This window comes from Methanothrix soehngenii GP6, assembly GCF_000204415.1.
GTDB lineage: Archaea > Halobacteriota > Methanosarcinia > Methanotrichales > Methanotrichaceae > Methanothrix > Methanothrix soehngenii.
This window is the reverse complement of the sequence record NC_015416.1, coordinates 2,853,887-2,911,557: the sequence shown is the minus strand read 5'-3', so window position 1 is coordinate 2,911,557 and position 57,671 is coordinate 2,853,887. Positions and strand designations below refer to the sequence as shown.

Genomic DNA, 57,671 nt, shown 5'->3' with positions numbered 1-57,671 from the left:
AAGCTTGAGAGCATCATCCAGGGAGGGGGCCACGAGCGCCGCCTCAGATCGGGAACGGAGAACATATCCGGAATTGTGGGCCTGGCAAGAGCGGCAGAGCTGGCAGAGAGGGATATGCCCCGAGAGGCGGAGAGACTGGCAGGCCTGCGCGACCGCCTGGCAGAGCTGGTCTTAGGCAAGGTCAAGGATGCCTGGATAAATGGTACTATGAAAAAGAGGCTTCCAGGCAACCTGAACTTCGGATTCAAATACGTGGAGGGCGAGTCGCTTCTGCTCTTCTTGGACTCCAAAGGGATATGCGTTTCCACAGGCTCCGCCTGCTCGTCTCACAAGCTAGAGCCAAGCCACGTGCTCATGTCCCTGGGCCTCAAAGCCGAGGAATGCCACGGCTCCCTCAGGATCACCCTGGGGATGTCCAACACTCTTGATGAGGTGGAATATGTGGCGGAGAGCATAGTGGAGGCAGTGGAGAGGTTCAGGGGGATATCGGCGCTGGGAAGATAAGCGCTGCAGATAGCACTTTAAAGATTGGGATCTAGATTCAGTAGGCCAAAAACTATAATAACCAGGCATAAAACCAGATCCTGTTTCTGTCTGAGCGAGGAGAGAAGGTCCATAAGGTTGCCATCTATATCCGCCGCCCGGAAGGCTCAGGATCCTGAATGCTCGATGCCATAAATATTTCCACCATAGCGTTAGCTCTGGTCCTTCTCCTCATCGCCATCAGACAGCTGGGTGAGTTCAAGCTCCAGATCTGGCAGATAATGCTCCTTGGCGCCCTCTTGGTCCTTCTCTCGGGAGAGATCTCGCCCGTGGATGCAGCTAGTGCCATAAACCCAGATGTGATGATATTCCTGGCCGGGATGTTCGTGATCGGAGAGGCGATGCGTGAGAGCGGCTACCTATTTCATCTCTTCAACCGCATCTTCTGCCGGGCAAAGAACTTAGACCAGCTCCTGCTCCTCATCCTCTTCGCCATGGGCTTTCTCTCCGCCCTGTTGATGAACGACACTTTAGCTATTATTGGAACTCCTCTCATGCTCTACCTGGCCCAGGCCCTGAGGATCTCCCCCAAGCTTCTCCTTCTCACCCTGGCCTTCGCCGTGACCACCGGCAGCGCCATGAGCCCCATCGGAAACCCTCAGAACCTGCTCATCGCCATCAACGGCAGCCTGACAAATCCATTCCTGGTCTTCTTCCAGTATCTTTTCATTCCAACAGTGGCAAACCTGTTCTTAGCCTACCTTCTCTTAAGGCTCTTCTACAAGAGCCAGTTCCAGCAGACGGCCATCGAGATCCCAAAGGAATGCATCAGCGATCCCACCCTGGCCAATATCTCCCGGATCTCAATTATCCTGCTGCTCATACTCATTCTGGCCAAGGTCCTGGCAGTCACAGTTCAGAGCAGCCAACATTTTTCGCTGACCTACATCGCCATCTTCTCTGCCCTGCCCGTCATCCTCTTCAGCAGTCGAAGATGGGAGATCATGAAGCATATCGACTGGTGCACCCTGGTATTCTTTGCCGCCATGTTCGTTCTGATGGATAGTGTCTGGAGATCTGGATTCTTTCAGAGCATGATGGAAGAGAGCTCTCTTGGCTTTGGATCCATTCCCGTCATCCTGGCTCTGAGCGTCTTTTTGAGCCAGATCATCTCCAATGTGCCATTCGTCGCCCTATTCCAGCCGCTCCTGATTAACCCCTCTGCCCAGGATCTGATGGCCCTGGCAGCAGGCAGCACTATCGCCGGAAACCTCTTCATCCTGGGGGCGGCAAGCAACGTCATTATCATCCAGAACGCCGAGAAGAGCGGGGAGACGCTCACGTTCCTGGATTTCGCCAGGGTGGGAGTGCCACTAACCGCATTGAATGTCTTTGTCTACTGGATATTCCTGTGAGCAGGAAAATGAGATGCTCTTAACTGCAAAAATTAGGAGCAAATCAGATAAAGACCGGAACATGAGTTGAGCGATGGGGCAAATATTTATCCTCAAACCACAGGTTTAGCTTGGTGCCAGGTATGATCGTGAAAGCGATTTATGAGAATAATCTTTTGAGGCCTCAAGAGAAATTAGATCTGAAGGAAGGCGAGGAAGTGGATATAGAAATAAAGAGCAGAGGCATCTTTGGTCTCTTGAAGGATTGGAAGTTGGATTCGCAGTCTTTAAAGGATGAACTGAGAGAGACAGATGGTTAAGCTATTTGCAGATACCTATGCACTGGTGGAGATACTCAAGGGGAATCCCGCCTACGAAAAATACTCTCAAAAAGAGCTTATCACCTCTGAGTTCAATATCTTTGAGCTGGCCTATGCCATGTACCGGGATTTTGGGAGAACGGATAGCATAAATATACTCTCGTTCCTGAGAAGCAGGATCGAGGTGATTAGCCCCGAAGATCTCGATTATTTAGAAGCCTCAAGATTCAGGTTATCCAATAATAAAAAGGGCAAAAAGCTCTCCCTTATAGACAGCCTCGGCTATATTTGCTCCAAAAGATTAAAAATCCGGTTCCTCACAGGAGACCGGGAATTCAAGGATATTGAGGAAGTAGAATATATAAAATGAATAGGCAGCAATCCATCACTCCGCCATCTCCCCTGGGCTTATACAGACTGAGGCGGCTGGGGCCCGGACCATATGCCACTTTTGCCCATGGCATAGGCCCTGTTTTTGGGCGCATGCTTCGGACGAAGATCTTGCAGATCGCATCTGGTCGCCAAGTTGCTTGCCTGTTTCAGCCATGATGAGGCGCGACTCATATTGAGACATACACTGATCCTTTGATACTTTGATATACTTTAATACGCATCCCTTCTCAGAAAATTCCGCATTCCAATAGCATGCCGACCACCTTAGAGGAGAAGACTGAAATGGCGCTTGAAAGGGAGAGAGAGAGGGTCACTATAGGACTGATTCAGAGCACAGCCTCAGAGGACAGAGATCTGAACCTGAAAAAAGCCATCGGGATGATAAAAGAGGCTGCGAAGAAAGGAGCAAAGATCGTCTGCCTGCCTGAGCTCTACCGGACCCGCTACTTCCCTCAATGGGATCAAAAGGATGCATCCCATCTGGCGGAGACAATTCCGGGTGAATCCACAGATGCCTTCTCCATCCTCGCCCGGGAGCACGAGATAGTGATAATAGTCCCGATCTATGAAAAAACAGAGGGCGACTACTTTAACTCCGCCGCGGTGATAGACAATGACGGCAGCCTTCTGGAGACCTACCGCAAGATCCACATCCCCCATGATCCCCTCTTTTACGAGCAGAGCTACTTCTCTCCTGGCGACGAGATCCGGATCTATGATACCCGCTATGCCAGGTTTGCCGTCTTCATCTGTTATGATCAATGGTTCCCTGAGGCGGCCCGAGTGGCAGCCCTGGGCGGAGCCCAGATCATCTTCTATCCCACCGCCATCGGCAATATCATGGACCAGGGAGAGCCGGCAGAAGGAGACTGGCACGATGCCTGGGAGACGGTGCAGCGGGGCCATGCCATCTCCAACAGCATATGCGTAGCCGCCGTCAACCGGGTGGGCAGAGAAGAGAGCCTCAGCTTCTGGGGCAGCTCCTTCGTATCTGACTCATTCGGCAATATCGTGGCAAAAGCGAGCGGCGACAGAGAAGAGGTTTTATTGGCTGACCTGGATCTGGCCAAAAACAAGTCTGTCCGGGAGGGATGGGGCTTTTTCCGCAATCGCAGGCCTGATCTTTACTGGCCCATCATCGAGATGGTCAAAGAGCCTGCCCCTCAGATAAAGGCAAGAGAGGCGATGATGGAGGAGGTCGATAGGAAGGATGCTCTCTGCCTGGTGGATACGCCCCTGCAGCTGGGCTTTCATATGCCTGCAGAATGGGAAGAGCATGAAGCGATATGGCTCTCCTGGCCCTATGATCAGGAGACATTCTTCGATATAGAAAAAGTGGAGGACGCATACATCGCCATCATCAAAGCCATGCATAAGAGCGAGATGGTCAACCTCCTGGTCAGAGACGAGATGATGCTCAGCGCTGTTATTGAGCGGCTGAGAGAGGAGAAGGTGGAGCTGCTTCGGATCAGATTCCACCAGATAAATTATGCGGATGTCTGGTTCCGGGATTATGGCCCAACATTCGTAGTATCTCGGGGGGAAAACAAGGGAATGGATAATATCGCTATGGTCGCCTGGACCTTCAATGCCTGGGGGGAAAAGTATCCCGGATTGATGAGAGACACCAGAATCCCCTGTCTGATAAATGACGACCTCAAGATGGAGTGCTTCATTCCAGGAATAGTCCTGGAGGGCGGATCCATCGATGTGAACGGCTCGGGGACGGTCCTGACCACAGAGCAGTGCCTCCTCAATCGCAATCGCAACCCAGGCCTGAATAAGGAGGAGATCGAGAGCTATCTCAAAGAGTATTTGGGGGCAAGGAAAGTTATCTGGCTGAAGGAGGGGATAGCAGGAGACGACACAGACGGACATGTGGACGACATCGCCAGGTTCGTCGATCCGACCACAGTGCTCTGTGCCTTCGAGGAGGATCCTGATGATGAGAACTATGCTCCTCTCAAGGCGAACTACGAACAGCTCTGCCAGGAGACCGATCAGGATGGAAATCCCCTGAAGGTCATCAAGCTGCCCATGCCTGGTCTGGTGGAAAATGAGAGTGGACGGCTGCCTGCCAGCTATGCCAACTTCTATATCGGAAACGATGTGGTTCTGGTTCCCTTATTTAGGAATGAGAACGACCAGAAGGCGCTTAAGATAATCCAAGGAGCCTTCCCGGATAGAATGGTGGTGGGAATCGATTGCCGCGAAATGGTGGAGGGGCTGGGGACGATTCATTGCATCAGCCAGCAGCAGCCAAAGATCAGATGATTGCGATGGCAATCATTCGCACGCCATATTCATAAAATATTAATAAAATATGAAAAGTAAAGAAATGGCGGTGTGAGATCGCCTTTGCAGATCGGCCTGTGTTATTGGCCACTGCTATTCGCCATTTGCCTGCTGATAGCGCCAGGGAATCATAGTGACCACTCCCATGAATAAATTCACGGGCATCTTCGGACTTTCAACCGATGGCATCTAAAGAATGTTAACACAAGTTAAAGATAGTATTAAGTTCCATTAGAGCCAATGTCATCGTGTGAGATCATATGATACATGGTAAGACCTTGCTATATCTAATCGCATTGAGCATATGCTTGTTTGTGGGCATTACAGGCGGACAGGACTGGCTGGTGGGGGGATATGTCAGTTCAATTGGCCCATATGATGGAGATCCTGCCATTTCTGGCCTTAAGCGGTGGCTTGATTATCCCATTCCCACTGCTACCTGGTACGGCTCAAATGGATCGGTCTATTACGTGCCTTATGGCTTGCCTTATGGCACATACTCGACATATTCTGCGGCCTATTATCCCACTCCTGGCTGGACGCCGGTTTATGGCACAGGATGGCAGATATACAATAAGGAATGGGCGAAAACCCTCGAATATGCCCAAACCAGATCCTCTTTGAGGGTATATCCGCGACAGACCGTCGCTTACCCCCCAACCCAGTCGGCTGCGCCTGTATCTGCCACGGCGCAACCAGCAATCACTACCACGCAATCAACGAGCGCGAGTGCTCAATCCATAAGCCCAACCACCTCACCGGCAATTACCCAAACTGCCGCTCCAACGGCCGGTGACTCCACCGCCATAATAGTCTCCCAGGGCATGCGCGGCTATCAGGTATACCTGGATGGAGTCTATATTGGTACCGAGGGGACGGGCGGAGATCCTCTGGATGGCAGATTCAGCTTCAAGGTAGTTGGCAACCAGAACCATGAAGTGAGAGTCTATGATGGCCAGTTCAACTATCCAAAAATCATGTGGTTCGATGCAGGTGGCTCTAAGACTATCTATGTGGAGCCAGGAACAGCAGTCTATATCTAGACCGCCAGTTTAACCCTGTCCACCATTTTAAGCTTCTCCTTTTTTCTTCCTTTGGCTCTTCGCTGAATTATGTGGGTGAGTTAAGTCAGAGAATATGGCCTCTGTTCCTCTTTGTCTCTGTGGTTTGGTCAGAGCATCGCGGTTCACCACAAAAAGGCACAGAAGATACAGAGAATTAGCGATTGAAGTTCACCCATACAAAATAGCGAGGAGCCCTTCCTTTTTTATACTTGGAGCCTCTCCTCTCGTGATCCTCATCCGCTTTTGCCAAAAAGAGGTTTTTTGATCTCAGCTATGAGGCCAGGGATCATTTGGCCTGCTAACAGGCAAGCATTCCGAGAATACTTTTTTAAAACAATAAAATACAAAATATATTCAGTAAAAGAGATTGCTCACCTATCAGCATTCTCTATATACCGTCTGCTCCTGCATGCTCTCAATACTTTTTCGGCCTTCATTTCATCAAACTTGCGTTTACGCTTCATCTTCCTATCTCGGGCTTCACTCATAGCCGCAATCCTACACCTTCTAGAATATCTACTTTCTCATCGTAAAGCGCCCAATCGGCGGCAGAATACATCATGAGAATGCTCCTCCTTCCCCTCTCATTTTCCTCATCTCTTATGTAATTGGCCAACAGCTTTATTAAGTGAATTACATAAGAAAAACCGTGATTCCGAAAGCCTTGAGAGATCTCCTGAAAGAAGAGGATCTCTCCACTCTCTATGAGATCAGGGATCTATTATCTGATATGATCTCCATGAGAGAAGCGCCCCTCAGCAAGATAGGCCCCACCAGGGATCGGGGCAGCAATAGAGAGGTCATAGAGGAGAGACACTCCGGGACGATGACCTTTCGATTGGAGCGCGTCTCCTGCGGCAAGAACTGCAAAGGCTGCCCGCACGGACCTTACTGGTATGGCTACTGGCGGGAAGGCGGCAAGACCCGCTCCAAGTATATCGGAAAGAATCTCAATGCAAAGAGGCTAAAGAAGGAGTAATATGTCAAGCAATTTTAAAAAATTCTCGTTGCTCATCGTTTTCTTAGTGGCTGCAATCCTTTCCGGCTGCATCTCCGAGGATACAGAACCATCTGAAAAGATGCCAGCAGACGATATTGCAGTGAATGCAAGCCAGTCAAATGATGACATCCAGGATGCCCGAGATTCCCAGGCTGAATCCCTACCCATTAATGGCACAGGAAATGGCTTGAAGAAGTACGCGAATAATGGCTCTGATGTCATCTCCGTCGCCACGACCATCTCTCCCCTGGCAGGGCTTATCTCTTTGATCGGTGGTGACAACGTCGAAATAGCGACGATAATCCCGCCTGGAGCCGAGCCCCATACCTACGAGCCCACCCCCTCTCAGATGAAGGAGATCGCCAATGCGGACATCTATATCATGAACGGTGCGGGCCTTGAGTTCTGGATGGAAAAGGCGCTCTTGGTCAATGAAGATATGTTGGTTGTGGACTCCTCTGAGGGAGTGGAGCTGTTAAGCGAAGAGGGCGGAAACGCCGATCCGCACATCTGGTTATCTCTGCAGAATGCTGCCATTCAGGTGGACAATATATGCAATGGTCTGATCCAGGTCGATTCTGCAAACAGAGACTATTATCTCCGTAATAAAGATGCCCTGTTGGAGGAGATGAAAGCGCTGGACAGAGAATTTAGCCAGACCTTTGCCGCAAAAGAGAATAAGACCTTCATCGTTTTCCACCCTGCCTGGAGCTACCTCGCCCGGGACTATGGCCTGGTCCAGGTGCCGATCATGGAGGAGGAGAAAGAGCCCGGTCCCCAGTACCTGGCAAGCCTGATCGATATGGCTAAAAAGAACGATATAACCACCATATTCGTTGATCCACAGTTCAATCCCAAATCTGCAGAGGTAATAGCGAGAGAGATGAACGCGACGATTGTGGTCCTTGACCCTCTGGCAGATGACTATCTACAGAATATGCGTCGCACAGGCGAGGAGATCTCCAAGAGCCTGAAATGACCGCCGAGATCGTCTCCATTGATAACCTCTGGATCTTCAGGGAAGAGCATGCTATCCTGGAGGACATAAACCTGAAGCTGGAACGGGCGGACTTCCTGGGTTTGATCGGCCCGAACGGGGGAGGAAAGTCCACCCTTCTCAAGGTGATGCTGGGTCTTATAAAGCCGGATAAAGGGAGGATCAGAATATTCGGCCTGGAACCTGAGGCGGCGAGGGGAAGGGTGGGCTACCTACCCCAGAAGACCATCTTCGATCAGAACTTCCCGATCAAGGTCCTGGAGGTGGTCCAGATGGGAAGGTTTGGCAGGACTGGCCTCTTCCGCCGTTACGGTCCTGCCGACCGCAATGCTGCCTATTGCGCCCTGGAAGCGGTGGGGATGGAGGATCGGGCTGACCGGGAGATCGGCGCCCTTTCCGGTGGAGAGCAGCAGAGGGTCTTTGTTGCCCGCTCTTTGGTCTCAGATCCAGAGCTTCTCCTCTTAGACGAGCCCACAGCGGGCGTTGATTCCTCCCAGCAAACGGAGTTTTATGAGCTTCTCTGCCACCTCAACCAGGACATGGGAATAGCCATTGTGCTTGTCTCACACGATATCACTGCCATATCCAAATACGTGGGCAAAATCGCCTGCCTAAACCAGAGGCTTTATTACCATGGCTCAAAGGAGCTAACGAACGAAGATATAGAGAAGGCCTACGGCTGTCCGGTGGAGATGATTGCCCATGGAACGCCCCACCGGGTCTTGAGGAAGCATGATTGAGTTGCAGTTGGACCTCTTCCAGTACGATTTTATGCGGGTGGCCCTGGCCGCGGGCCTGGCGAGCGCCGTCCTCTGCGGCATAATCGGGATCTATGTCATTTTGAATAAGATAGTCTTCATAAGCGACGGCATAGCTCATGCCGCCTTTGGAGGCATCGGTCTGGGCTATTTCCTGGGCTTCGATCCCCTGATATTCGGAGTGGGCTCGGCCGTATTGACCGCAGTCGGCATAGGAATGGTGAGTGGGAGGGCACGGGTATCCGAGGACACCGCCATCGGGGTTTTCATGGCCACGGGAATGGCCCTGGGAGTCATGCTCCTCACCCTCTCTAAGGGCTATGCCAGAGACCTTTATGGCTACCTTTTCGGCAATATTTTGGCTGTGACCATCAACGACGTGCTGCTGATATCCGGACTCACCCTGGCCATAATGCTCCTGATCTATATCCTCTACAAGGAATTCCTGATAATGAGCTTCGATCCGGTCTACGGGGAGGCCATCGGCCTGCCGGTGAAAAGCCTCAGGCTCCTGCTTTTGGCAATGGTGGCCTTCAGCGTGGTGGTGTTGATCAAGATCGTGGGGATCATAATGGTAATAGCGCTTCTCACCATCCCCGGAGCCATAAGCAGGCAGCATCTAAGGGGATTGCCCTCCATCATGGCCGGATCCGCAGTTCTGGGATCGATATTCGTGACTGTTGGCCTCATAGTATCTTACATGCTGGATGTGCCGTCAGGCGCCACGATAATTCTCACCGCGGCGATATTCTTCTTCCTGAGCACGCTGTATTCCAGATGAGGATTCCCGGAATTATTGCAGAAAAGCGATATTGGATCTAAAAGCTGTCTGGTTTGGGAGCATGCTGCCTTCAGATAGACTTAATTAAGGATGCAAACTCAACCGAAATCATATGGAGCTGCTGAAGATCATCTGCATTCTGCTGATCCTGGTCGGCCTGGGCCAGGCAGAAGATATCATCTTTTTTGCCGATGATCACTACAAGTCCATCAGCCATCTGCAACTCAATGCCTCAGCTACCAATCCCGCACTCTCGCCAGGTGACGGTGTCCTGAGAATAAGCATTGCCAACCAGGGCAGAATCGAGGAGCTGATACCTATAAGCAGCAGCGATTCCCCCGACGATATCCTGCAAGAGCAAAGAGAGGAGATGAACAGCTCCGTGGCCATGGATGTCAGAGCCGCTTTGCAGTCGGCCGGCCCCATTCAGGTGACCTCCGGCGTGCAGCATATTGCCATTCTCCCAGCGGGAGAGGCAAAAGAGCTGCAATTCAACATCAGCATCGATCAGAGGGCCAGTGGTTGGTATGACCTTCCCTTGAGGGTGGATTATGTGCGCCAGGTGGACGTGAGCGTGAGCGATGGCGAGGCCTTTCCCCTCCGCCAGCCATCAAACCAGAGCCTGAATCTGAGGGTCTATGCATTCGGAGATAAGGATGACCTGCGCATTGCAGGAGTGCAGTCTCACCTTTATCCAGGAGAAGAAGGATCTTTAATAATCGCGGTGGAGAACATCGGAGAGGATATCCTCCCGAACTGTTCGGCCAGCCTTATAGCTGCTCCTCCCTTTCGGGTGAAAAGCAGAGACCTTCCTCTAGGAGACCTGTCGCCGGGTGAGATGGCCTCCGCCAGCTTCCTGGTCGGGGTGGATAGAGATGCCAGTCAGGAGGAGTATCAACTCGGCATGGGCCTGCGCTCGGAAAAGATGGATCTGGTCCTCCCCTTTGAGCTGAGCTTAAAGGGATCGGGTCGCCTCATTTCCAGTGGGACCATTCTCTTCATTGCTCTATTGGCCTTTCTTGTTCTGCTCGCCATCATCCTGCGCAGACAAAAGCTTCTTTATGGCCGGAAGAGAAGGATCAAGCGGCTATAGGCAAAAAGAGAGAAATGCAGAAGAAGATCGGGAAGATGAGCGAAAAATCGGTCCAGGCTAAGGGGATATGCAAGAGCTATAAGAGCCTCTTTGGCTCTGCCAAGACGGTCCTGGAAGGAATATCTCTGGATATAGATCGAGGAGAGATCTTCGGCCTGCTCGGCCCAAACGGCTCGGGGAAGACCACTCTAATCTCCATATTTTCCACTCTGATCTACCCGGAGGAGGGGAGCCTGTCCATTCTGGGATTGAATGCCAGACGGGACAGGGGAGAGATCCGCAAGATAATCAATATCAGCACTGCCAAACCCAACTTCCCCTGGAGCCTGACGGTAAGAGAGAACCTCGTCCACTATAGCATGCTCTACGGCCTTTATGGACTCGGCCTCAATCGGACGGTCGAGGACCAGATCGATGCCTTTGAGCTGGGGGAGTACAGGGATGTGAAGTTCGAGAACCTCTCCACCGGCTTAAAGCAGCGCCTGTCCCTGGCCAAGGCCATGCTAAACCACCCCCGTCTCCTTTTTTTGGACGAGCCGACCACCGGCCTGGACCCGGACATGTCCGCCAAAACCCACGATCTGATCAGGAGAATTCATGATGAGGAGGGGATCTCAGTTATAATGTCCACCCACTATATGCCCGAGGCGGAGCTGCTCTGCGATAGAATTGCCTTTCTGAGAAAGGGCAGAGTGGCAGCCCTGGATACCCCTCAGAACCTGAAAAACCACCTCGAACTGGGAAAGAGGGTGAAGATAACCTACCGGGGGCTGGCGAACCTTGATGCCCTGAGAGCTCTGGAGGGGGTCATAGCAGTCAGGGGCAAACCCGGAATAGTCGATGGGCGAGTGGATATACAGGCGAATGGGCAGGCGGACATAGAGGTGACAAAGCCAGCTGAGGGACCGGTCGATAGACAGTTGGAAATCCTGATGGACAGTAACGAGGATAGCCTGGACAGGATTCTGAAAAGCTTTCAAGATGCTAAAATTCTGGATATCAATATAGAAGAGCCCGATCTGGAGGACGTATTCCTTGAATTGGCAAGGTGAGCTGAACAAGTATCTGGCCTCCGCCTACAAGAACTGGGTGATCTCCAAGAGGAACGTCTTCACCCTCTTCGAGCTGTTCTTCTGGCCCCTGGTCAACCTGCTCTCCATCGGCCTTCTCACTCGATTTTTGATGGTGGATGAGTCCATGGTCTCCTTTCTCCTGGTGGGCTCCATCGCTCTGACCATTCTCCAGGTGGCCCAGATGGATGTGGCCTATGTCCTCCTCTTTGATATGTGGTCCAAGAGCATAAAGAACACATTCATCGCCCCGATACATAGCCGCCATCTGATCTTTGGATCCCTGTTCTTCGGCATCATGAGGGGATCGGTGGTCTTTGCCATCCTGGCATCGATCAGCTTCTATCTGTTTGATTTCAGGTTTCAGGCGGGCGGCCTGATCCCCCCGTTGATATTTCTGGCGGGTGTCTTTTCCATGGCCGCGATCATAGGAATCACTGTCTGCATCTCTATCCTCACCTTCGGCCAAAAGGCTGATGTTGCCGCCTGGAGTCTGAGCGGTCTGATACTCCTTTTCAGCGGGATCTACTATCCGGTGGATGTCCTCCCATTCTTTCTGCAGGTCTTGGCCAGGGCCATCCCTCTGACCTATTTCCTGGAGTATTACAGGTCAATATTTATCCCCGGACCCCATCATCTGGCTGTAGGTTTATCTCTGGCCGCGCTATATCTGCTGCTGGGGCTCATCCTCTTCGACCGGGCGATCCGCCGGGCGAGGAGAACGGGAATCCTGCTCTGGCTCTCGGAATAGGGAATAGGATCATTGAGCTAGTGGTGTTGAAAGTGATTGAAGGCTTGTTGGGTTGGGTGAAGGTTGGAGATATTCAGCCCGTGCGGCTGATGGGGGTCATCAACCTCAGCCGGGAGTCGTTCTATAAGGGCTCAGTGGCCAGCTCGAATGAGGCTCTAGCAACTGCCAGGCGACTGCAGGATGAGGGAGCTGATATCATTGACCTGGGTGCGGTCTCTACCGCCCCGGGATCTCCCCCCATAAGCGAAGAGGTGGAGAAGGACAGGCTCTTTGCCGCCTTAAAGGAGATCACGGATAACCTGGATATCGTGGTCTCCGTAGATACCCAAAGGGCGAAGATTGCAGAAAAGGCCCTGTCCTGTGGAGCTACTTGCATCAACGATGTCTCTGGCCTGCACGATCCTGATATGGCCTCAAAGGTAGCAGAATATGACGGCTCTCTGATCATCATGGCATCAGATCAAAGGCCTGGAGACCTGCCTTTGTTGAATCAGATCATTCCCCTCCTGGGAGACAAAGTGAGGCAGGCAGTGAGAGCAGGAGTTGCTCTGAATAAGATCTCCATAGATCCAGGGATCGGCAAGTGGATTCCCGTGAGGACGGCAGCCCAGGACCTGGCCATCCTGGATGGCTTTGACCGGTTGCGCGCCATCGGGCGGCCGGTAGTGGCTGCTTTATCCCGTAAGACATTCATCGGGGAGAGCCTGAATATTCCCGATCCTGGAGGGAGGCTTGCCGGAAGCCTGGCAGCAACGACAGTAGCCGTCTATCTGGGGGCACATATCGTCCGAACGCACGACATCTCCGCCAGCCTGGATGCGATCGCCATGGCTGGTGCCATCCGCGGACGGCCGATTGTGACCAGCGATTGCAGTATGGATTGCGATGTGGATGAACATGCAGTTGGCGATATGCAGGTCGAGGTTTTGGGCTATCTCGGCCAGGGAATGGATCTGGCAGAGCATCTGAAGCGGATACAGGTGGATGAGGGGGCATACCAGCTCCTCTCCCGGAAGGGATCTTTTCGGATCCTGGCGGTGCGGGGCCTGAGCAGCATGGAGGCCCTGATAATAAAGCAGGAGATGCTCGCCCGGGGAGGAGATGCCGCCATTCCAAAGATGGCCCTGCGCTGCGATAAGCGGCCGCAAGAGATTTTAATCCTCGGCACTCATGCTCAAATATCAAGCCTGGTCAGGAACCTGAAAGGGCAGCCTTTCCGGCTCGGCCATTTGGCCGCTATCATTGAGGAGGCCCTGGAGCTGATCGACAGACCAGAGCGTTACAGGTGATTTATTGCAGGTTTTGGGAATTAAATCGGACTTGTTGATGCCGGGAGACGACCTTGTGGAGTTCCTGGTGCGAGCAATGAATAGGTCTGGTCAGGCCTTCCAGGATGGAGATATACTGGTCGTCTCCGAGAGCATCGTCGCCACCTCTGAGGGACGGGTGGTCGATCTGGATGAGATCCAGCCAGGCGATCTGGCCATATCTCTGGCTGGCCAGTACAAAAAAGACCCTCGAGAGATGGAGCTGATCCTCAGGGAGTCGGACGAGATCGTGGGAGGCATCCCGGGAGTGGTCCTGACATTGAACAATGGATTTCTCTTTCCCAATGCCGGTATCGACAACTCCAATGCCCCACCGGGTCATGTGGTCCTATTTCCCGCCGATCCCAAAGGCTCTGCCATAGCCATCCGGGAGAGAATGGCAAACGGAAAGAAGATCGGGGTGATAATCGGGGACAGTAGAACTCATCCTCTCAGGCTGGGCTGCGTTGGGGTAGCGCTGGCTTGCTCCGGTCTGGAGGCGGTGGTGGATGCCCGGGGGCAGAAGGATCTCTTCGGCAGAGAGCTCAAGATCACCCGCAAGGCCGTAGCCGACAATCTGGTATCCGCTGCTCAGATCGTGATGGGAGAGGGAGACGAGGGTATTCCAGCAGCGATAATAAGAGACTCCGGCGTTCCCATCAAGGAGGCTAGCGGCGAGATTCCCACCATTCCGCCAGCGGAATGCATGTATATCGGCGCTCTGGGGATCGGCCCCAGGCCATATGCCGGAGGATACGACCAATTGATCGAATGCGCCGGTCAGGCCATAGCCAGAGCATATGCTCCTTACTCCCGCTTCAGGGTCGGCGCTGCCCTTCTCACTAAAAAGGGAAACGTCTATTCCGCAGGGAACATAGAGAACGCCTCCACCGGCGCGGGGATATGCGCAGAGAGAGTAGCTATTTCTCAAGCTATAGCCTCAGGAGAGAGGGAGTTCGAGGCGATAGCGATAGTAGGAGACGGCTGCCAGCCTATATCCCCCTGCGGCATATGCAGGCAGAGCCTGATAGAGTTCGGAGAGGATATCATGGTGATAATGGCCAACTGCAAAGGAGATGCTCTGACCGCCTCCTCCCGTGACCTTCTTCCCCGGGCCTTCACAGGAAAGTGGCTGGAATAGAAATTTTTTTTCAAAAAATGTGAAAAAAAAGATGTCCGGAACTCCGGGCATCCTGATCTTTTCAGTGAGCCTCGCCCACCAGATCCTTGCCTGGCGCCTTGCGTTCCACGGTATCGATCTTGCACTCGACCGGGCCGCAGACCAGGACATCCTGCTCCTGGTATTTGGTGTAGGGATTCTCGGGGATGGTCATGTCCAGTCCCATGGATGCTGCCATCAGCTCCACCACGTCCAGGACCTTTATGGAGGACTTGGCATCGTTCCTGCCATCCATGATGTTCCTTCTGCAGAAGGGACAGGTGGATGAAATGACATCTGCCTTTACTTCCTCCCCATCCATCACTCTGGCCTTGGCCATATCCAGGGCCAGGTCGGGAATGCCTGCCTTGACGCCTCCGCCTGCGCCGCAGCATCTCTGCAGTTCCCTGTTACGTAGCATATCTTTGAACTTCAATCCGGGTATGGATTCAAGGCATTCCCTGGATGCTTCAAAGGCCCAATCCTTTCCGATCTCGTGCATCAGATGGCGGCCGTTATGGCAGGGGTCATGGTAGGTCACGGTGTAGTTCAGAGGAATTTTGTACTCCACCTCACCCTTTCTCAGCTTCTCCCTCAGGAAGACCGAGAGGGGCACGTTCTTGTAAGGGATGTAGCCCTCATACCACCTGGGCCAGTCAACGGTGGAATTCCTGATGCAGCCAGCACAGGCGAATAGCACAGTCTTCGCTCCCGCGTCCTTGAGGGCATCGACATTATGCACCGCATGCTCAGCCATTACCTCTCTCTGGCCAGTTCTGACCATGGCAGAGGCGCAGCACCATTCGTCCTTGCCCAGCATCGCGAAGTCCGCATTCAGCTTATTCAGGATCCTGACTGTGGCCACACCCAGGGCTTGCTGTCTGTATGCCGCAGTGCAGCCTGCGAAATATACGATCTCGCCGGATTCATCGACCTTTGCATCCTTGGGAACCCAGCACAAGCGGTCTTCTTGCTTGCCTTGATACGGATTTCGGTCTGCTTTGACCAGCTTGGGGAAGAAGGCTTGCTTGCCATAGGGCCCGTCCCCGCGAGCTACGAGGTTGGGGCGCATGGCCTCCCAGAGATCGACGGTCTTTATTCCCGCCTCGCAGACCGTTCCGCATACACCGCAGGTGGTGCAGTAGTACACATCCTCGGTGAAGAGCTTCATCTCGTCCTCTTCCAGGGGCTTGCCGCCGAAGATCTTAGCCCGCAGGCTGTGGTTTTTGGCCATCAGCTCTCTCCAGCGGGCGTTCTTGTACATGGGAGTGATTCCGGGACGATCCGGTCTGACGGCGAATGTCGGGCACCACTTCATACACTCCTGGCATCTGTTGCAGCCATCTACCTCCAGGAGCTGGGTGGAAATCATATAGCCCGTCATCAAGGGCTTTGATTCTTTGTTATCAGCCATTTTACTCTCCTCCTCGATTGGCTATCAGGGTCATCGGCGTGGCAATCACGTGGATGTACTTGCTCCAGGGCAGAATTAAGGCGAACAGACCAAGGGCGAGCAAGGTATGAATCAGAGCGAAGTGGGGCGCGTAGATGGGATACTCAAACATGTTCCCTACCAGGAAAGAGTTGCCGCGCATCCATTCAGCGTAAAATCCAGTTACGGTGATCAAGAAGACTGCTCCGATCAAGAGGGCATCGTATGCGCTGGTGTTGTCTCGCACGAACTTGATCAGGATCCTTCTGGATATGGCAATGGTGGAGCCGAATAGCAGAAGATATCCAAATACATCGAAGGGCAGCGCCATCATGCCTTTGACCATCTCAGCCTCATGAGCAAATCCGGCTAAATTGAAGTGCTCCACGATATCGAGCATGAGTCCAAGGCCGGAGAGTGCCGCCAGTGCCAGGAATCCATAAAACATGGACATATGCATTACCCATCGTACCGGGCTCCTGGCAAGAGTCCTCCTGAGAAGAAGAACATCAAGCACCACTGTCCTCAAAAATACCCAAATGCCGTCCTTAAATGCCTCATGAATCCAGGTGGCAAGGAATAACCAGAAGCTTCTGCGCAACGGGTCGTGGTAGCCGGTGGATCCGAGGCCCCATTTCTTAAAGTTAAAATATATACCATATATCCAAACAGCAAGTACAATAACTGTCAGGAGTATCACAAGTTCAAAGGTGAGGCCCAACGTGTAGAATGCCATCTCATATCCTCCTCGTTATATTTATCACTATATCGGTGCGTTACGACCATCATTTGTGACCAATTTACCTGTGAACTAATACTTAAATAATTCCCTAGCTGTAGGCCGAAATTCGTCTCAAATTAGAGCGAATGCTTATTTTGAGCAAGAACGAGCCTTCCTCATGAGCACAGAAAACGCATCTATTCATTCCCTTCCTGCCATCTTCAAAAACCAGCATAATAAGCCAGATCAAATGCAAAATAGCCTGCCCATATAATGCGAATTGGCATGGATGCTCGCGCATTAATGACTGATCCTAAAACGGAATTTCGGCTGCTCTGCGGACCATTTTGGCGGATCTGGGCAGATATTGCACCAGATCCATTGGCTTTGCAGGATTCACACCTATTAAAAAAGAGGTTTTTGACCTTTTTTCACGGAATTTGCGGCTTTTTCTTCCTGGGCAGTTGTGGACCCGGTTTTGGACCTGGAGGAAGATCCCAGGATCCTATTCTAACCGCTGTGCTGATTTCCATTCTATCCTCAGACGATACATCAAAACCTAGTCTATGCAAGGTTTTCCTCCCTAATTTGGAGATTCACTTTCTGCTATTCATATCTTTTCGGTATTTAACGAAATATTCCAAGACAATGATCGAATATAAAGCTTTCTCCCTGTTTTCCTCCATGTCATCTGCAGCCATCTTCTCTCAGGCATCCAGATTCTCTAATAAGACCGACAATATCCAGGGAGAAATCCTGCACCTTTCAGCATAGATTGAGGAAAACATGGAGGAGATAAGGTCCACAATCCATAAAGCTGGGAATAGGATTATACCTTTTTAAATTTTAAGCATACAAATTATCCATAAATGTATCTCATATTAGAAAAGCTCTTAAAATATGCGAGTATACTATTTTATCATAGGAGAATACTGAATGAAATTCACAAGAATTATGAATATGGCAATCGGGCCTCTTTGCAGCAGGGAGCATTCCGGCCTTGTATTGGCTGCTATGGCCCTGACGCTGCTAATGCTTGTCACCGCTCAGGGGTCGGATGATGAGACGGTCGAGACCCTCACCATAGCCGACTCCACTGGAGACTGGGGCTACCCATCGCCCTACGGCCATTACTCCCGCGGTCCGGGCTACATCCGCATGAGCCTGATATTCGATACTCTCATCTGGAAAGACGAGAACGGATTTGTCCCCGCTCTGGCAGAGAGCTGGGAGTACCTGGCAGATGAGAAGGCCTATGTATTTCATCTTCGCGATAAAGTGACCTGGAACGACAAAGAGCCATTCAGCGCCCAGGATGTGGCCTTTACAATCGATTATATCCAAGATCATCCCTATCAGTGGGTCGATTCGAGCACCATAGAGTCAGCAGAGGTCTTAGACGACCGGACGGTCAAGATCACTCTGACCGAGGAGTATGCCCCCTTCCTGGATCAGGTGGCAGGGACTCTGCCCATCCTTCCCGAGCATATCTATGATGGGGTAAGCGATCCGGCCAGCTTCATGGATTCGGAAGCCCTGACTGGAACCGGTCCATTCATGCTGAAGAGCTATGATAAGGCTCAGGGCAGCTATCTCTATGAGGCAAATGAGGACTACTACCAGGGTGCTCCCAGAACCAAGCAGATAAAGTTCATCAAAGTGAGCCAGGAGATGGCATCAGCAAGCCTGGAAAAGGGAGATGTCGATGCGGCTGCAGTTCCCGGAGAGACGGTAGACAGCCTCAAGGATGATGGCTTTGCCGTAATAAAAGGCAATCATGACTGGGTGGCCAAGATCATGGTCAACCACAATAAAGAGCCATTCTCCGATATCAAATTCAGGCAGGCCCTTTACTATGCAATAGACCGGGATGACCTGGTGAAGACAGGCCTGAGAGGCTATGGCCTGGAGGGAAGCGCGGGACTTTATGCCTCCGACAACGATTGGCATAACCCGAGCCAAGAAGAGTATGCTCATGATCCCGCCAGGACAGGAAAGCTGCTGGAGGAGCTGGGTTACGCAATGGACGGAGAAGGAGAGTATTATTCTATCGATGGCTATCCTGATGGAATAGAGCTCCTGGCTACAGCGGATACCGAGCGCCAGGCTGAGCTGATCAAAAAGCATCTCGAGGATGCCGGCATCAAGATCAATCTGCGTAGCGTTGACTCCAAAACCCTGGACAGCCTGGTCGGAGAGTGGAAATACGATCTCGCTCTCAGCGGCCATGGTGGCCTTGGTGGCGATCCGGCGATCTTGAATAAGGTAGTCTCGGATATGGTCAGCTTCAACAGCGCCCGTTACGACAAGAATTCGGATCTCAATGAAGCTCTGAAAGGTCAGCTGGCTGAGATGGATCCCGCCAAGAGAAAGGATCTGGTCGATTCTGCCCAGGAACTGATAGCCGAGGATATTCCCGCCCTGCCCCTGTACTACACCGATAGCTATTGGGCATCGAATGATCTGGTCTCCTTCTACTTCACCTATGGAGGTGTTGGAAGCGGTGTTCCCATCGCTCTGAATAAGATGGCATTCGTCTAGCTGCCAGATCAGCTCAGTTCGGAGATGATATCTCGAATACCCGTGATCTCCGTCCGGATTGGAAGGCTGCGGCAGATCGGTCGCAGCAGACTCTTTTTCTCCGGGGCTGCAATACGCCCATCAATCGCAATAGTCTTAAATGATAAACCAATTCATGTTGCAGATAACAATCAATCCAAATAAAGCATGGATATTAGCACGAAAAGCGTTGATGATGATTTAAATGGCTGAAGAAATAAGTCCCATGCTGCTCTTTCCGATGGGAGTGATTCACACCCCGTATAAGAGACGAGGGGATATCCCCCGTCAGGGCAGGCTCTCAGAGGAGATATGCCAGATCGAGGTCTTTCCCGAATATGAGGAGGGCTTGAAGGATATAGAGCAATGCACCCACCTGTTCATCCTGTTCTGGCTGCATCTGGGGGACAGAAAGAGGCTGCTTGCCACCCCGCCCACCAGCAAGGGAGAGCATGGGGTATTTGCCACCCGTTCTCCCAACAGGCCAAACCCAATTGCTATTGATATCGTCCAGCTGCTGAAGGTCGAGGGAAACCGGCTCACGGTAAAGGGAATGGATGCCCTTGATGGCTCAGTCCTTCTGGACATCAAGCCTTATTCCGCAGAGATGGATTCGTTCCCTGATGTCAGGATAGGCTGGCAGAACGATAAGGGCAAGAGTTGAATGGAATGGCACTAGCCGGTCGATGTTCGATGGCGAAATGATGGCGGATTTCCAGTGAGGCACGAAGATGTCAAATGAGGGAAGAAAGAGGGGAGGGGCTCTAAGCTACATTATAGCTCTGCTGGCCATATTCGCCCTCAACTTCATCCTGCCCCGTATGATGCCCGGCAACCCTTTGCAGGCCATATATGGAGACGAAGCCCTGGTAGCCATGACTCCTCAGATGGAGGTCCACCTAACCGAGCTCTTCGCCCTGGACAAATCCTGGTCGGAGCAGATGGTCGCCTATGTCCTCGCTCTCCTGCAGGGCAACCTCGGCTTCTCTTACTACTATAAGGATGAGGTCTCCTCAGTCATCATGGGTGCTCTTCCCTGGACTCTGCTCCTCGTAGGCCTGTCCTTGCTGATAGCCACCGTGGTGGGCGTGATGCTGGGAATCGAGTCCGGATACCGCCGGGGTGAGAGAATAGACAGGGGACTGTTAGCCGGGCTCATGCTCCTGGGCGGCCTTCCCGACTTCTTTTTAGGAATTGTCCTCCTGCTCATATTCGGGGTTAGCCTGAACCTTTTTCCCCTGTCCGGCGCTCTCACCCCCTACTCCGGCCTGGAAGGCTTCCCTTTGGTCGCAGATATCGCAAGGCATCTCGCCCTGCCCCTGGCCGCTCTGGTTTTAGTGGATCTGGGCGGCATCTATCTTCTCACCAGAAACACCGTTGTCACCATATTAAAGGAGGGATTCATGCTCACCGCCCGGGCCAAGGGCTGCTCTGAATTCTGCCTGCGCTATTCACATGCAGGAAGAAACGCCCTCTTGCCCGTGACCACCGCTACCGGCCTGCGCATTCCTCAGCTGATCACAGGCGCGCTGTTCATCGAGATAATCTTCTCTTATCCCGGCCTCGGACTGATGCTCCGAACCGCTTTGGATGCGCGAGACTATCCCCTGATCCAGGGAATACTCCTCTTGGTGACGGTCACCGTTCTTTTCGCCAATCTGTTTGTCGACCAAATCTACAAGAGGCTTGACCCGAGGACCAGATATGCACATTGACCTCGGCCATGAAATCAGGCACGATAGGATGGCGCTCCTGGGCATCCTGGTGCTGGCAGCGATCTTGCTTATGGCCATATTCGCGCCCCTTCTCTCCCCCTATTCACCCACCGAGTACACCGGCAGGATATTCAGTTCCCCCTCGAATGATCATCTTCTGGGCACAGACTCCATGGGCCAGGACATCTGGACCAGATTGCTCTTCGGGGCGAGAACCTCCCTCTTGGTGGCAGCATCTGTGGCCCTGCTTGCCTCTTCCCTTAGCGTCTTGATCGGAGCCTCCTCCGCGCTGGTGGGCGGGCTCTATGAGCGCTTCTGGATGAGAATAGTGGATGTGATGATCTCCCTTCCCACAATCATTGTGATGATTCTGATTGCGGCCTACTTCAGGCCAAACCTGCCACTATTGATCTTGCTGATATCTGCCTTCTCCTGGCCAGGAGGAGCGAGAATCGTGCGCTCCCAGGTCCTCACCCTGAAGGAGCGGATGCATATCTATGCCGCAAGGACCTTTGGAGCGGACCAGAGGCATATACTCAAGAACCATATAGTGCCCGATATCTCTCCCATCATCGCCTCCATGATGATCCAGGATGCCAGGAGGGCGGTATTCATGGAGGCGGGGCTGGCATTTCTTGGAGTCTCAGATCCGCTGATCATCAGCTGGGGGAAGATGATGCACCAGGCATTGGCCTTCACCTATCTTGATGTATGGAAGTGGTGGCTGCTTCCCACTGGCATCTTTCTGTCGCTCACCCTGGTGAGCCTGAGCTTTTTGGGAGTGAGCCTGGAGGCAGCCATGGACCCCAGGCTGTGCAGACATGAGCACGAGCACGGACACGAGCATGTGCATGAAAACTGGAATGATGATGTGAACGAGCGCGAATATGGGAATGAAAGAGAAGAGAATGAGAATGGGGAGGTTGGCTCTTTGGAGGCTGGCGGATGCTGAGCATCAGAGGCCTTAGGGTCACGATGGCGAGGACGGAGATCCTCAGGGGAATAGATCTGGATATCGATAAGGGCGATTGCCTGGCCATTATCGGCGAGTCCGGAGCGGGAAAGAGCACCCTGGGCCTCTCCATTATGGGCCTCCTCTCAAAGGGAGCAGCCAGGGGAGAGGTGCTGCTGAATGGCAGGGATCTGTTCCGGATCACAGAGGATGAGCTTCGCCAGCTGCGGGGAGGAGAGATGGCCATGGTATTTCAGAATATCGAAGATGCTCTTGATCCAGTGCAGCGGGTGGGGGATCAGATCATAGAGGCCATATCCATTCATCAAAAAGGACTGCAGTGCTTGCTGGAGTTAGGAAGCCTTGGGAGATTGAAGGGGCTGAGAGGATTGAAGGGAGGGGAGGAATCGAGGGGAGAGAGAAGTTTCCAGTCCGGGATGATCCGTCTCCTCCGGGCGGTAGGCCTGAGCGAAGAGAAGGCTGTTGCCTACCCCCACCAGCTGAGCGGGGGAGAGAAGCAGAGGATCTCCATCGCCATGGCCCTGGCCAATGATCCCGATCTTCTGATACTGGATGAGCCCACTGCGTCCCTGGATGCCATGACCAAGATGGATATCATCCGCCTACTCCAATCAGCTCTGCACTGCAGGATGTCCCTTCTGATTACCCATGACATTTCGCTGGCGCAGAGGCTGGCTAATCGGCTGGCGGTCCTCTATGCCGGCAGGATAGTAGAGACCGGAGATGCACAAGAGATCATGAAAAATCCCGCTCATCCCTACACCCGCGGCCTTATCCGCTCCTATCCGGCCATGAACCGGGCCAAAGATCTGCAGGGCATTCCGGGAATGATGAGCCATGGCCTCGAAGGCTGTCCATTTCACGATCGCTGCACTCAGAGGATAGAGATCTGCAAGACCCTGGTCCCGCTCCTCCAGGAGGTGAAAGGAAGGTTCGTCGCCTGCCACCGGGGTGGGATTGTGCCCCTGCTTGAGGTCCGGGACCTGGGCGTCTCATTTGACTCCTATTCCGCTCTATCCGGAGTGGATTTGACTCTTTATGAGGGAGAGACATTGGCGGTGGTGGGGGAGAGCGGCTCAGGAAAGACCACTCTCTCCAGGGCCATCATGGGCCTGTGCCAGCAAAGCTCTGGCGAGGTCTTCCTGGAAGGGAATAAGCTTGGCAAAAGGGATGTCTCTTTTTACAGCCGGGTGCAGATGATCTTTCAGAATCCCAAGGAGTCTGTGAGCCACCGCATGACGGTATTGGATGCAGTTCTCGAGCCCCTGAATGTGATGCGCAGGGGAAGCCCTGAGGAGAGGGTGGACAGGGCAAAAGAGGTGATAAGACAGGCGGAGCTGCCAATAAGCGATCGATTTTTGGCGAAGTATCCCCATCAGCTGAGCGGGGGAGAGGTGCAGAGGGTGGCGATAGCCAGGGCCCTGGCCCTCAGGCCAAAGCTCTTGATTGCCGATGAGCCCACCTCGGCGCTCGATCCCAGCGTGCAGGCGAAGATCCTCAAGCTCCTCATGAATCTGCAGGAGAGGATGGGCCTTGGCATTCTGCTTGTTACCCATGACATAGCAGTGGCCAGGAAGGCGAGCGACCGGATAGCAGTGCTGCTGAAAGGCAGGATTGTGGAGGAAGGGGCTACGGATGATATTCTCTCCAATGCTGTCGATCCCTACACCAGAGGGCTGATAGAGAGCGCCTGTGGGGAATTTGACATGAGAGAGAAGAGAGGCTCGCTGAAAGATGGGACGATGGATGGTCGGGTGGGCAGGGAGATAGATGGTCAGACGGGTGGAGTGATGGAGGACCGAGCTGCTGGCAAGATTGGGGATGAAAATCAAGATACCGATAAAGAGGAGTTATGGACCACGACTTAAAAGCGACAGTTGAGTTTCACGGGCGGATCATCAAAGCTCCAGATGATGAGCTGCTCAGCGCGGATACGGTCCAAATCCCTCCGCCCAGGAAGGCTCAGATTCATCCCACATTTGGATGCCAGGTGTGTGGCGAGGGATTCACGGAGATCTGCGGCCGGACCGCAAGTGGATTGGCAGTATGCATGGATTGCTTTAAGAAGCTGACTGAGAGAAATGCATGGCCAGAAAGGGTATGACCGGTGAAAGCATAACCGGTCATGACTTTTGAGCCAAGCTTATGGATTGAGCACCATTATGTTGTAGTTCAGAGCCATGGCAAAGCTCACCCAGAGGATGTATGGGACGAGCAGCAGGGCGGCGTTCCTCGAGACCTGCCAGAACTTGAATATGGTCAGCAGTATCATCAGCCAGAGCAGCACTATCACTATCAATCCGTAATAGGGAGACCTCAAGCCGAAGAATGCACCCGACCAGGCGATATTGAATACGAACTGAAGGGCAAATATGTAGATCGCCGCCTTCACCTCCGGGCGGTCAAGGCCCTCCCGCCAGACGAGAAACAGTGAGATTCCCATCAGTGTGAACAGGATTATCCATACCACTGGTATCAATCCGTCCGGTGGGGCAAACCAGGGCTTGACCATGGTGGGATACCAGGTCTTCACCGACATGTTGGTGAAGACCGAGCCGGATGAGCCCACCGCCTGGCAGATGATTATACATAAGATAAGCTTTAGGATATCGTTCTTTCCCATATTTTTCATCGCTTCCTCCTTTGTACTTCACGCACACACGCTTTTTTTGCTTTGATCGGCGGGATAGACTGTTGGGTAATATTAGAATGGAAGATATTTATAGGTAACCGGGATATTTTAAAAAGGGGGTGTAATGAAATGAGCGCATGGAGGGTTTAAAAGCTCTGCAAATGAGGATTCATTTTGACACTACGCTAGTCGTATGTGTGCCAGAACCAGATATCATTTCCAAAGAGATCGAAGAGCCTTCCTCCTCGGACTTTGATCTTTGGCAAGCTTCTCCGCTGCTGCACCTTTATCAATAGAGACGATCCTGTCGCCCTCGCTATCGTCCTCGACATCAGTCCCCTGGGCTAACGCTGATCCGATCATCAGCGCCATACATGCGATTACCAGACCAAAAATGCTCAATCTCGTTTCAGTCAATCCTGTGGCCTCAAATTAGAGGTCGGCAATTTAGATCAATAGATAATCTTTTTGTGTAGTGCGCCCAGCTTTAAGCAGCCGAATCTGGGTGGAGCGAAAGGAAGAGGTGTGCCCTGGCTATGGCAGACCTGCCAGGGTATAACAACAGTTAGTTATTGGTAAAGGAGGCCTAACTGGCTGCTGTAGCTCTTCAATGAAAGTTAATATTACTTATTAATAAACCTTTCCGTTATTGTAATATACAAGTCCGGTATAGTCTAAATCCTTTTCGAGCGGTGTTTTCTGCGAATAGATCAAGCTGCTTCAGGTCATGATTTGAGATATACCACTACCAGATGTCTGAGAAGCAGGGATCGCATGGCTTGGTAATATTAATTAGACAAAAAGACATAAATATTCATAAGACTATAGCTAATATAACGAAGGGCCTCTTGACTTAATCATCAGGGAGAAGTCAAGCCCCTCCCAGCCCTTCGCCCTCCTTCACGTGACAATGGGATGGCGGCTTTCCTTCTCGGCCATTATCCCATTGGCACCTTGGACTGTCTAGGAGAGGCTAAAATGAGGGTAAGGAATTGGTATAAGAGCGACGGATGGGGCGCGTTCAGAGAATTTTGCATTGAGAACAGGTACGACCTGATCTCAGCAAAGCAGATCGATGAGCCTGAGCCAGTCAAAGGAGCACTTTACGACTATCGTTTCTGGCCCATATCAACAGCAGGTGTCTTTATTCTCTTGGCATATACGGTAATTCATCCTGCATTCTACCCTTGGGACGAGCTGGAGAGTCTGCATTATATGGGCCCATCTACAATGTGGCCCTCAAGCTATCTATGGCCGGACCGAGCCAAACCCGGATTAATAGAGCAGAATTAATGTGATACAACACTAACCTATTTATTATAAAGGCGAAGAGGATGAGCTACCAGATCTAGTTCCGAACGGTCATCGAATGCATCAATTGGCCCTCGACTTTTGCCGCTTTGGCTCGGCTGCAGATTGCTCGCATATCTATAGGATACTTTCCCTATATATCTAATTGAGATCTACGTCCCAGAGATTCTCCGGATACCAACCATTTAACCTTATAATTAGCCTCGATTGCGCACATGCAGACGGGCTAGGATCCAGTAAGCTAGAAAAGGCGCTGCCCTGCCAGCGCTAGATCTGGGAGAGGCCATTTTCTTCTATCATTCTCTGTCTCCTCCGCATCCCGGACAGAGTTATATAAATACCTGATTCGTACAAGAATTGAATATCTATAGGATCCAAGTAGGAGGGCGAAGAGAATATGATAGGTCAGAGATTGCTCATTTGTTTGCTGTTTATGGCTGCACTTTTTCCGGCGGCAGCAGGTGACGAGACAAGTCCACCGGAAGTGTCATCTCCGGGAGGCTGGATGGAAGACATAAATCCCGCAGACTATGCGCTGCTGGCAGCGGACTTAAAAGATCCCTTCAAGTTTGAAGGAGAGATCAACGCCCAGGCCAGCAGCACTGGCTTTGCGATCACCACCAGCAAAGGGCTGGAGAGACAGAACGTCTCCTTTCTGGAGCTGACGCAAGAGGTTAGCATCGAGGGCATGCCAGAGGATTGCAGGGGCTTTCTGTCGCTTTACGTTGCGGTCTTCGATAGCTCAGAGAAGGCTGAAGCATTCTGCCAGGAGCATTTCCAGGACTTCGGCTTCACTGAGGACTTCTCCGGCTACACTCCCGGCTACAACGGCCTGGGAGATCCGCGGTTAGAAGGAAAGGGAGCATCGAGCACAGGAGGCCATATCGTCCAGTTCGAGAACATGGTGGCCAGGATCTATGAGCTGGGTTGTATTAACGAGATTCCGAAAGGAAGCGTGGACGCCTTCGCCAGGCTGTGGCTGGACAAAGTCAGCAAGATCAAATCTCCTGAGAAACCAGATCTGCACCTGGACCCGGATCACATCTACCTTTCATATCATAAGGATAACAATCTCCTGCAAACGGAAATCTCTGCAGACAGCCAGGCAGTGGCAGTAGAAGTCAAGAACATGGGGACAGTTGAGGCCAAAGACGTGCGTGTTCAGCTATACCTGAAAAAGGGCGAAGATCTACAGCCCATAGGCCAGCCGGCTTATGTGGGAGACATCCCCGCCGGGTCCACCAAGTCAGGAACCGCATTCTGGGACCTGGAAGGGAAAAACGCTGAAGGAGCGATTCTGCAGGCCCAGGCCTTCATGCTGAACGAAAAAGATGCTATTGAAGAGGACAACAACGCCTCGATTACAGTCAACATCTACTATGCCTATAACGGCAACAGAGCTTACAGCTGGATCGATGATACCTATAGGTTCGACAATTACGGCTTCGAGGGCAGGGAGACTGAAGAGATGGTAGAAGGGCTCTTGGCCACAGTAGTAGGAAACATGCAGGCAGATGGGAATTTCCTTTCGGCCATGCAGAGGCTGCTCTTTCCCTCGACCTTCATGAGGTTCTGGAACTATTCAATAGAGAGCATGGATGTGGGCGCTGGAGGGCACTGCTACGGTATGGCCGCCACCTCGGCCCTGTATTTCACGGACAGGGGATCCAGCCCTCTATCAAAACCCACCTCGCAGATGAGCCTGGAGGAGGCATCCACCAACATTGCCATCTATCACCGGGCGCAGATGCTGCCCCTATGGACGGCTATGATCAGCGACTTCCGGTTCTTCCAGAGGGATCAGTCGCCGGCCAAGTGTCATCAGGCGGTGAAAGACGCCCTCAAGGACTCGCGTGAGCCAGTGATAATCGAGTTCTTCGGCCGGATAGGCAACAAAACTGCCGGTCACGCCGTCTTGGCCTACAAGCTGATCGAGGTACAGGGGCGCGAGCCGGTGATCTACGTCTATGACCCCAACTTCCCAGTGTCCAAGGCCAAGCCGCCCCGGTCCATGCCGCAAATAACCCTGGAAATCTCCAATAACAACTGGAAAAATCCAGCTTACATGGGCTACATGTGGGCTTATGCCAGCGCCATCTCCGCCCATCCGGTCTTCAGGCAGATTCCGCTGGAGGATGTGAATGCTCTGGTTCCTTCCCTTAAGAAGAGCCTTTACGAAATGGCAGAGGTTCTGAGGAAGGCTAACGCCATCATGGCGGTGCTGAGATGTCCTGCGGACGCGGTCTTCACGGATGTTCAGGGCAGGCAAACGGGCATTGTTGACGGCCAGATCATAAACGAGATTCCCGGCGCAGAGGTGCTGGCCGATGGCGATGTGGAGATCTACATGCTCCCGGCAGAAGGCAGTTATTCTCTCTTTATCGACGCTACCGATCAGGGCATGGTGGATCTGGATGTGATCAGGACCGAGGATGAATCAGCGGGCATCACCTCCTTCCAGGACATGGCTGTTCAGACCGGAGCGCAGATGACCGGCACAATTCAGGCCGGAGGAGAGATCGCAAACCTGCAGTCCGGCTCGGAATCGATACCGCCAAGCCTGGACACAACTGTTGACCTGAGCGGCTTTGCTGGCGAGGCCCTAGATAAGGATCCGGCCGAGGGCTCCACCTCAGACAGTGAGGTCGAGGCCCAGGAAGAGCTGATAATGGAGATCAATACCCTGGGAGGAGTCGGCAACGCTCCCACCAGTCCGGTGCAGTTCACCCTGGACCGTCCCTACACGATCACCAGGATTCGCACCTATCACTGGAACTACGGCTCCGGCCAGACTCCGGGAACAATAGCCATTCAGGATGCTTCCGGCAATCAATACGGGCCGTGGGCGGCCACCGGAGAGCTGGGAATGGGAGGAGTTCAGGATGCCTATTGGGTGGTAGAGCCCGGAGCGGTACTGCCGTCCGGCGTCTATACTCTGGTTGACTCCGATCCCGATACCTGGTCGCAGAACAGCGAGACGGGCGGCAGGGGAGTCGCTCATATCTGGGGGATTCCCAGCCAGAGTGAGGAGGGGACCGTCCAGTCCTGCGACTGGAGCGGCACCTGGAACACAGATTGGGGGACGATGCAGCTTCAGCAGTCCGGCGATAAGGTGACCGGGAACTACACCCACGATCAGGGGCGAATAGACGGGACGGCATTCGGAAGCCAGCTGGTTGGCACCTGGTCCGAGGCTCCCTCATACAGCCCGCCGGATGATGGCGGAGATCTGGAAATCGTGATGTCGGAGGACTGTCAATCCTTCTCCGGCAGCTGGAGGTACGGATCGGAGGGCGGCTGGTCCGGAGGCTGGATCGGGTCACGCCAGTGAATCTCAGGGCCTGGTGTTTCAGAAGCCGGGCCCAAATTTTTAGACTCCAATGATCGCCAGACGGCGGCTGACGGATGCTGGCTGGCCCTGATGATGCTGGGAATCCTTGTAGGAGAATTTGGTGTCTTCACAGGCTGTCAGGTGCTCCTGCATGAAATGGAGCCATTTATGCAACAAGCTTTTAGAATATGGCTATGCCCCTGCTATCTGTTGCTCCGATCCGGATGATGAAAGCAGTCCCATGTCTTCGAGCCCCTTCCTGATGACCTGCACGCCTTCCTCGCAGTCATTTACAGTTTTGCCTCCTGTTACCACCAGCTTGCCGGAGCTGAATACGAGCACTACGACCTTGGGCTTCTTGACTCTGCAGACCACACCAGGAAACTGCTCCGGCTCATATTCGACGTTCTCCATGCCCATGCCCAGGACGACGGCGTTCAGATTCAAATCGACCTTAAAATCTGCTGTGGCCACAATGTTCTGAACTATTATCTCGGGCTCTGAATAGATGTTCTCGATGCCTATGGACTTGAGCGTCTCGGCCAGGGTGATGATGACCCTGCGAATATCCTCAATGTTCTTGGCTCCGGTGCATACTATCTTGCCAGAAGTAAATATAAGAAAAGCAGCTTTAGGGGCCTTGACTCTATAGACGAGGCCGGGAAACTTCTCTTTTTTGTATTCGGCACCCTCAAGCTCGGCCTCAATCTTATACAGATCAAATTCATCTGCCAGCTTGGTGGATGCCACCACGTTCTCTACATTCATTGTGGACCCCATAGACAAACAATTTCGAGGTCATCTTAAATCTTCGTGTTGGTCCTGAGTCACATAATGGTCTCGCTGATGAGAAAAAGTTTTGGGTAGGAGCTTTATCGAGCTTAGCTGCAGAATAGAAGACTGGAGTGGAGCATGGACGCATCCAAGGTCCTCAAAAAACATGCATTTCTCAGGATAGACATATTAACAGTGCGGCTCTATCGCTCTCTAATGGCGGACGAATCCCTGGGGATAAAAGTTGAGCGAAAGAATGGCGAGCGATTCAGGCGGGCTCTGGTGGATTTGAAGGCATTTGACCCTGGCCGAAAGATTTGCTCGGATGGGTCCCAGATCTATCTGCCTGTGCGGGAGCTGTCCGAAAAGGAAGCAGAAAAGCTGCGGCTGGTAGCAGATTATGATGTCGTGAATTTTGGATTCGTGCCCGAAGAGAAGATCCTGACCCCAGAGGACATTCTGGGCTTTAGGCCCAGCTTTGAGATCGTGGGCGATATCGCCATGATAGAGGACCTGGAGGAGGGAGAGGCAGAGAGGGTTGCCTCAGCCCTTATGTCCTCCAGCAATAGCATCAAGACGGTGATAGCCCCCATCTCTGATGTGGAAGGAGAGTACCGCACCCGTCGCTATCGGCACGTAGCAGGGGAGGAGAGGACCACCACCACCCATAAGGAGCACGGGCTGCGCTATCGTATAGACCTGGAGGGAGCCTATTTCACTCCCCGTCTGGGAACGGAGAGGCTGAGGATAGCGAGCCTGGTCGGGCCCACTGACGTCGTCCTGGACATGTTCGCCGGGGTGGGGCCGTTCTCCATTCTCATGGCCAAGAGATGTAGGTGGGTGGTGGCCATGGACAAGAATCCGGTAGCTGTTCAATATCTGCGAGAGAACGCCCGGCTGAATAAGGTGGAGAACATCGATATCCTGGAGGGGGATGCAAATGAGATCGCACTGCGATACCAGAATGCAGCGGATCATGTTATCATGAACCTCCCCCATAGTGCATCCCTCTTCCTGCCTGCTGCCATCGGGGCGGCAAAGCCGGGAGGGATCGTCCACTACTACTGCATTTCTCCTGAGGACGACCTCTACCGGGACGAATTGCTGATAAGGGAGGCAGCGGAGAAGATGAGCGCGGGGATAGAGGTGCTCTGCGAGAGCATTGTGAGAAGCTATGCCCCTCACAGGCTCAATGTGGTGATAGACTTCAGGGTCAAGAAGCTTTAGTGAAGCTCTGTTTGGTTCCCTGCTCATAATCTTTAAAGTGCTTGCTGAAAGCGTCTACTGGTCGTTTAAATATCATCGATCTCATCAAAAAGGTAGTCCTCCCACTTCCTCTTACCCACCAGCACCTCGAACTCAGGAGGGGTGAGGACGGGGATACTATACTTGGCAGAATCATCCAATGCTACTCTGGGGCAGGCGGTAGAGACTGCCGCTCGGGCCCCCAAATTGAGCAAACGGTCCGGCTCGATGTTGTCCAGATAGACCAGGAACATCTCCCGACCCCGGGCCTCGCCCAGGGCCATCATCCTTCTTGCCAGCTCCATCCTCTTCTGGCCGGACTTTTTGGAGACGAGAACGGCAAAGCTCTTGGCATCGGCAGCTCTGCTGATGGCTGCAAAGCGCCTGCGCAGCATGGGATCCGGATCGATCTCTAAGATCTCGCAGGTCACCGGATCTGCTGCCAGCACCCTCTTTCCTGTGGCAAGAGCGATCCCCAGGGGATGAAACTGTCCCGTGCCTATGAAAAGATACTCGTCCACATCAAGCGCCTTGGCAGAGGCATAGCAGCATCCCAGGACCTGTCCAGGATACTTGATCCTTCCGGATGCAGGACCTAAAAGGCCCTCGATTCCGTGCTCGGCCAGGACCTCCAGCGCTCCATCGAGCTTATGGACATGCTGAACAGTAGTGCTGACCCCTACCCTCTTTGATTTTAGCTCTCCGATCGCCTTTTCCACCACGCCTCTTAGGTCCTCATTCATCCTGGCTTCCAGGAAGATCACCTTCTCCGGCTCCTCTCCAATGCCAGCGTGGCCCAGGTGGAGCATCAGATCCACCTCACCTGAGAGCCTCGTGTCCACATCGCAGGCCCCAAAGCAAGGGTCCCCGGAGATGATCACCTCTGCCCCGGTCTCCTCTGCGATCCGAGCCGCTACTATTGGCGTTGCCCTTTTCAGCCCCTCGGGAGCCTGCAGGCCTACCCGCGCCGCACCGCTCTTCTTGATCAAATGAACTGCCAGATCGAGGTCGAGCTCATAGCCGAAATCGACAAATTCAGAACCAGTGGTCGAGAGTGCTCTGTCCACTCCTATAGACCTCCTCTAGCCTTTTGGCTGTCTTCTCCACCCTCTCAGGATCAAAGTCCCTCTCATCCACCAAAAAGGAGACGATCTCTTCTGGCACGGGCTTTTTCAGGGCGATCTTATAGTCATCAGTGACCGGAGGATGGAGGAAGAACTCCCTGATCTTTTCGAAGTCCTCGATCTTATCATCTCTGTCCGCCAGGATGCTCTCCAGATCTCCTTTCTCCCGAATGAGCTTTAGAGCGGTCTTGGGCCCCACCCTCTCCAGGCCGGAATTAAAATCTGTGCCGCACATGATGCCGATCTCAACCAGCTGCTTGTGGGTGATTCCAAGGTTCGCCAGCCCCACTTCCAGGTTGATCACCTCCGGCTCCACATCCACATAAATGTTCTTTCGAGGCAGCTTTCTCTTGCCGGTGATGGCCAGATTGCGCACCACCAGGGGCGCTCCAAAGAGGAGGGAGTCGTAATCCTGGCTGCCGGCATAGTCCACATCGCCTCGAGCGGCCATATAAGCCGCCTGGGCCTCGCCCTCTGATGGGGCCTGGATTACCGGCAGCCCCATGGCCAGGATGAGCCTTCTCCCGTCCTCGATAATCTCGGAGTTGATCCGTGAAGCCGCCTGAGCATATTTGAATCCGTCTTCACCGGCTGCTCGAGCCTCCTCCCAGGCCCACGCCGCTTTATCCCTTATCTCCGACCTCTCGGCCAGGGTGACAGCCTTGAAGGTTGGGGCCTCGCCATCGAAGACGAAGGCCACCTTCACCCCTGCCTCAATCAGGTTTGTGGTGCGATACAATAGGCCAGAGAGATGAGAGGTCACCCTTCCCTGGCGGTCCATGAGAGGGGTACCATCCCTCTGCCGGATGATGGATAAAAACTGATAGAGGGTGTTGAAGGCATCTATCGCCACCCATCTGCCGGACAGATCCTTAATCTCTATCTGCTTTCTCTTTAGCAGCTCCCCTAAATCAACGCCCATGATTGTCACATACCACTGCTCTATGATAAATCCTCTATCCTATGCTCGGATTTCCAGGCTCCAATTGCAGATGCATGCTACCTTTAAATATCAGTTTTGTGCAGATAACATTTGGAGTGCTATTCATGATTGAGATTACAAAAGAAGCGGCTGATATGCTTAAAAGCAAGGTGGTGGAGGATAAGGTCATAAGGATGTTCCTGGCGGCAGTCGATCCATCTGGCGCGAACTATGGCATGACGCTAGGCGACGCAGAGAAGGACGATGTCATATTCGAGAGCAGGGGGATTAAAATCCACATGGAGCCCAAGGATGCTGAGCTTTTGGCAGAGACCATCATCGATTATGTTGATGATGACCGTGGAACTGGATTTATTATTCGCGGCCCAGAGGACGAGCTTTCCGGTTGCAGCTCATGTGGCAATGCCGGCACATGTGATCATGATCATGACAGCTGTGACCACGATCATGGAGGATGCGACCACGGCCATGGCGGAGGCTGCGGCTGCAGCTAAACTATTTTTTGCCAGTTGGTTTCGATTTTTAAACTGCAATACTGCATTATTCAGGGAAAATGTGTGGGTCGACTCGGGGTGCCAGTCAATGGCCTGATCGTATCTATGGCGCAAAACCGTGAATCCAAACGATTGCTATCGTTTATTGCTACAGACCGCTCCGAGGTCGGACTTTGCAGGATATCGAGCCCGGAACTTCGGCTTCGATATCCTGAGGGTGCTCATAAAACCCACATTCCGCACTTCGCATAAAATAATCCAAGAAATAGCCTATGATTAAAATAGGAAAGATTATTTAATAGCAGCTGCATCTTCTTCCTAGAAGGGAAGCAGCATGGAGATGGATGTCCAATCTTACTTGATAGGCCACCTTGGCATAGTAGCAGGCACGTTCGATGCATTGAATATCGCGGATGTAATTGATCAGGTCCTTCCAAAGAGAGGCTCGCGAAATCTTCCTCATTCAGTAATTATCAAAGCTATGATCCTGAATGGCTTGGGTTATACTGGTCAGCGGCTTTATCTCTTTCCGGCACAATCTCCTAAATAAGTGATGTAGGCAGGGCACATTCTATCACAAGTTATTAATATTATGATAATCATGTACCCTGTGTGACCCTACAATGACTGAGATGCAATTAAGCTTGATAAATTTTCCGTATCGTGAAATGCTTTCAAATATCTTCCAGGATTACTCAAACGACTTTGAATTTACTGCGAGCGGTATTTTTCGGAAAATAGTGCCGCCATTATGTCCCGAATGTGGCCATCCAATGAGCCATAATGGTTTTAACACCTGCCAGAAGAGACATCTCGGAGGGGCAAACGTCGGGAAATATTTATGTGGCGCTTGCGGGAAGTCAACCGAAGAAGATCGAGACTTCTGGATCAAGCTAAAGACAGACTTCTTCGGGATTGTCACGGAAATCTGCACACGTCTGAGGCTTAATCACGTATCTTATGAAGTGATAGAATCGATAATGGGCTATCTGTATCCTCGGGATAAAGATACCATCCGGAACATGGTCCAGTGCGCGATTGAGGAGACAGATGTCCCTTCGGTCAAAAATATCCAGTTCGTGCATTATGACGAGCAACATCCCAAGGCAGGACGAAACCAAAAGTATCGTTTGACACTCCTTGATTCGGTAACAAGGCAAGTAATCGCGGATGAGCTTTTCGATTCAAAAGATGCCGATACTATCGAAGGTTTCCTTCGAAGAAATCTCGACACTCAAAAGCAGATATTTATTGTCACAGACCTTTACAGAGGATACAGCAATGTTTTTAAAAGAGTATTCGGCAACAAGGTAATCCATCAATTCTGTTTGCTCCACTTGAATAAGCTCATAGTCAATGATTTTCCTCGAAAAACAAGCATCGAACAGGAATTGCTTAAATACAAAATGCTTAACATATTTTTTAACCGTGAACTTGAGATTGAATTCCTTTCCACCTTGATCGAAGAAGAGAAAATGATGAGACAGAGAAGCAACAAGGAATACAAATCATGGATTGCAGAAGCCAAGCACCTATTTTATGATTTTGTTCGACGTCTGGAATTGAGACGTAGAAGAGAAAGCAAAAACCTTGAGCAAAGAACTTATCATGAAGCTTTAAATAATTTTAAATTTTTAAAGATGCAATCCGACTCGTTTATGATATCCGTTAGAAAGAGGCTGGATAAAATCGAAGAGCTTTGGCCAAACCTTACAGCATTTTACTTTACCGATAATGCCCCGGCTACAAACAATCCCATAGAAAATTACTATTCAACAAGTCTCAAGACTCATAGAAAAAAACAATTAGAGGAACCAGGAATCAAAGAGCAGATAAAGCTCTCTGCGCTAAAGAGAGCAGGAGTCTTTGGAAGGCCTCAAAAGTCTCTACTCAATGCATTCTTTATGTTCATTCCTTTTCTAGATACGGGTTAAAAGATTCGGCATCGCCTAACCAGATTCTAAAACAATAGCGTTAGCTTACTGTACTTTCCAACTTTTTAACAGATTTATAATATTCTCCTGTTAACTCAAACCATAAATTTCCCATAGAAAATTAAAGCTTTTATACTTGGATCAGAATCCCTTCTTCGGGAGTAAAATGATCAAAATAGTAAAGGTACCGTTGCAATTGGAGCCGTTTTTAGATAAGTTTAGGGATCTCTTCACAAAACCGAGTTACGGATCATTTCGAGATCTGTGTGGCGCGTTGAGCGTATGTGATAAATCCAAGACCGTTTCTAACCTTTGTGATACTATGGCAGATTGCAGCAAAGGGAAAAAATCACGTTCTTCATATAATTGGTTCTTTAGCGATGCGAATTGGGATGAAAATGAAGTTGCACAACGCAAGGTGGATCTTTTCATCGATAGTTTATGTTTGAAAGAGAACGATAAACTATTATTAATAATTGATGATACATACAATGAGAAAGAAGGAAACCAAACAGATGGTGTGGGCAAATTTTACGATCATAGTAAAGAAGCCTATATTTGGGGTAACAATTTCGTTACCTCTGTTGTCCAATCAAAAGGACTATTTATTCCACATAAAGCTAAGATGTATATTAAGAATGATGACGAAAATGAGAATTTTAAAACAAAAATGGAGATTGCCTTTGAAGAGATCATCAAACCATTAGTTGTACCAAAAAGCATCGATCTTTATATCGTTTTCGATAGCTGGTGGTTTTCTTCTGATCTATTTAGCAAGTGCCTTAAGCTAGGGCATAATATCGTATGCCAAATCAAGTCTGATAAGAAAGTCGGAATAAATAGGGATATGTATTTCCAAGTCAGAGATCTAGCGAATCAAATTGAAGATAAATTTTTTATTAAGACAACAGTTAGTGTTCGTGGAAAAAAGAAGACCTATTATGCATTTGAAAAGAAGGTAATCATAGACAAGGTAGGCGAAGTTAAGCTTGTTATCTCCAAGAGAAAAAAAGATAGCACGACAAAATATATAATCAGCACTAATGGATCGCTTTCATTGAAAGAAATACTCTCAATTTACGAGGACAGATGGGATATAGAAACAGCTCATAGAGAGGCAAATCAAAAATTAGGATTTAAAGATTACCAATTAAGAGATAAACACTCAATTGAAAGATTTATTCAAATGGTTTTTTCAGTATGGACTGCAATTCTCTTATGGGAAATAGATAATCCGCCACCTAAAGATGGCTCAAAATCAAGAACGATGGGCGACATGGTCGATAGAGTAAAAATGCAAGCTGTTGGAGAAACATTTGAATTTGTCATGACATATTTTAATTTGCCTGTACCTGATGGGGGATTGCTATATATACTCAAGAGCCTTGGAATGAAGATATGAATAATAAGATAAATTAAAAATTATAAACAAAGGAGAAACTTGGAAAGTACAGTAGCTTAGTAATTTTTTTTAAAATACAAAATTATTTTATAAATTATTCTGATAAATTTGCTTTAATCAAACCAAATGGGCCGATTTGTGTAACCACATTAGCAATAATATCATAAATGAGACAATCTATCGCTGGTAAAAAACAAATTTCACTTGATTTCTAGATAGTGCCACTTCGAGGTGTTGGTTACAGCTCGTGAGGCTGCACTTTGTATCAACCAGGCCTGCATGACCTTCCCGATTGTGACCCCAGGTCAGTGCTCAATAACAACAGATTCATCGGATCAGATTTGCATCATCGATGATAAAAATCACAAATATAGCACAGAAAGCACTCCCGGCCAGGTCAATCAGCGCTGGTGGGTGTTCAAGCAAGGCGAAGTTCCTGAAAATCTGGAATACAACGGCAATGCCGATTCCAAGGTCGGAGATGGGTCCAACATAAACATCAAATGGAATGAATGGGCTGAGAATTCCGGCACATATGTTATAATGACAGGGTACTTCGGCAAGAAATCACCCTATGTTTTCCAGGGATCATGCCAAAAGCAAGTTGTGATTGTGGATGTGCCGCTCAATACGATAACTGTAACGTGATGCAAATTATGGGCACCAGGGCATTGCCTGGTGGCTCATTTTTATTAAATATTGGACTGGCCTGGCAATCGGCTGCCGATGGGCAAAACGCATGATGATATGTTAAATATAAATAATTATTTAAAAAAGTGCAGGATATAGACTATGAAATCCATCCTCAGCAATTCCAAAGAGACTATCTGCCTCTCGGCCATTTTATGTCTATTTTTCCCATTTATCCTGAGCTCTGCAGCAGGATCAGATTGGCCTGACTGCAATTTTCACTGTCGCGCCAAGGATGTAACGATAACCGATCTCTGGCTGGGGGATGCTCAGGGAAATTTGCTATCTGCTTGCGCTCAGAATAGCTCAGTAGATGCCTATATATGGGCCAGATTTAAGAACAATGCCAATAGTCCTCGATATGCAGTAATTCTCTTATGCGACATATATGTGGATGGTGCTCTGCAGGAATCCCATTACGATGATGGAGGCCTCTGCGTTCTGGATACCATTCCCGCAGGCTCTGAGAATTCTCTCTCCTTATATGGATTCTCATTTAGCTGCGGCCAGGAGGTAAGGATAGAGAATCTGGTCATAAACTGGGAGACGGCCAATGGCATCGATTGCTCCAATGCTAATCGGAGATGCAGCAATCGAAATACCAAATGCTATCGTGAGACTGGCTCCATTGATCTGACACCTCCGAGCTGCCAAATTGAAGGGCCGAGCATTCCTTGTGAGAGCATCATCGCCACATATCTGCCCCAGATCACGAGGGCACCCGAATTAAAGCCCCAATTGGTTTGGAGAATAGATGGAATGGATGCAGAAGACGAGTCGGCAGAGGAAGGCCTTCAGGTTGATTGGAGAGACTATGGAAGTGGGTATCATATTCTGCAGCTTAGCATAGATTGGAATGATGACCATGGCAGGCTGGTTCAGAGCTGCACGGACAGCCTCAGGATTCTGGTTGTTGAAGTGCCAAGCAATGTGATCGAACTGACCTCAGGGACTGAGACGCTCAATGATTAAGCTTCTGTGCTTGCGCGCGCCTTCCTCCGGAAGGTCAAAGAGTCCAGAAATCGCCCATATGTGTACATGGCTATCACTAGCTATAATCTTGGCACTAATCCTTCCCGTCAGCGCAGAGCCGAATCAGATCATCGGTGGCGTATCCTATACGATCTCCGCACCTTTAGCCCCTGAGGGGCAGAGCTACAATTATAGCTGGTCAGCAACTGGAGGCACTCCACTTAACGCGAGCCAGAGCTCATTTCAGTGGACAGCTCCCCTTGTAGAGAATTCTACCACCGTTCTGATCGAACTGAAAATAGAGAGCAACGTAAGCGGCTGCATTAATGAAAACCAGATTGAGATGCTGGTCTTGCCCGCAGCAAAAGCAGAGATTCGCCTAAAAAAAGACTGCAGATATAGCCCACCAGTGAGGGTGGGCGATACAGTCGTTTATACATATAACGTAACCAATACCGGCGGAGTCACTCTTTATGAAATAAACCTCACCGATACTCATGATTGGGGGCCGAACTGCCATCCAACTCGGGTTGGAGGTGGGGGAGGTGACGAAGCATTGGAGCCGGGCCAATCATGGCAATATGAATGTCTTTACGAGATTCATGATCCTGCCAATTATACCATACTGCGCATCATGGCTAGCACTGGTTACAGGGAGCAGGATATGATTGAGAAGCTACTGCGGCTGAGAACTCGCATGGAAATCAATCTGGAGAAGATGAGAAGACTGCAAAAAGAGTTCGATCCGCATGCGGCAACGCTAACTATTGAGAGCATGCAGATGGCTGGCATCAACTATACCTCCTACTACTATGTCAATGAAGTGACTGAGGAGAGCCTGAAGAGGATTATAGATCCGCAAGGGAATTTAAGCGTCACTTACTATAGAGATCCCGTCTCGCAATTGAATTTGACCACTCGATACGATCCAAAAGGAAAGATTCTCTCGGAGGAGGAATACTACTATCCGCATCCGGGAACGAATGAGTACATGAAGATCGAATACGATAATCCATCTGTGGGCTTGAAGACCATTACCATTACGGATTATATTACAGGAGATACATTGATCATAATAGAAGATTATAACGGAGTTATAATAAGCAAAGAATACAAAAAAACGCCGGGCTACATAGTTTACGAGGAGAAATATATCCTCAAAAACATCGCCACTGTGAAGGCGAAGACGGGAGCTGGCCAAGAGGTATCCGATTCAGATACATATTCTTTGGAGATATTCAAGCAAAATCCAATTTTGAGCGTTTTTAAAGATGATGAGCCAGATCCAGTGCAATTCAATGGTACTATTAATTATACCATCGCATATAAAAATAACGGCGGTCAGGATGCTCACGAGGTAATGCTAAAAGAGACCTACAATGAGAGCCTGGAGTTCATATGGGCAAGCCCTGCTCCGGATCCGGGCACAATTGATGCCTGGACCATTGGAGATCTGGATAAAGAAGAGTCCGGCAAGATAGCGATCCAGGCCAGATTGAAGGATATTCTAACACCGGGATCAATAATCACCAATCGCATTGATATGTGGTGTAAAGAAGGATCGCATGCCGTTGCCTGGGCCAATACAACTGTAACCGGAGAAGGGCTGGTAATTGGAAAAAGGGCCTCATCCCGCATAATTTTCCCAGGGGAGCATCTGAATTACACCATAGACTACAGAAATAATGGCTCTGTGAAGCAGACCGATGTTGTGATCCATGATTATTTGGATGAAAAAGTCGATTTTAAGTATTCTCTATCAGATCCACTTCTCATCAATGAGAGCTCAGGAAGACACCACTGGTGGTATGTTGGAGATCTGCTGCCCGGATCCGGAGGGACCATCGAGATCTTCGTGAAGGCCAAGGGCAAAGACACATTCAAAGACAACGCTGGTTCGGTCTTCAACACATATCAGATAAACTCTTCGCAAACAGAAGGCACGAATAAAACACTGGAGACCTACGTCGTCCATTCATTATGGATCAAGAAGGAGGCAAATGCGACTGCCGCCGCTCGAGGTGAGAATATCACCTATACAATAAAATATGGAAACTCCGACACCGATTTTACCGCTGAGAATGTGAGCATAACGGATATGCTTCCAGAAGTTGATTTTCTCGGAGCAACTCCTCATCCTAACATCATAAACGGAAAAAATCTCACCTGGATGATCGGCAATCTGACTCCGAGGGCAAACGGCACGATAGTTCTCGATGTTCATATACCCAAGAAGACGCAGATGGTCTTCGATGAAACCTCATCTGTAGAAGGCGATGGCTTTATCCGCATGCGAAAGAGTCTATCCACGGAAGAAGCGGAGCGCTCGCTCACAAACAGGGTCGAGATCCGGGGGTACTATGAATCTATGCCAATCCCTGTCAGTAGCAGCTCTGTGGTGGTCACCATTCTCGGAGCTGCCGGAACAAGGATCACTACTTCGGAGCACGGGAGCGGCCACTACGAGGAGGATGAGAGTTCGCGCTTGGTATCAAAGAACAAGAGCGTGAGTCTAAAAAAGGATATCTTTGCCAGCTATGGGCGTTCTACTTTCCAGCTGCCCGGCAAACGAAGCATAGACTACCAATCCCTGTGGTCGGACAGAACATCAGCGGCAAATTATATTCGAGGAGAAGTGGTCACAGAAAATTACCTTTATGTCCACAGCCTGCAAAAAGACAGCAGCTTTGATGTGGACATGAACCAGACAGTATATCGTTCAGACGCCAGCCATGATTCTGGAATAGCTCGAATCAGTTATAGGAAGAATGCACAGGACAGCTCCCATAGCATAAAAGAAATGATAGATGAAGATTATCATGGCAGTTTTAAAGTGTTTCAATCTATTGACTCTTATGGAGAGAATGTAAGACAAGATAGGTCGATCACAGGCAAAGGGCGAGTGTCCTCGGACAAGCGAACAGAATCTCAAAGATCCTTTGAGCATGGGAGCGGTTACTATTCAGCTCAGGAATCGATGGATTCAAGCAGCATCACAAAGAACGTCAAGATGCTCTACTCGCCGCAAAAAGAGACCCTGGGATCCATGAACACTAGCGGCGGAAGCCTATGGCGGGAAGGCATGCAGACCAAAGATCCAGAGCAGGAGCTCATCATAAGCGAAGAGATTCGATCCGCCTCTTACATCGAAAAAGAGGCAGAAATGGATTTGTCATCATTGAAGTTTATAGGCTCCTTCAACGGGTCCATGGATACTGCAATCCTCCAGGGAAATGGCCCAGATTATGAAAAGGTGCGGCTAGATCAGAGCTTTGTAGGCAAATTCAACATTGATACCGCCATCAGCCTGCATCCTGAGCCCTTGCACCGCTATGTGCATGTGAACATTGAGAAGAAAGCCATTATGCAGGATGATAATATAGTCCTCTTCCTTATCAATGTCACCAATGACGGCAGCAGGCCGCTCAAGAAATTGGATGTTTCGGACAGGCTTCCTCCGGGCCTGAGCTTCATCGACTCCAGCCAGAGGCCAGAAGTTGATGGCCAATTCATCAATTGGACTATCTCGTCACTGGACATTGGCAGAACGATGACCATAAAGCTGAGAGCCAGGGTCGAGAACGGCCGCCAGATATATGATAATTACGTGAGCGTGTCAACCGGCTATAATGACACTAGAATTGAAGCCGAGAACCATACCCTCTTTGAGGCTTACTATCAGCCGCTCTCCTGTTGCCCGGAGCTGCCAATTGAATGGAATTATTGGAGCTCTGGCTCAAATGCAACGCTAATAAATGCAGAATGGGGCAGCTGGAAGCCCGCTCCATGCTTCAATGTAAGCACGGAGGTTATTGACTGCTTTTTAGAACAAGAGAAATACTATGATGAGTTGGAGCGAAACCTATCGAGCTGCTGTGCATCAAATTATGATATCCCTTGAAAGAATAGTTGGCTCCTCGCTACTTAGCACGGGTGAACTTTGAATTGCAAAATCTCTGTATCATTTCGCCTTTGTGGTGGACCGCTATGCACTGACCCAACCACAGACACGCAGAGGAACAGAGACTATAACCGCTGCCGTACTCACCCAAATAATTCAGCAAAGAGCCATAAACCACAAAGCACACAAAGGACACAAAGACAGCACCAAAGGATTATTGGGCTATCAAGAACTGGATTAACCTTTGCGAGGCCTTTGTGATCTTTGTGCTCTTTGTGGTTAAAATCCGTTATCTGTAATCAATTAGAGAACTCCTCGCAGACTCATCTGATCGATAAGCCGATGTGAGGCGAATCGCCAATAATGTCCTCATCAGCCATTATGAAGCTCTGGAGCTGATGGAGGCGCCTTTACTTGTGGCTTTGAGTCTTCTATTAAAATATCAGCCAATCCCGGCTCCACACCGTTTGGCGTCATCTCATAGACCACATCATCAAGCTTCACAATAACGCTGTCACCCTTTGGCTCAGCATTAAATCCATGAGTCACAAGTAAGAATGCTAGATCTTGAGCATCTATTCTGACATCCTCGCTATCTGCAATCAGCTTCATGAGGTCGGTATAATCGTCGGCTGCTGTGGGAGAACTCATCGACATGACTGCAAAGCAGAATATGATCGCCACCAGGCATGCTGAATTCGTGCTCTTAATCGATTTCATATCGACGCCCTGTGAATAGGAGCCCTAATTCTCATATATCCCTAAGAGGGCTGTGGTATCTGTGCTGACCGCAATTTTTCGAGACCCTTTTGCAGATCCATGCTCATCTTGGCTCCTTGGAGATTGGAAATAGAGAAGAATTGAAGTGCTATATCATCATATTTGATTCCCTCGAGGTTTGCTCCACTGAAATCACATTTTTCAAAGGCAGTTTTCTCAATGATAGCTCCCCTCAGATCCGCACCCGAGAAATTCAGATTATTCATAAAAGACTCGGAGAAACGGGCATTTTTCAGATCCGCACCACTGAAGTCTACATCCGAAAAGACCATCCGAACCATTTCGGACGATTTCAAGCTTGCTTTGTGCCAGGAGGTTCCCTTTAGGTTCATTGAATTGTAATAGGATCCTGCAAGATCCGCTCCAGAAAGGTCGGCGTTGATCAGATGTACGTTCGCGAATATGACGCCATTTAGATCTGAATTTCGCAGATCCACACTGCTAAGATCTGCAAAGTCCAGTTTGGCACCTCTTAGGGTGCAACCCGATAAATTAGACCTCACTAAGTAAGCTCTTGTGAAATCTGAATTTGACAGGTCGCAATTGGTTAGATTTGCCCCAAAAAGTTCCGCTCTGGAGAACTGGCTCTCTGTAAGGCTGCTGCCGCTCAGATCCGCCCAATTCATTCTGGCACCTACCATATTGGCACCGCTCAGATATGCATCTTTCATAGTTGCAAGGCTGAGATCCGCTCCCAGGAGCCTGGCTCCATTTAGGTTTGCGCCGATGAGGTTGCATCCGCCTAGCAATGCATTGGTCAGATCTGCCCTTTCAAGATTGGAATTGGATAGATCCGAATCTTCCAGATGCGCTCTGGGAAGACTGGTGTTTACCAGTTTGGCCTCAACAAGCTTGGCTCGATTCAGAAATGCACTCTCTAGGTTCGCATCGGAGAGATCGGCACGTGTGAGATTCGAATTAGCAAAGACTGAAGCGGAGAGATACGAACCAGAGAGGTTCGCCATACTCAGATCTGCACCATTTAGGTTTGAGAAGCCCATAGTTGATCCAACCAGCCTGGAACGGGATAAGTTAGCTCCCATACAACGAGCTGCGGAGATATCCGCTCCCGATAGGTCTGCATCGGTGATGGTGGCATTGATCAGGTTCGCGCCAACCAGGCTTGCGCCTGTGAGATTTGCGCCTTTTAATTGGGAATTAACAAAGGTGGAACGTTCCAGAAATGCGTTTATAAGGCTTGCTCCAAACAGATTTGCATCGCTGACCTTCGCAGCCCACAAGCTGGCGCCATCCATCTTGGCATCAACCAGAGTTGAATTATCCATCATGGCCTGATCCATAAGGGAGCCTGATAGATCTGCTCCGGTCATATTCGAGCCCATCAAATAATTGCCAAGCAGGGTGGCTCCTCTGAGATCAGCACCGGAGAGGTCAGAACCATCGAGAGCAGCGAGTGGCATGAATGCGCCACTGAGATTGGCTCTGATAAGCGTGGAGTTTGAGATGACAGCCTGTATCAAAAAGGATCGGCTCAGGTTCGTCCCGCTGAGATCGGATCCTAGCAGGTCAGAATAACTCAAGTCTGTCTCGGACAGATCCAGGCCGCTCAAGTTCCTATTATTTAGATCAGCTCGAGGTTGAAATGGCTGATTAACGAACTTGCTCCCAGAAGGAAGTATCAAGAGGCTGGTATTGAAGCGGCGCAGCTCCAACATATCGAAAATGTTTGTGCCGGGAGGCTCATTTATGGCCGGAATATCATCTGCAGGAGCATCCTGCAAGATGAGTTGTTCCATGTCGGCTGCCGATTCGCCTTGGACTTGATCGGTGGTGATCGCTTCTCCAAGTACATCGAAGTCCATCTGGACGTCCTTAGTACCATAGATTGGAGCCGAACTTGCACTTCTCTGGACGCTGATATTGAAGCGGCGCAGCTCCAGCATATCGAAAATATATGAGCTGGGAAGCTCTTTTATGACCGGAATATCATCCGCAGGAACACCCTGCAAGATGCGGTGTGCCATATCTGCCGCCAATCTGCCCTGGACTTGACCGGTAATGATCGCTCCTCCAAGCACACCGAAGCCCATATAGACATCCCGGGTACCGTAAATTGGAACCGAGCTTGCGCTTCTCAGGATCCATGCGCTCTCTTCGTGGGTTACTGCTCGTCCTTCCCGGTCATTATTATAATTAAGAAGAAGGATCAGGCTGCCCTCATGCAGAGCGGAAGCATTCCTCTGCAGTTCTTCTACTGTCATGTCATTCCAGATGACGAAGCTGACAATTGTATTGAATCTGGACAGGGTCTGGTTCATGGCCTCTTGGCTGGCCTTGCTGGTGGCAGTCTGGTCATCGATTATGACTATTTGCTTTGCATCGGGATGCAATTTTAGCATAAGAGAGATTGTACCTGGTATATCAAAGGCCTCCACCACGCCGGTGAAATTCTTCCCTGCCGTCAGCATCTGGTCTTCGAAGAAGTCCACTCCGCAAAAGACAACTGGAGTGCTGGAAAACAGCTCGTCTCTGTTGTTGAGCAGGAACTGAAATGCATCATCGTCCAGACAGGTGATGACATCATAGTGACGATCTTTATATTTATTTTTATATAAATTCTTCAATTTATTCAGTCTGGCTTCAGTAGGCTCCTGCCTTTTGGTATCCATATACTCAAAAGAGAATTCTGCTCCAGGATAGTAAATAGATAGCTGATCTTTAATCTCATTGCCTACGGAATCGGTCCATGGCGATCCGGGGTTATACGAGGCAAAAATTAGTATTTTCTGGGAGGCTTCTTCCTCCAGTGCGGAGGATGATGCAACTAGAGTTATAAAAAGCAAGCAGAGTCCAGGAGACAATCTGAGCAGTGAACGAGCCATAACAGACCTTTTCCAATTACTACTATAATTAATTTGTTCTTTTCTTAATTTAAAAAGACAGTCCCTTTCAGAACATCAAGCGGCTCTTTGTAGTGATTTGAGGTCAGAGCGCAGATCCTCGGAGATCTTGGCTCCATCCAGTTCCGCTCTGGACAGCGATTGAAGGGTGAACTGGTCATACTTGATTCGCTCCAGATTGGCGCTGCTCAAATTGGCTCCGGTCATCTCAACCTGAACCAGTGTCGCATCTCTCAGGTCGGCGCCGGCCAGATCCGTCATGGCCATGAATACTCCTGTCAGGACAGAATTCTTAAGGGATGCTCCCCCCATTTCCAGTCCCCTCAGGTCGACTTCACGCAGATTAACTCTATCGAGCTTCGCATTCCTGAGTGTCGCTCCTGCAAGAATAGCTCCATCCAGATAGGCTTCGGATAAATCAGCTCCGGTAAAATTCGCTTTGGTAAGATCGGAGTAAGGCATTTTGGCTGATTTCAAGCTTGCACCAGTTAAGACGGCCTCAGTCAGGTCCGCATAGGCCATATCGGCCCAATCTATGTTGGCGCCGGTAAGATTGGATCTCATGAGATAAGCTCTGGTAAAGTCTGCATCGCTAAGGTCCGAACCGCTCAAATTAGTACTATAAAGCTCGGCTCTTGAGAACTGACCTTGGGATAAATAGGCAACACTCATATCGGCCCAGCTTATATGAGCTCCAATCATATTGGCACTGGTTAGATAGATTCCCTTAAGCTTGGCACCACTCAGATCCGTTCGAAAAAGCCTGGCATCCGTGAGATCAGCGTCGCTCAGATCGGAATCGGATATGTCTGCTTCGGTTAGATCTGCTTTCACAATGCGAGCCCCGTTCAGCTTGGCTTTGGACATTTGAACCCGTATTAGGTTCGCACCAGTTAAATCCGCTCCCGTGAGATCGGCTTCCGTAAGAACAGCGCCCGTGAGATCTGCATTCTCCAGCGTTGAGCCATTCAGATGAGATGCCATCAGCCAGGCCGATCGGAGATACGCCCCATCCAGATTCGACCCGTTGAGGTTGCAGCCCTGCAGATCAGACTGATTCAAATGTGCTCCGGCGAGATCCATTGCCGAGAGATTCGCATAGCTCAGATTAACACGATCATCGATATTGATATCGAGCTCGGCAAATCCTGCACCAAGAACGCAATTCATCGCAATCAAAGCGCATAATGCGATCCTCACCAGCGAATCAATTCTCATCGAGCCCTCGTTATTCCCATACTAATAATTTATAATTATGTCAGTACCACATTTCAAGTTTCCGGTAGGACTCCTGACACAATGTCATGCCCGGATTCATCATCGATCCTTCAGCAAATGGCTTCAAATAGCGGAAATGCACGCCGCACGGTCTCAATGCACTTATATTATATTAGGCCAGCCTCCATTGGGGATTGATTGATTCGAGGTATTTGAAATCCGCAAAGCTATACTGAGCCTGGTAATAATAATCGTCCTCTGTAATAGGCCCGTAATAACTATCCACTGCCAGCCAGGTATCGGGAGCATCATTGTCCTCCACAACCACCCAGAGATGTCCCCGGCTGTCAAATCCACTGGGATCGTACATATAAACTGAGCCATACCCCAGGCTCTTATAGCTCTCTTGCAGCTTTTGGGAGCCATCATAACACATGCCCAAGGGCGTTACCGGAAATATATGATATCTGCTGATGGTTTTTATAAAGCTTTCATTGTCTGACCTCCTATAAGTGAGATTGATCCTTATGGCATCGCTGGAGATCACCTGCACAGGTCCGGATTGCATATCGGGAGGAGACATCCACATATCACCGAGCCTGGGAGCGGCTCCATTAGGCGTGACATATACTTCCCTGCTATCGTTGAGCTTGACCACCACATAGGACGGCTCTGGTCGAGCGGAAAAACCGTGCGTGGCCAGAAAGAAGGCCAGGTCCTTAGATGTGATGCCGACATCCTCATAGCTGGATAGGAGCAGCCATAGATCGTTTTCTTGGGTTGCCTGGCTCAACCCAAAACAGGATAACAGAAATATGAGCATAATAGCTGAGGCTCTCTTCAATCCAGCATCACCGCTGACCGATATCTGAGCTCGGTCTCATATAATGAAGAGTTACAGATATTTAATAAGATCCATCCGGTCCAACTGGCGTTAGGACTGAGAAAGTTGAAATGGACGAGTTATGGATTTCGTGGGGAGAAAACGCTGCCCAAGAAAGACGCATTTATCTCGGTTTTTGGATTCAATTAATTAACACAGCATCTAATTATGAAAGGAAGTGGCCCAATTGAAACATCAATCTCATCAGGCGCCTGCCCGATGGCCTTGAGATCATTGCAGGCCCTATCCCAACAAAAAGGGAACTACGCCAAGCCTGTTCCTCATCGCAACATTTTTGCCCTGTCCGATCCGTCTCCCTAGCATGGGTGATATATCACTATCTCAGTTCGAGGCAAAAATTTTATTCGACTCCGACGCGGACCTCTCCCGATGGTCGGGAAATACGCTGCGCAGTGGCTTTGGAGCCCACCTCAGATCTCTGGTATGCATCCAGAGGAATGCAGATGGCGCAAAAGAGACTGCAGCCTGCGAGAACTGCCCGCTTCAAAAGGCATGCGTTTATGATTACTTCTATAACAGCCACCCTCCGGAAGGGGTTAAGGTGCTGAGAAAGCAAAACGATATCCCTAGGCCTTTTGTATTCGACCCACCCATATCTGGGAGGCATTCTGCCGGATCGGCAAATGACTTCAGGTTCACCCTGATCGGGCGGGGTGTGGAGTATCTCCCCTACTTCCTGCTTGCTCTGCGGAATCTGGGCGAGAGCGGAATGAGCCGGGGATACCGTCTGGGCTATGGCAAGTATCGCATAGAATCAGTGGACTCCATCGGATACGGTGCCCGCAACAATATCTTCTCTGCAGACACTGTATTCAACCGGGCCATTCCTCTGAGCTACCAGGAGATGATCAAAGGCTCTGCAGAGCATAGGGGAGACCTTATAGTGCGCTTTTTAACCCCCGCGCAGATCAAGGAGGACGACAGGTTCACGGCCGCCCCCAGCTTCCGGGGGTTGATCTCCCGATTGCTCTTCCGGGCCAATGCCCTGGCCGAGTTCTACGGATCTGGGATGCTGTATGACAACGAGCAGGTGCTGGCCATCCTTGGCGCCTGTCGGTTGGTGAGCATTATAAAAGCGAACACCGAGGAGGTCATAGCAAAGAGATATTTCCACAAGCAGAAGATGAAAAAGCTGAGTCTTCCCCCATTCTTCGTCGGGGAGATCACCTATCGAGGAGAGTTCTCCCGTGAGGTCATGGCACTTTTGGAGCTGGGCAGGCTCATCCATGTGGGGAAGATGGCAACCTTTGGGAACGGGATGTATGAGGTTAAGGTATGAGGGAAAGCAGATTTTTTTATAGTGGCATTCTCTGCAGACGGGCCTGGAAACGCGAGCTAGCGACAGGACATCTGGCATTTACAGGTACTCTGCAAATTCACCTGGATCGACCTTCGCGAGCTTCAGAACGCTTCTCAGTGTTCCTGGCTTAAGCTCATCGTGCATCGGGACGACTGTACCTATCTTGCCTTGTGCCGTGACCTTCGAGAGCCTGACATGGCTCCCTGACTGTCCTGAAACCATGAACCCAAAGTGATTGCATAAGACTTTGATAACGATTTCTCCGGAGATGCCTCTAAGTTTCGGCAACTTCGGTTACCTCAAAGGTAGTTATGAAAGATCTATCAGTGATCTTTAGCGGAAACTCCTCTAAATAAAGCTCGGTAGCCTCCTTGAGGTTTTTTACTGCCTCTTCAATGGTCTTCCCCTGACTCGCCGTCCCCACCTCCGGGCACTCAGCAACATACATATCCTCGTCTCTTCGAATTACTGCAGTTAGTGTAAGCATACGCTTTTTATTAGTGTGGCTGACTTAAATATTCTGCGGAAAAATACAATCCATAGGCCCAATCCAGCACAGTCTAAGCAGATTTCGAATCGGCCTTACCGCTCAGGGGCTTGAGTGCGCCGGCACCAGGGGGCGGCCTGTGATGACTCCTGGTATTTCAGAGCGGATATTTTTTATTTCGGACCAGATCCCAGTTGGTGGTGATTTGTAGGTCGATTGAAGAGGTATATATTTTATTATATTTTTTAAATAATAGTTGCATTATGGTTAAGACTGATCTAAACAGGCCGTCTTTTTAGTGGATGCCGCGAGTCGGCCCTCCGGGCCTCCCGCGGTAGTGCTCTAGCCCCCTCAACGCCGGGGAGGCTTGGATAAGTATGCCCTTGCCGTTGACGGACTAAATTATATATTAATATAAATATTCGCCATACTAAGCCTAAAGGTAATTCGCCTCAACGCCGGAAAGAACCCATGAGGGATGGATCTGTCCCCGAGGCTATGGGCCTTATAGATATCGATTGCTAATAGTCTTTCGCCAGAGTTTAAATACCTCCTTGCATTCGATAGGCTGGCGAAAAGACCCCCATTAAAAGGACCATTCAGGCGCAAGATTTAAGGCAAATCGGCCCTTTTAGGGGGCTATTGCAGAGCCTATCCCGATGAAAAGGGAATTGAAACACGGTCACCGTGATGCTCTGTCCGAGCACACGAGCAGTAATATTGCAGAGCCTATCCCGATGAAAAGGGAATTGAAACTCCTCCATAGCTGTATCCGGGTCAATATCAATGGCAGTAGGATTGCAGAGCCTATCCCGATGAAAAGGGAATTGAAACAATCAGTCTCCGGATCTATCCTGGAATCGTAGACTCCGATTGCAGAGCCTATCCCGATGAAAAGGGAATTGAAACGCGGCACACGAAGCATTTCCTGCGAAAGATATCGCAATTGCAGAGCCTATCCCGATGAAAAGGGAATTGAAACGCGATAACCGGGCCTAAGAATGATGCCAGAGCACTAAATTGCAGAGCCTATCCCGATGAAAAGGGAATTGAAACGATGGACTTGGCGGAGGAACCCGCTAGAGCCCCGCAGAATTGCAGAGCCTATCCCGATGAAAAGGGAATTGAAACTTTTAACGAAAGTTTTAGACAACACAATGGCCTCATTTATTGCAGAGCCTATCCCGATGAAAAGGGAATTGAAACAGACGAGAGAGGAAGCTATCCGAGAAGGCATTGAATTGCAGAGCCTATCCCGATGAAAAGGGAATTGAAACGCCTGTGGTTCCCAATGCCCAATTCGTTTTGACGTTGCATTGCAGAGCCTATCCCGATGAAAAGGGAATTGAAACCCGGAGACTTCCCACGCCAGCCTTATCCTCCTCTTGATTGCAGAGCCTATCCCGATGAAAAGGGAATTGAAACTTATTTGTTTGGCCAAGGAGTGTCCAAACTCAGTGTCGCATTGCAGAGCCTATCCCGATGAAAAGGGAATTGAAACGAAATGGTAGCAAGAAATATTCTACCACGAAGAGAAGTATTGCAGAGCCTATCCCGATGAAAAGGGAATTGAAACTAAATGTGTGTTACGTCTTCGATGGATTCCACATCAATTGCAGAGCCTATCCCGATGAAAAGGGAATTGAAACAATACTGGTCACATAGCACTACAATCTATTTAAAATAATTGCAGAGCCTATCCCGATGAAAAGGGAATTGAAACGGTGTTCCGGCTTGATGAACATCACAACCAGAAAGATTGCAGAGCCTATCCCGATGAAAAGGGAATTGAAACTGATCCATTTGTATTAGAACCTGGTGACGCTACGTCATATTGCAGAGCCTATCCCGATGAAAAGGGAATTGAAACTAATTGACCACAAAATCATTGTGGTTGTACCAGTTAGTGTATTGCAGAGCCTATCCCGATGAAAAGGGAATTGAAACTGGTAGTTGGTGGGTTTGGTAGATAGAACCACCCTATCATTGCAGAGCCTATCCCGATGAAAAGGGAATTGAAACTAGATCCAAGATATACTTCTCGTACATGTTCCGAGTGTGGATTGCAGAGCCTATCCCGATGAAAAGGGAATTGAAACATGTTCCCGAGGCAACATACACGGCCACAACTATTATTGCAGAGCCTATCCCGATGAAAAGGGAATTGAAACGGGTAGATGTGGGTAGTGGATATAACGGGGAACAAGATGGATTGCAGAGCCTATCCCGATGAAAAGGGAATTGAAACTGGTTCTAATTCCATGAGGGGATAGGCTCTTGGCCAAAATTGCAGAGCCTATCCCGATGAAAAGGGAATTGAAACTGGAATCTATTTCAGCTTGGCAGGCTTCGGATGTTCCGATTGCAGAGCCTATCCCGATGAAAAGGGAATTGAAACAACGCCACCTTAAGAAGCTCTCTGGTCGGATGTCTCATTGCAGAGCCTATCCCGATGAAAAGGGAATTGAAACACCAGAACCGGAGCAGGCCGCGCAGTACGACGTGACCAATTGCAGAGCCTATCCCGATGAAAAGGGAATTGAAACGTCACGCTGCATGAGCTGGCGATGACTCAGCACATCTCCAAATTGCAGAGCCTATCCCGATGAAAAGGGAATTGAAACCTGAATTAGCTGAAGGGATAAACATCCTGCAATTATAATTGCAGAGCCTATCCCGATGAAAAGGGAATTGAAACTGGATTCTCCAGCCACATATAGAGGCCCCCCGTATGAGTATTGCAGAGCCTATCCCGATGAAAAGGGAATTGAAACCATACCGGGTGACGATCGAACCACGCGGTTGATTTTATTGCAGAGCCTATCCCGATGAAAAGGGAATTGAAACCGATTTCCGAAGTAAATATGGGTTCCTGGCCGCGGTTCAAATTGCAGAGCCTATCCCGATGAAAAGGGAATTGAAACTCCATCAAGCTGTTCAGGTACTCATCCATTTCATCAATTGCAGAGCCTATCCCGATGAAAAGGGAATTGAAACATGGGGACGGGCTTACATGGTGATGTACTATGACAAAATATTGCAGAGCCTATCCCGATGAAAAGGGAATTGAAACTGAGTTCCTGGCTGGTGGTCAGATCGCGCAAACGAGGATTGCAGAGCCTATCCCGATGAAAAGGGAATTGAAACACAAAAAGTGGTTCGGATACACATACACATACCGTTTCGATTGCAGAGCCTATCCCGATGAAAAGGGAATTGAAACTTTTCATAGAACCAACTAGTGGAAACACAGGTATTTCATATTGCAGAGCCTATCCCGATGAAAAGGGAATTGAAACCAAGATGCGACTTCCTGGATCGCAGGGGCTTATTGCAGAGCCTATCCCGATGAAAAGGGAATTGAAACATCTAAGTCCGGGCAGGTCTCGAGTCTGTTTTATTGTATCATTGCAGAGCCTATCCCGATGAAAAGGGAATTGAAACGAAGTCCTCTCTGCCTAAGCTCAATGACTCATCTAATTGCAGAGCCTATCCCGATGAAAAGGGAATTGAAACATGTCCAGCTGTTGCTTGAGGTGAATCCTGTCTGAGCCGCATTGCAGAGCCTATCCCGATGAAAAGGGAATTGAAACGAGAATCTTGGCAATAGCCCCTCAAAGAGATCCTTCATTGCAGAGCCTATCCCGATGAAAAGGGAATTGAAACTGTTACCAGGCTCTACCATGCCTTTAACAAGACCTCTAATTGCAGAGCCTATCCCGATGAAAAGGGAATTGAAACAAGAGTTTATCATACTACGTTGTTAAATCGCTTTACATTGCAGAGCCTATCCCGATGAAAAGGGAATTGAAACGAAATATGTGAAAAAACAACGTATTCTTGTTTTGGTATTGCAGAGCCTATCCCGATGAAAAGGGAATTGAAACAAAATAATATTGTTTTGTAAGATCCTTTTTTAGTTCGATTGCAGAGCCTATCCCGATGAAAAGGGAATTGAAACTCATTATTCTGAGATGATCAGATATACGATCTGCAGCCACATTGCAGAGCCTATCCCGATGAAAAGGGAATTGAAACACCGCCATCTTCTTGGCCATTGTCCGGGGTGCGGCCAGAGCATTGCAGAGCCTATCCCGATGAAAAGGGAATTGAAACCCGGGCGGGCATAATACTAATTCAGGTAGCGTGCCATATCTGCTGTAATTTCACAGTGGCCCTGTATCCTGATTCCACTCTACTCTTCCAATGATAAATACCTTTTACCTGTTATCCAATCCTCGTTAATGTCCATCATGATGCAAACCGCCACCCTCAGAAGCGACTGATCATTTGAATAGGCTCCAGCCACACGACTTCTTCGTTTCAGCTCCTTGTTGATTCTCTCCAGGACGTTAGTTGTTCGGATCCTTTTCCAGTGCGATCTGGGAAACGATTTATAGTTCCAAAGGTCAAATCGGAAGCTATCAATCGTATCCGCCGACTTTTTGAATCCTTTATCATCAAGAATGACAGCCAGCTCCTGCATCTTGAACTCATCTTCAATAGCATCCTTCAGCATGTAGGCGACCTCCTTTTTCTCTTTCTTAGGTATGTTCTTGAGCACAGCACGCATAAAGTGAACATTACACATTTGCCAAGATGCTCCAAGAAATGACTTCTGGACGGCTGCTTGTATCCCTTTATGCGCATCAGATATCACCAATTTGACTCCTTTAAGTCCTCGAGCCTTCAAGCTTTCAAAACAGTTTTCCCAACAGGATTCATCTTCGCTATCATCCACCGTGGCACTGAGGATCTCGCGATATCCATCATCATGAATGGCAACGACAACGAGCAATGCCTTATTTACGTATCTGCCATCTGTTCGGACCTTGAAGTAGCTTGCATCCACGAATATGTAGGGGATTGATCCTTCGATGGGCCTGTTCAAGAAATCTTTGACCAATTTATCCAGCTTTTTAGCAATTCTTGAGACTTCAGATGCAGATATGTTCTTTAATCCAAACTTCGAGAATACTTTCTCGACTTTTCTGGTTGATACTCCCTCAAAATAAGATTCTGCTACAGCAACTCTTAATGAGTCTTCCACACGAGAAAATCTCTCGAATACTGCGGTTTCGAATGGGAATTCTCGGATTTGAGGTTTATCAAGCTCTATCTCGCCGTAGATGGTCTTTAGTTTTCGCGATCTCGTTCCGTTGCGGTGTGCTCGTCTCTTGCCAGTCCGTTCATAGGGACGGGCCTGGATTTGATTTTCAGCCTCAAGCTGCATTACCTCATTCAGAAAACCCGCGGTCAGCTTCTTCATGCCCTCTTTTCGATCGATAAGATAATCATCTGCTATGTCGGATATATTCATGGCTCTGTGTCCCTCCCAAAGTTTCGACGACTTGGGGATACAGGGCCAATTATAATATCTCATGAAGAAATAACTTGCTGTTATCTCGTGAAGAGCAAGTCAGTTCTTGTTACTGATATTTCTGCAAATTTTACAGCAAAAATGATACGCTACCCTAATTCAGGATTGATGATATGATTGCAGAGCCTATCCCGATGAAAAGGGAATTGAAACACCATCTTGGTTAGGGCATCCATGCCGTATGAGCCGATTGCAGAGCCTATCCCGATGAAAAGGGAATTGAAACCTTTTTGAAGCCCTGGCTGGCAGAATCGTTGATCAGCTATTGCAGAGCCTATCCCGATGAAAAGGGAATTGAAACACACATCCGGGGCATAAAGAGAAGCCCCCGGCGGTATGATTGCAGAGCCTATCCCGATGAAAAGGGAATTGAAACATCACGATCGTCCATGCCCCAGGTCATACCTGTACCCATTGCAGAGCCTATCCCGATGAAAAGGGAATTGAAACGATTCCTTCAAACCAATGGAACGATCCTCGTCCAGACCAAATTGCAGAGCCTATCCCGATGAAAAGGGAATTGAAACTATGCCAGCCGATCAGTATCTAGAGGGAGCTGCTCGATACATTGCAGAGCCTATCCCGATGAAAAGGGAATTGAAACGTGATGACAGCGATCCACGCACCGAACTGGATTCCTTTATTGCAGAGCCTATCCCGATGAAAAGGGAATTGAAACTATTTGGCAGGCTCGTAATACTTCTCAGCCACTTTATACATTGCAGAGCCTATCCCGATGAAAAGGGAATTGAAACTGGGCGGTCGTTCTGTCGGTCACCTTGTCGCTATCGTGCATTGCAGAGCCTATCCCGATGAAAAGGGAATTGAAACAATGTTCTCAGAGATGTTTCGCGGGATGTCTTCGAAAATTGCAGAGCCTATCCCGATGAAAAGGGAATTGAAACCCAGCTAGCGGACTTGCTGGAATGCTCAAGCCGTTGGGATTGCAGAGCCTATCCCGATGAAAAGGGAATTGAAACGGAACACTTCCGGCCTGGGATCGACTAGTTATCCCGCCGATTGCAGAGCCTATCCCGATGAAAAGGGAATTGAAACAGGAAGAATGGCTTGGTAAGCCTCCAGGCCAGCTGCGGAAATTGCAGAGCCTATCCCGATGAAAAGGGAATTGAAACATAATATAATTCATGTAATGGTAATTCATGATTTTGGAGATTGCAGAGCCTATCCCGATGAAAAGGGAATTGAAACGTAATCATCCTCAGTGCCGCCACCACCTACCCAGATATTGCAGAGCCTATCCCGATGAAAAGGGAATTGAAACCGATGCCTGGTTAGCAAAATCCTGGAGTTCGTCTATATATTGCAGAGCCTATCCCGATGAAAAGGGAATTGAAACGCGTTCGCACTTTGCCGGACCACCAAAGGCCGGATTCCATTGCAGAGCCTATCCCGATGAAAAGGGAATTGAAACGTGGACTGCACCCCTGATAATGGACAAATAGTTAAGCAATGGTATTTAAGGCAACCTCCACTTCGAACTGAACCGGAGATCTGTAATTGAGAGCTGAATGCAGCCTCTTATGGTTGTACACATTTTCAATAAAGTTGCATATGTTCCTGAATGCATCTTCAAATGTCTCATATTCATTGAGATATACCTCCTCGACCTTCAGTGTTTTTATAAAACTCTCAGCAAAAGCATTGTCATAAGGATTTCCTTTTCTCGACATGCTGATCTGGATGTCATGCGCCTTAAGACAGT

At 49.8% G+C, this 57,671-nt stretch carries 46 protein-coding genes, 2 pseudogenes and 2 CRISPR repeat arrays (2 of these 50 running past the window's edge); of the genes and pseudogenes, 33 read left to right on the top strand and 15 right to left on the bottom strand.

Annotation, left to right across the window (positions count from 1 at the left end; translation table 11 throughout):
• The 15 genes from nifS to cofE all read left to right on the top strand — a co-directional run.
• A protein-coding gene (nifS, locus tag MCON_RS14535) for a cysteine desulfurase NifS (protein WP_013720694.1) crosses the window boundary here: on the top strand, positions 1-504 show its 3' end. The gene continues 654 nt to the left of window position 1, outside the view; only the last 504 of its 1,158 coding nucleotides appear in the window; its start codon lies beyond the left edge, outside the window; the stop codon is at positions 502-504.
• 158 nt (positions 505-662) lie between these two features.
• On the top strand, positions 663-1,898 hold the full coding sequence (locus MCON_RS14530) for an SLC13 family permease (RefSeq protein ID WP_013720693.1): 1,236 nt from the start codon (positions 663-665) through the stop codon (positions 1,896-1,898).
• A gap of 122 nt (positions 1,899-2,020) precedes the next feature.
• Positions 2,021-2,197 (top strand): antitoxin family protein, encoded by a 177-nt coding sequence (locus tag MCON_RS14525; protein ID WP_157863854.1) that lies wholly within the window; start codon positions 2,021-2,023, stop codon positions 2,195-2,197.
• Positions 2,190-2,567, top strand: a complete 378-nt coding sequence (locus tag MCON_RS14520; protein WP_013720691.1) for a PIN domain-containing protein — start codon at positions 2,190-2,192, stop codon at positions 2,565-2,567. Before MCON_RS14525 ends, MCON_RS14520 begins: the two co-directional genes overlap by 8 nt.
• Positions 2,568-2,872: 305 nt before the next feature.
• On the top strand, positions 2,873-4,864 hold the full coding sequence (locus MCON_RS14510) for an agmatine deiminase family protein (protein WP_013720690.1): 1,992 nt from the start codon (positions 2,873-2,875) through the stop codon (positions 4,862-4,864).
• 317 nt (positions 4,865-5,181) lie between these two features.
• Positions 5,182-5,928: a hypothetical protein gene (locus MCON_RS14505; RefSeq protein WP_157863853.1), complete on the top strand. Its 747-nt coding sequence runs from the start codon at positions 5,182-5,184 to the stop codon at positions 5,926-5,928.
• 649 nt (positions 5,929-6,577) lie between these two features.
• On the top strand, positions 6,578-6,928 hold the full coding sequence (locus MCON_RS15410) for a hypothetical protein (RefSeq protein WP_052297595.1): 351 nt from the start codon (positions 6,578-6,580) through the stop codon (positions 6,926-6,928).
• Between the two features lie 28 nt (positions 6,929-6,956).
• Positions 6,957-7,928: a metal ABC transporter substrate-binding protein gene (locus tag MCON_RS14495; RefSeq protein ID WP_157863852.1), complete on the top strand. Its 972-nt coding sequence runs from the start codon at positions 6,957-6,959 to the stop codon at positions 7,926-7,928.
• The gene (locus tag MCON_RS14490) at positions 7,925-8,686 is read left to right on the top strand and encodes a metal ABC transporter ATP-binding protein (protein WP_013720686.1); all 762 of its coding nucleotides are present in this window, start codon (positions 7,925-7,927) and stop codon (positions 8,684-8,686) included. The genes MCON_RS14495 and MCON_RS14490 overlap by 4 nt, the downstream gene beginning before the upstream one ends.
• Positions 8,679-9,485 carry a metal ABC transporter permease gene (locus MCON_RS14485; protein WP_013720685.1) on the top strand — a complete coding sequence of 269 codons (807 nt, stop codon included), beginning with the start codon at positions 8,679-8,681 and terminating at the stop codon, positions 9,483-9,485. The genes MCON_RS14490 and MCON_RS14485 overlap by 8 nt, the downstream gene beginning before the upstream one ends.
• A gap of 112 nt (positions 9,486-9,597) precedes the next feature.
• On the top strand, positions 9,598-10,578 hold the full coding sequence (locus MCON_RS14480) for a COG1361 family protein (RefSeq protein WP_013720684.1): 981 nt from the start codon (positions 9,598-9,600) through the stop codon (positions 10,576-10,578).
• Positions 10,579-10,613: 35 nt separating this feature from the next.
• Positions 10,614-11,630, top strand: a complete 1,017-nt coding sequence (locus MCON_RS14475) for an ABC transporter ATP-binding protein (RefSeq protein WP_157863851.1) — start codon at positions 10,614-10,616, stop codon at positions 11,628-11,630.
• Positions 11,614-12,399 (top strand): ABC transporter permease, encoded by a 786-nt coding sequence (locus tag MCON_RS14470; protein ID WP_013720682.1) that lies wholly within the window; start codon positions 11,614-11,616, stop codon positions 12,397-12,399. The genes MCON_RS14475 and MCON_RS14470 overlap by 17 nt, the downstream gene beginning before the upstream one ends.
• A 32-nt stretch (positions 12,400-12,431) precedes the next feature.
• Entirely contained in the window at positions 12,432-13,688 is a 1,257-nt protein-coding gene (folP, locus tag MCON_RS14465; protein ID WP_232844302.1) for a dihydropteroate synthase, read from the top strand.
• Positions 13,689-13,701: 13 nt separating this feature from the next.
• Complete coding sequence (cofE, locus tag MCON_RS14460) at positions 13,702-14,847, top strand: coenzyme F420-0:L-glutamate ligase (protein ID WP_232844301.1); 1,146 nt, start codon at positions 13,702-13,704, stop codon at positions 14,845-14,847.
• Between the two features lie 61 nt (positions 14,848-14,908).
• Here the strand turns inward: cofE and MCON_RS14455 are convergent, their stop codons facing one another.
• Positions 14,909-16,279, bottom strand: a complete 1,371-nt coding sequence (locus MCON_RS14455) for a (Fe-S)-binding protein (RefSeq protein WP_013720679.1) — start codon at positions 16,277-16,279, stop codon at positions 14,909-14,911.
• 1 nt (position 16,280) lies between these two features.
• Positions 16,281-17,033, bottom strand: coding sequence for a heterodisulfide reductase (locus MCON_RS14450; protein ID WP_013720678.1), 753 nt, complete (start codon positions 17,031-17,033; stop codon positions 16,281-16,283).
• A 270-nt stretch (positions 17,034-17,303) separates the two neighbouring features.
• Here MCON_RS14450 and MCON_RS16370 point away from each other — a divergent pair, with 270 nt between their 5' ends.
• The 7 genes from MCON_RS16370 (at position 17,304) to MCON_RS14415 (ending at position 24,369) form a co-directional block, all read left to right on the top strand.
• Positions 17,304-17,792 (top strand): hypothetical protein, encoded by a 489-nt coding sequence (locus tag MCON_RS16370; RefSeq protein WP_162145029.1) that lies wholly within the window; start codon positions 17,304-17,306, stop codon positions 17,790-17,792.
• A 186-nt stretch (positions 17,793-17,978) separates the two neighbouring features.
• Positions 17,979-19,559, top strand: coding sequence for an ABC transporter substrate-binding protein (locus MCON_RS14440; RefSeq protein ID WP_394296221.1), 1,581 nt, complete (start codon positions 17,979-17,981; stop codon positions 19,557-19,559).
• Positions 19,560-19,782: 223 nt separating this feature from the next.
• Positions 19,783-20,241 carry a tRNA (N6-threonylcarbamoyladenosine(37)-N6)-methyltransferase TrmO gene (gene tsaA / locus MCON_RS14435; protein WP_013720675.1) on the top strand — a complete coding sequence of 153 codons (459 nt, stop codon included), beginning with the start codon at positions 19,783-19,785 and terminating at the stop codon, positions 20,239-20,241.
• Between the two features lie 67 nt (positions 20,242-20,308).
• Complete coding sequence (locus MCON_RS14430) at positions 20,309-21,292, top strand: ABC transporter permease (protein WP_013720674.1); 984 nt, start codon at positions 20,309-20,311, stop codon at positions 21,290-21,292.
• Positions 21,282-22,244, top strand: coding sequence for an ABC transporter permease (locus MCON_RS14425; protein ID WP_013720673.1), 963 nt, complete (start codon positions 21,282-21,284; stop codon positions 22,242-22,244). Before MCON_RS14430 ends, MCON_RS14425 begins: the two co-directional genes overlap by 11 nt.
• The gene (locus MCON_RS14420) at positions 22,238-24,133 is read left to right on the top strand and encodes an oligopeptide/dipeptide ABC transporter ATP-binding protein (RefSeq protein WP_013720672.1); all 1,896 of its coding nucleotides are present in this window, start codon (positions 22,238-22,240) and stop codon (positions 24,131-24,133) included. The genes MCON_RS14425 and MCON_RS14420 overlap by 7 nt, the downstream gene beginning before the upstream one ends.
• Positions 24,118-24,369, top strand: a complete 252-nt coding sequence (locus MCON_RS14415; protein ID WP_013720671.1) for a hypothetical protein — start codon at positions 24,118-24,120, stop codon at positions 24,367-24,369. The genes MCON_RS14420 and MCON_RS14415 overlap by 16 nt, the downstream gene beginning before the upstream one ends.
• Positions 24,370-24,408: 39 nt before the next feature.
• Here the strand turns inward: MCON_RS14415 and MCON_RS14410 are convergent, their stop codons facing one another.
• Both MCON_RS14410 and MCON_RS16365 read right to left on the bottom strand, forming a co-directional pair.
• Positions 24,409-24,897, bottom strand: a complete 489-nt coding sequence (locus MCON_RS14410; RefSeq protein ID WP_013720670.1) for a TspO/MBR family protein — start codon at positions 24,895-24,897, stop codon at positions 24,409-24,411.
• Positions 24,898-25,110: 213 nt separating this feature from the next.
• Complete coding sequence (locus MCON_RS16365) at positions 25,111-25,314, bottom strand: hypothetical protein (RefSeq protein WP_157863849.1); 204 nt, start codon at positions 25,312-25,314, stop codon at positions 25,111-25,113.
• Positions 25,315-25,875: 561 nt separating this feature from the next.
• Here MCON_RS16365 and MCON_RS14405 point away from each other — a divergent pair.
• Both MCON_RS14405 and MCON_RS14400 read left to right on the top strand, forming a co-directional pair.
• On the top strand, positions 25,876-26,190 hold the full coding sequence (locus MCON_RS14405; RefSeq protein WP_013720669.1) for a hypothetical protein: 315 nt from the start codon (positions 25,876-25,878) through the stop codon (positions 26,188-26,190).
• Between the two features lie 523 nt (positions 26,191-26,713).
• Positions 26,714-29,539: a hypothetical protein gene (locus MCON_RS14400; RefSeq protein ID WP_157863848.1), complete on the top strand. Its 2,826-nt coding sequence runs from the start codon at positions 26,714-26,716 to the stop codon at positions 29,537-29,539.
• A gap of 192 nt (positions 29,540-29,731) precedes the next feature.
• On the opposite strand, the gene MCON_RS14395 is transcribed toward MCON_RS14400, so the two are convergent.
• On the bottom strand, positions 29,732-30,319 hold the full coding sequence (locus MCON_RS14395; protein ID WP_048132639.1) for a TATA-box-binding protein: 588 nt from the start codon (positions 30,317-30,319) through the stop codon (positions 29,732-29,734).
• A gap of 132 nt (positions 30,320-30,451) precedes the next feature.
• Here MCON_RS14395 and MCON_RS14390 point away from each other — a divergent pair, with 132 nt between their 5' ends.
• Positions 30,452-31,540 (top strand): class I SAM-dependent methyltransferase, encoded by a 1,089-nt coding sequence (locus MCON_RS14390; protein WP_013720666.1) that lies wholly within the window; start codon positions 30,452-30,454, stop codon positions 31,538-31,540.
• A 65-nt stretch (positions 31,541-31,605) separates the two neighbouring features.
• On the opposite strand, the gene dph2 is transcribed toward MCON_RS14390, so the two are convergent.
• Together dph2 and fen are read right to left on the bottom strand one after the other, a co-directional pair.
• Complete coding sequence (dph2, locus tag MCON_RS14385; RefSeq protein WP_048132637.1) at positions 31,606-32,625, bottom strand: diphthamide biosynthesis enzyme Dph2; 1,020 nt, start codon at positions 32,623-32,625, stop codon at positions 31,606-31,608.
• Positions 32,594-33,604 (bottom strand): flap endonuclease-1, encoded by a 1,011-nt coding sequence (fen, locus tag MCON_RS14380; protein ID WP_048132635.1) that lies wholly within the window; start codon positions 33,602-33,604, stop codon positions 32,594-32,596. Before fen ends, dph2 begins: the two co-directional genes overlap by 32 nt.
• Positions 33,605-33,729: 125 nt before the next feature.
• Here fen and MCON_RS14375 point away from each other — a divergent pair, with 125 nt between their 5' ends.
• From MCON_RS14375 to MCON_RS14350, 7 genes and pseudogenes are all read left to right on the top strand, one after another.
• A complete protein-coding gene (locus tag MCON_RS14375; RefSeq protein WP_013720663.1) occupies positions 33,730-34,119 on the top strand; it encodes a HesB/IscA family protein in 390 nt (129 codons plus the stop codon).
• 334 nt (positions 34,120-34,453) lie between these two features.
• A pseudogene (locus tag MCON_RS15790) lies at positions 34,454-34,651 on the top strand (DUF4277 domain-containing protein); the annotation flags it as partial.
• Positions 34,652-34,742: 91 nt separating this feature from the next.
• Positions 34,743-36,053 (top strand): transposase, encoded by a 1,311-nt coding sequence (locus MCON_RS14370; protein WP_013718220.1) that lies wholly within the window; start codon positions 34,743-34,745, stop codon positions 36,051-36,053.
• A 166-nt stretch (positions 36,054-36,219) separates the two neighbouring features.
• Positions 36,220-37,455, top strand: coding sequence for an IS701-like element ISMco3 family transposase (locus tag MCON_RS14365; protein WP_013720661.1), 1,236 nt, complete (start codon positions 36,220-36,222; stop codon positions 37,453-37,455).
• Positions 37,456-37,686: 231 nt separating this feature from the next.
• On the top strand, positions 37,687-38,103 hold the full coding sequence (locus MCON_RS14360; RefSeq protein WP_157863847.1) for a hypothetical protein: 417 nt from the start codon (positions 37,687-37,689) through the stop codon (positions 38,101-38,103).
• Positions 38,104-38,247: 144 nt separating this feature from the next.
• Positions 38,248-39,117 carry a hypothetical protein gene (locus tag MCON_RS14355; RefSeq protein ID WP_013720659.1) on the top strand — a complete coding sequence of 290 codons (870 nt, stop codon included), beginning with the start codon at positions 38,248-38,250 and terminating at the stop codon, positions 39,115-39,117.
• An 88-nt stretch (positions 39,118-39,205) separates the two neighbouring features.
• On the top strand, positions 39,206-43,018 hold the full coding sequence (locus MCON_RS14350) for a DUF7507 domain-containing protein (RefSeq protein WP_013720658.1): 3,813 nt from the start codon (positions 39,206-39,208) through the stop codon (positions 43,016-43,018).
• Between the two features lie 372 nt (positions 43,019-43,390).
• Here the strand turns inward: MCON_RS14350 and MCON_RS14345 are convergent, their stop codons facing one another.
• The 4 genes from MCON_RS14345 to MCON_RS14330 form a co-directional block, all read right to left on the bottom strand.
• Positions 43,391-43,630 (bottom strand): hypothetical protein, encoded by a 240-nt coding sequence (locus tag MCON_RS14345; RefSeq protein WP_162145028.1) that lies wholly within the window; start codon positions 43,628-43,630, stop codon positions 43,391-43,393.
• A 149-nt stretch (positions 43,631-43,779) separates the two neighbouring features.
• Entirely contained in the window at positions 43,780-46,428 is a 2,649-nt protein-coding gene (locus tag MCON_RS14340) for an ABC transporter substrate binding protein (RefSeq protein WP_162145027.1), read from the bottom strand.
• A 288-nt stretch (positions 46,429-46,716) separates the two neighbouring features.
• Positions 46,717-47,877 carry a pentapeptide repeat-containing protein gene (locus MCON_RS14335; RefSeq protein WP_013720655.1) on the bottom strand — a complete coding sequence of 387 codons (1,161 nt, stop codon included), beginning with the start codon at positions 47,875-47,877 and terminating at the stop codon, positions 46,717-46,719.
• Between the two features lie 172 nt (positions 47,878-48,049).
• Positions 48,050-48,721, bottom strand: coding sequence for a hypothetical protein (locus MCON_RS14330; protein WP_013720654.1), 672 nt, complete (start codon positions 48,719-48,721; stop codon positions 48,050-48,052).
• Between the two features lie 361 nt (positions 48,722-49,082).
• Between MCON_RS14330 and cas6 the strand changes: the two genes are divergently transcribed.
• Positions 49,083-50,060 carry a CRISPR system precrRNA processing endoribonuclease RAMP protein Cas6 gene (cas6, locus tag MCON_RS14325; RefSeq protein ID WP_013720653.1) on the top strand — a complete coding sequence of 326 codons (978 nt, stop codon included), beginning with the start codon at positions 49,083-49,085 and terminating at the stop codon, positions 50,058-50,060.
• 78 nt (positions 50,061-50,138) lie between these two features.
• Here cas6 and MCON_RS14320 read toward each other — a convergent pair whose 3' ends face one another.
• From MCON_RS14320 to MCON_RS14305, 4 genes and pseudogenes are all read right to left on the bottom strand, one after another.
• Entirely contained in the window at positions 50,139-50,369 is a 231-nt protein-coding gene (locus tag MCON_RS14320; protein ID WP_013720652.1) for a type II toxin-antitoxin system HicA family toxin, read from the bottom strand.
• Positions 50,356-50,568 (bottom strand): type II toxin-antitoxin system HicB family antitoxin, encoded by a 213-nt coding sequence (locus tag MCON_RS14315; RefSeq protein WP_048132630.1) that lies wholly within the window; start codon positions 50,566-50,568, stop codon positions 50,356-50,358. The genes MCON_RS14320 and MCON_RS14315 overlap by 14 nt, the downstream gene beginning before the upstream one ends.
• Before the next feature lie 641 nt (positions 50,569-51,209).
• A CRISPR array of direct repeats spans positions 51,210-54,684; the repeat unit is 37 nt; unit sequence ATTGCAGAGCCTATCCCGATGAAAAGGGAATTGAAAC.
• A 79-nt stretch (positions 54,685-54,763) separates the two neighbouring features.
• Positions 54,764-55,888, bottom strand: coding sequence for an IS256-like element ISMco4 family transposase (locus MCON_RS14310; protein ID WP_013718283.1), 1,125 nt, complete (start codon positions 55,886-55,888; stop codon positions 54,764-54,766).
• 175 nt (positions 55,889-56,063) lie between these two features.
• A CRISPR array of direct repeats spans positions 56,064-57,380; the repeat unit is 37 nt; unit sequence ATTGCAGAGCCTATCCCGATGAAAAGGGAATTGAAAC.
• A gap of 31 nt (positions 57,381-57,411) precedes the next feature.
• Positions 57,412-57,671 (bottom strand): annotated as a pseudogene (locus MCON_RS14305) (IS3 family transposase) (it continues 945 nt past the right edge of the window).

Bases quoted from the DNA above. Each gene is read 5' to 3' on its own strand.
- MCON_RS14530 (WP_013720693.1), top strand. From the start codon at position 663: ATGCTCGATGCCATAAATATTTCCACCATAGCGTTAGCTCTGGTCCTT.
- MCON_RS14525 (WP_157863854.1), top strand. From the start codon at position 2,021: ATGATCGTGAAAGCGATTTATGAGAATAATCTTTTGAGGCCTCAAGAG.
- MCON_RS14520 (WP_013720691.1), top strand. From the start codon at position 2,190: ATGGTTAAGCTATTTGCAGATACCTATGCACTGGTGGAGATACTCAAG.
- MCON_RS14510 (WP_013720690.1), top strand. From the start codon at position 2,873: ATGGCGCTTGAAAGGGAGAGAGAGAGGGTCACTATAGGACTGATTCAG.
- MCON_RS14490 (WP_013720686.1), top strand. From the start codon at position 7,925: ATGACCGCCGAGATCGTCTCCATTGATAACCTCTGGATCTTCAGGGAA.
- MCON_RS14485 (WP_013720685.1), top strand. From the start codon at position 8,679: ATGATTGAGTTGCAGTTGGACCTCTTCCAGTACGATTTTATGCGGGTG.
- MCON_RS14480 (WP_013720684.1), top strand. From the start codon at position 9,598: ATGGAGCTGCTGAAGATCATCTGCATTCTGCTGATCCTGGTCGGCCTG.
- MCON_RS14475 (WP_157863851.1), top strand. From the start codon at position 10,614: ATGAGCGAAAAATCGGTCCAGGCTAAGGGGATATGCAAGAGCTATAAG.
- MCON_RS14455 (WP_013720679.1), bottom strand. From the start codon at position 16,279: ATGGCTGATAACAAAGAATCAAAGCCCTTGATGACGGGCTATATGATT.
- MCON_RS14450 (WP_013720678.1), bottom strand. From the start codon at position 17,033: ATGGCATTCTACACGTTGGGCCTCACCTTTGAACTTGTGATACTCCTG.
- MCON_RS16370 (WP_162145029.1), top strand. From the start codon at position 17,304: ATGGATGCTCGCGCATTAATGACTGATCCTAAAACGGAATTTCGGCTG.
- MCON_RS14440 (WP_394296221.1), top strand. From the start codon at position 17,979: ATGGCAATCGGGCCTCTTTGCAGCAGGGAGCATTCCGGCCTTGTATTG.
- tsaA (WP_013720675.1), top strand. From the start codon at position 19,783: ATGGCTGAAGAAATAAGTCCCATGCTGCTCTTTCCGATGGGAGTGATT.
- MCON_RS14430 (WP_013720674.1), top strand. From the start codon at position 20,309: ATGTCAAATGAGGGAAGAAAGAGGGGAGGGGCTCTAAGCTACATTATA.
- MCON_RS14425 (WP_013720673.1), top strand. From the start codon at position 21,282: ATGCACATTGACCTCGGCCATGAAATCAGGCACGATAGGATGGCGCTC.
- MCON_RS14420 (WP_013720672.1), top strand. From the start codon at position 22,238: ATGCTGAGCATCAGAGGCCTTAGGGTCACGATGGCGAGGACGGAGATC.
- MCON_RS14415 (WP_013720671.1), top strand. From the start codon at position 24,118: ATGGACCACGACTTAAAAGCGACAGTTGAGTTTCACGGGCGGATCATC.
- MCON_RS14410 (WP_013720670.1), bottom strand. From the start codon at position 24,897: ATGAAAAATATGGGAAAGAACGATATCCTAAAGCTTATCTTATGTATA.
- MCON_RS14405 (WP_013720669.1), top strand. From the start codon at position 25,876: ATGAGGGTAAGGAATTGGTATAAGAGCGACGGATGGGGCGCGTTCAGA.
- MCON_RS14400 (WP_157863848.1), top strand. From the start codon at position 26,714: ATGGAAGACATAAATCCCGCAGACTATGCGCTGCTGGCAGCGGACTTA.
- MCON_RS14395 (WP_048132639.1), bottom strand. From the start codon at position 30,319: ATGGGGTCCACAATGAATGTAGAGAACGTGGTGGCATCCACCAAGCTG.
- MCON_RS14390 (WP_013720666.1), top strand. From the start codon at position 30,452: ATGGACGCATCCAAGGTCCTCAAAAAACATGCATTTCTCAGGATAGAC.
- fen (WP_048132635.1), bottom strand. From the start codon at position 33,604: ATGGGCGTTGATTTAGGGGAGCTGCTAAAGAGAAAGCAGATAGAGATT.
- MCON_RS14375 (WP_013720663.1), top strand. From the start codon at position 33,730: ATGATTGAGATTACAAAAGAAGCGGCTGATATGCTTAAAAGCAAGGTG.
- MCON_RS14370 (WP_013718220.1), top strand. From the start codon at position 34,743: ATGACTGAGATGCAATTAAGCTTGATAAATTTTCCGTATCGTGAAATG.
- MCON_RS14365 (WP_013720661.1), top strand. From the start codon at position 36,220: ATGATCAAAATAGTAAAGGTACCGTTGCAATTGGAGCCGTTTTTAGAT.
- MCON_RS14355 (WP_013720659.1), top strand. From the start codon at position 38,248: ATGAAATCCATCCTCAGCAATTCCAAAGAGACTATCTGCCTCTCGGCC.
- MCON_RS14345 (WP_162145028.1), bottom strand. From the start codon at position 43,630: ATGAAGCTGATTGCAGATAGCGAGGATGTCAGAATAGATGCTCAAGAT.
- MCON_RS14340 (WP_162145027.1), bottom strand. From the start codon at position 46,428: ATGGATACCAAAAGGCAGGAGCCTACTGAAGCCAGACTGAATAAATTG.
- MCON_RS14335 (WP_013720655.1), bottom strand. From the start codon at position 47,877: ATGAGAATTGATTCGCTGGTGAGGATCGCATTATGCGCTTTGATTGCG.
- cas6 (WP_013720653.1), top strand. From the start codon at position 49,083: ATGGGTGATATATCACTATCTCAGTTCGAGGCAAAAATTTTATTCGAC.
- MCON_RS14315 (WP_048132630.1), bottom strand. From the start codon at position 50,568: ATGCTTACACTAACTGCAGTAATTCGAAGAGACGAGGATATGTATGTT.
- MCON_RS14310 (WP_013718283.1), bottom strand. From the start codon at position 55,888: ATGAATATATCCGACATAGCAGATGATTATCTTATCGATCGAAAAGAG.